General features: G+C 65.9%; 39 protein-coding genes, 1 tRNA gene and 1 pseudogene. 33 read left to right on the top strand and 8 right to left on the bottom strand.

The features are described from left to right. Positions 1-126: 126 nt before the first annotated feature. Positions 127-762, bottom strand: a complete 636-nt coding sequence (locus tag OXU42_18140; protein MDE0031307.1) for a HEAT repeat domain-containing protein — start codon at positions 760-762, stop codon at positions 127-129. A 51-nt stretch (positions 763-813) separates the two neighbouring features. Next, complete coding sequence (locus tag OXU42_18145) at positions 814-1,641, bottom strand: glycerophosphodiester phosphodiesterase (protein MDE0031308.1); 828 nt, start codon at positions 1,639-1,641, stop codon at positions 814-816. Between the two features lie 229 nt (positions 1,642-1,870). Between OXU42_18145 and OXU42_18150 the strand changes: the two genes are divergently transcribed. From OXU42_18150 to OXU42_18160, 3 genes are read left to right on the top strand one after another with little or no spacing between them, the layout of a single operon-like run. Continuing rightward, a complete protein-coding gene (locus OXU42_18150; GenBank protein ID MDE0031309.1) occupies positions 1,871-3,421 on the top strand; it encodes an acyl-CoA carboxylase subunit beta in 1,551 nt (516 codons plus the stop codon). A gap of 23 nt (positions 3,422-3,444) precedes the next feature. Beyond that, entirely contained in the window at positions 3,445-4,983 is a 1,539-nt protein-coding gene (gene accC / locus OXU42_18155) for an acetyl-CoA carboxylase biotin carboxylase subunit (protein MDE0031310.1), read from the top strand. A 4-nt stretch (positions 4,984-4,987) separates the two neighbouring features. Continuing rightward, entirely contained in the window at positions 4,988-5,497 is a 510-nt protein-coding gene (locus OXU42_18160; GenBank protein MDE0031311.1) for a biotin/lipoyl-binding protein, read from the top strand. Between the two features lie 81 nt (positions 5,498-5,578). On the opposite strand, the gene tatC is transcribed toward OXU42_18160, so the two are convergent. Both tatC and tatB read right to left on the bottom strand, forming a co-directional pair. Beyond that, on the bottom strand, positions 5,579-6,400 hold the full coding sequence (tatC, locus tag OXU42_18165) for a twin-arginine translocase subunit TatC (GenBank protein ID MDE0031312.1): 822 nt from the start codon (positions 6,398-6,400) through the stop codon (positions 5,579-5,581). Further along, entirely contained in the window at positions 6,397-6,669 is a 273-nt protein-coding gene (gene tatB, locus OXU42_18170) for a Sec-independent protein translocase protein TatB (GenBank protein MDE0031313.1), read from the bottom strand. The genes tatC and tatB overlap by 4 nt, the downstream gene beginning before the upstream one ends. 108 nt (positions 6,670-6,777) lie before the next feature. On the opposite strand from tatB, the gene OXU42_18175 reads away from it, so the two are divergent. The 5 genes from OXU42_18175 (at position 6,778) to OXU42_18195 (ending at position 11,691) form a co-directional block, all read left to right on the top strand. Beyond that, entirely contained in the window at positions 6,778-7,818 is a 1,041-nt protein-coding gene (locus OXU42_18175) for a histone deacetylase (GenBank protein ID MDE0031314.1), read from the top strand. Between the two features lie 23 nt (positions 7,819-7,841). Continuing rightward, positions 7,842-9,095 (top strand): beta-ketoacyl-ACP synthase II, encoded by a 1,254-nt coding sequence (fabF, locus tag OXU42_18180; GenBank protein ID MDE0031315.1) that lies wholly within the window; start codon positions 7,842-7,844, stop codon positions 9,093-9,095. Then, the gene (locus tag OXU42_18185; protein MDE0031316.1) at positions 9,092-10,087 is read left to right on the top strand and encodes a ketoacyl-ACP synthase III; all 996 of its coding nucleotides are present in this window, start codon (positions 9,092-9,094) and stop codon (positions 10,085-10,087) included. Before fabF ends, OXU42_18185 begins: the two co-directional genes overlap by 4 nt. 37 nt (positions 10,088-10,124) lie before the next feature. Further along, on the top strand, positions 10,125-10,991 hold the full coding sequence (locus tag OXU42_18190) for a DMT family transporter (protein ID MDE0031317.1): 867 nt from the start codon (positions 10,125-10,127) through the stop codon (positions 10,989-10,991). Between the two features lie 67 nt (positions 10,992-11,058). Then, positions 11,059-11,691: an urea carboxylase-associated family protein gene (locus OXU42_18195; GenBank protein ID MDE0031318.1), complete on the top strand. Its 633-nt coding sequence runs from the start codon at positions 11,059-11,061 to the stop codon at positions 11,689-11,691. A gap of 65 nt (positions 11,692-11,756) precedes the next feature. Here the strand turns inward: OXU42_18195 and OXU42_18200 are convergent, their stop codons facing one another. Continuing rightward, positions 11,757-12,425, bottom strand: coding sequence for an orotate phosphoribosyltransferase (locus tag OXU42_18200; GenBank protein ID MDE0031319.1), 669 nt, complete (start codon positions 12,423-12,425; stop codon positions 11,757-11,759). A gap of 150 nt (positions 12,426-12,575) precedes the next feature. Here OXU42_18200 and OXU42_18205 point away from each other — a divergent pair, with 150 nt between their 5' ends. The 9 genes from OXU42_18205 (at position 12,576) to OXU42_18245 (ending at position 21,277) form a co-directional block, all read left to right on the top strand. Continuing rightward, positions 12,576-13,835 carry a M20 family metallo-hydrolase gene (locus OXU42_18205; protein MDE0031320.1) on the top strand — a complete coding sequence of 420 codons (1,260 nt, stop codon included), beginning with the start codon at positions 12,576-12,578 and terminating at the stop codon, positions 13,833-13,835. Continuing rightward, positions 13,822-14,367 carry a bifunctional pyr operon transcriptional regulator/uracil phosphoribosyltransferase PyrR gene (pyrR, locus tag OXU42_18210; GenBank protein ID MDE0031321.1) on the top strand — a complete coding sequence of 182 codons (546 nt, stop codon included), beginning with the start codon at positions 13,822-13,824 and terminating at the stop codon, positions 14,365-14,367. The genes OXU42_18205 and pyrR overlap by 14 nt, the downstream gene beginning before the upstream one ends. A gap of 128 nt (positions 14,368-14,495) precedes the next feature. Further along, entirely contained in the window at positions 14,496-15,323 is an 828-nt protein-coding gene (locus OXU42_18215; protein ID MDE0031322.1) for an ABC transporter permease, read from the top strand. Between the two features lie 24 nt (positions 15,324-15,347). Continuing rightward, a complete protein-coding gene (locus OXU42_18220) occupies positions 15,348-16,133 on the top strand; it encodes an ABC transporter permease (protein ID MDE0031323.1) in 786 nt (261 codons plus the stop codon). 45 nt (positions 16,134-16,178) lie between these two features. Next, positions 16,179-16,928, top strand: a complete 750-nt coding sequence (locus OXU42_18225) for an ABC transporter ATP-binding protein (protein ID MDE0031324.1) — start codon at positions 16,179-16,181, stop codon at positions 16,926-16,928. Positions 16,929-17,031: 103 nt separating this feature from the next. Further along, entirely contained in the window at positions 17,032-18,054 is a 1,023-nt protein-coding gene (locus OXU42_18230) for an ABC transporter substrate-binding protein (protein ID MDE0031325.1), read from the top strand. Between the two features lie 15 nt (positions 18,055-18,069). Next, complete coding sequence (locus OXU42_18235) at positions 18,070-19,092, top strand: ABC transporter substrate-binding protein (GenBank protein ID MDE0031326.1); 1,023 nt, start codon at positions 18,070-18,072, stop codon at positions 19,090-19,092. A gap of 16 nt (positions 19,093-19,108) precedes the next feature. Continuing rightward, the gene (locus OXU42_18240) at positions 19,109-20,128 is read left to right on the top strand and encodes an ABC transporter substrate-binding protein (protein ID MDE0031327.1); all 1,020 of its coding nucleotides are present in this window, start codon (positions 19,109-19,111) and stop codon (positions 20,126-20,128) included. 126 nt (positions 20,129-20,254) lie between these two features. Continuing rightward, positions 20,255-21,277 carry an ABC transporter substrate-binding protein gene (locus tag OXU42_18245; GenBank protein ID MDE0031328.1) on the top strand — a complete coding sequence of 341 codons (1,023 nt, stop codon included), beginning with the start codon at positions 20,255-20,257 and terminating at the stop codon, positions 21,275-21,277. A gap of 119 nt (positions 21,278-21,396) precedes the next feature. Here OXU42_18245 and OXU42_18250 read toward each other — a convergent pair whose 3' ends face one another. Both OXU42_18250 and OXU42_18255 read right to left on the bottom strand, forming a co-directional pair. Beyond that, the gene (locus OXU42_18250) at positions 21,397-22,593 is read right to left on the bottom strand and encodes a M20/M25/M40 family metallo-hydrolase (GenBank protein MDE0031329.1); all 1,197 of its coding nucleotides are present in this window, start codon (positions 22,591-22,593) and stop codon (positions 21,397-21,399) included. Positions 22,594-22,618: 25 nt separating this feature from the next. After that, positions 22,619-23,272 (bottom strand): urea carboxylase-associated family protein, encoded by a 654-nt coding sequence (locus tag OXU42_18255; protein ID MDE0031330.1) that lies wholly within the window; start codon positions 23,270-23,272, stop codon positions 22,619-22,621. 116 nt (positions 23,273-23,388) lie between these two features. Between OXU42_18255 and OXU42_18260 the strand changes: the two genes are divergently transcribed. The 6 genes from OXU42_18260 to OXU42_18285 all read left to right on the top strand — a co-directional run bounded on the left by OXU42_18260 (position 23,389) and on the right by OXU42_18285 (position 27,872). Continuing rightward, positions 23,389-24,105 (top strand): phenylacetate-CoA oxygenase subunit PaaI, encoded by a 717-nt coding sequence (locus OXU42_18260; GenBank protein ID MDE0031331.1) that lies wholly within the window; start codon positions 23,389-23,391, stop codon positions 24,103-24,105. Positions 24,106-24,119: 14 nt separating this feature from the next. Further along, positions 24,120-24,308 carry a hypothetical protein gene (locus OXU42_18265; GenBank protein MDE0031332.1) on the top strand — a complete coding sequence of 63 codons (189 nt, stop codon included), beginning with the start codon at positions 24,120-24,122 and terminating at the stop codon, positions 24,306-24,308. A 22-nt stretch (positions 24,309-24,330) separates the two neighbouring features. Next, a complete protein-coding gene (locus OXU42_18270) occupies positions 24,331-25,101 on the top strand; it encodes an electron transfer flavoprotein subunit beta/FixA family protein (protein MDE0031333.1) in 771 nt (256 codons plus the stop codon). Positions 25,102-25,114: 13 nt separating this feature from the next. Continuing rightward, the gene (locus OXU42_18275; protein ID MDE0031334.1) at positions 25,115-26,077 is read left to right on the top strand and encodes an electron transfer flavoprotein subunit alpha/FixB family protein; all 963 of its coding nucleotides are present in this window, start codon (positions 25,115-25,117) and stop codon (positions 26,075-26,077) included. Positions 26,078-26,413: 336 nt separating this feature from the next. Continuing rightward, positions 26,414-26,638 (top strand): hypothetical protein, encoded by a 225-nt coding sequence (locus OXU42_18280; GenBank protein MDE0031335.1) that lies wholly within the window; start codon positions 26,414-26,416, stop codon positions 26,636-26,638. A 145-nt stretch (positions 26,639-26,783) separates the two neighbouring features. Then, entirely contained in the window at positions 26,784-27,872 is a 1,089-nt protein-coding gene (locus OXU42_18285) for a quinone-dependent dihydroorotate dehydrogenase (protein MDE0031336.1), read from the top strand. A gap of 73 nt (positions 27,873-27,945) precedes the next feature. Here the strand turns inward: OXU42_18285 and OXU42_18290 are convergent, their stop codons facing one another. Continuing rightward, positions 27,946-29,472, bottom strand: coding sequence for a YifB family Mg chelatase-like AAA ATPase (locus OXU42_18290; GenBank protein MDE0031337.1), 1,527 nt, complete (start codon positions 29,470-29,472; stop codon positions 27,946-27,948). A gap of 276 nt (positions 29,473-29,748) precedes the next feature. Between OXU42_18290 and guaB the strand changes: the two genes are divergently transcribed. The 10 genes and pseudogenes from guaB (at position 29,749) to pheS (ending at position 42,151) form a co-directional block, all read left to right on the top strand. Beyond that, positions 29,749-31,215, top strand: coding sequence for an IMP dehydrogenase (gene guaB, locus OXU42_18295; GenBank protein MDE0031338.1), 1,467 nt, complete (start codon positions 29,749-29,751; stop codon positions 31,213-31,215). Beyond that, on the top strand, positions 31,212-32,744 hold the full coding sequence (gene guaA / locus OXU42_18300) for a glutamine-hydrolyzing GMP synthase (GenBank protein ID MDE0031339.1): 1,533 nt from the start codon (positions 31,212-31,214) through the stop codon (positions 32,742-32,744). The genes guaB and guaA overlap by 4 nt, the downstream gene beginning before the upstream one ends. Further along, positions 32,741-36,205 carry a DNA polymerase III subunit alpha gene (dnaE, locus tag OXU42_18305; GenBank protein MDE0031340.1) on the top strand — a complete coding sequence of 1,155 codons (3,465 nt, stop codon included), beginning with the start codon at positions 32,741-32,743 and terminating at the stop codon, positions 36,203-36,205. The genes guaA and dnaE overlap by 4 nt, the downstream gene beginning before the upstream one ends. Before the next feature lie 92 nt (positions 36,206-36,297). Continuing rightward, positions 36,298-37,593: a GTPase HflX gene (hflX, locus tag OXU42_18310; protein MDE0031341.1), complete on the top strand. Its 1,296-nt coding sequence runs from the start codon at positions 36,298-36,300 to the stop codon at positions 37,591-37,593. 52 nt (positions 37,594-37,645) lie between these two features. Further along, positions 37,646-37,720, top strand: a tRNA-Val gene (locus tag OXU42_18315). A gap of 97 nt (positions 37,721-37,817) precedes the next feature. Continuing rightward, a complete protein-coding gene (gene thrS / locus OXU42_18320) occupies positions 37,818-39,731 on the top strand; it encodes a threonine--tRNA ligase (protein ID MDE0031342.1) in 1,914 nt (637 codons plus the stop codon). A 34-nt stretch (positions 39,732-39,765) separates the two neighbouring features. Then, positions 39,766-40,281 carry a translation initiation factor IF-3 gene (infC, locus tag OXU42_18325; GenBank protein ID MDE0031343.1) on the top strand — a complete coding sequence of 172 codons (516 nt, stop codon included), beginning with the start codon at positions 39,766-39,768 and terminating at the stop codon, positions 40,279-40,281. A 37-nt stretch (positions 40,282-40,318) separates the two neighbouring features. Beyond that, positions 40,319-40,516 (top strand): 50S ribosomal protein L35, encoded by a 198-nt coding sequence (gene rpmI, locus OXU42_18330; protein ID MDE0031344.1) that lies wholly within the window; start codon positions 40,319-40,321, stop codon positions 40,514-40,516. 129 nt (positions 40,517-40,645) lie between these two features. After that, positions 40,646-40,996: pseudogene (rplT, locus tag OXU42_18335) on the top strand (50S ribosomal protein L20). A gap of 123 nt (positions 40,997-41,119) precedes the next feature. Further along, the gene (gene pheS / locus OXU42_18340) at positions 41,120-42,151 is read left to right on the top strand and encodes a phenylalanine--tRNA ligase subunit alpha (protein ID MDE0031345.1); all 1,032 of its coding nucleotides are present in this window, start codon (positions 41,120-41,122) and stop codon (positions 42,149-42,151) included. Positions 42,152-42,216: the final 65 nt, after the last annotated feature.

Consider the following 42,216-nt stretch of genomic DNA (forward strand, 5'->3'; position numbering starts at 1 on the left):
AAAGGGGACATCTCTGCTTTGTCAAAAGGGGACATTTTGGCTTTGGTTTGACAACATTTTCCGCCACATAGGCGAAACCGGCTCCACCCCGCCCCTGGATTCCTCCGGCGGAGACGTTATGAATCGTCATTTCGTGGTCGGGGGGCTCGCGAACTTTTTCACGGCGAAGGTGGCGGCGTTGCGCACCCGCGCGTCGGCATCGTCGGTGGCGGCGCGGGTGAGGGCGTCCAGGGCTTCGGCGCTCACCTCCGTCGCCTTGGCGAGGCTGGTCACCACCGCCACGCGTACCAGCGGCTCGGGGTCGCGCATGGCTTCCAGGAAGGCGGGTGCGCGACCGATGCCCGGCACGCCGGTGTCCGGCCCCTCGTGGATGTCCCGCAGGCAGTACACGGACATGCGCCGCTGGGTGGCCGAGCCGTCGCGTAGAAGCGCTTCAAGGCGCCCTTCCACCTCCGGGTAGCGTTTGCCGAGGTCGGTGAGCAGGAGTTGCGTGGCCCAGCGCAGGTCCTGGTCGCGGTTTCCCAGGCCGTGGGCGAGCACATCAAGGCAGAGGGCGTTCGGACGCGCCACTTGCCCGAGGGCGTAGGCGACGGGCCAACGCGGCGCGGTTCGCAAGCGCCGGTCGAGAGCGTCGGCGACCCGGGGCTCCTCGGCCGCCAGGGCCACCAGTTCCTCGACGGCGCGGCGTACCACTCCCTTGTCGGTTTGCTCCAGCGCTTCGAGCAGCGGCCCCATGCGCTGGTCCAGTGTCGTATCCCCCATACAGCGGTACTATTGCAGTGTCTGGCTAGTGTGCGGGATGGACGCGGCGTCTTAACGCGCTTCGGATTGACCGATCACGTCGCGCAGGCGGCCCGGGAAGTCCGTGATGATGCCGTCGACCCCCAGGGCCAGGAGCTCGCTCATCTCATCGGCGTCGTTGACGGTCCAGACGTGCACCTCGACGCCCAGGGCATGGGCGGCGGCCAGGGACGCGGACGTGACGAGATCGATGCCCTGGTGGCGGCGCGGTATCTGGAGCGCCCGGCCGGGAACTTCGGACGGCGGCGCCTGCCCCGACCACAGCGCGGTCATGAGGGAGCGGATCTCGCCGGTGGAGAAGCCCGTGGCGACGGGCAGGCCGCGCGCCCGGATCACCGCGCGGGCGGAGCGCATGGTGGCGTCATCCTCCGCCGCCACCAGCACCTGGGGCGCCCTGCCGAACTCCTCGACGAGATCGAACAGCGTCTCCATGGCCGGCCCCGGCAATTCCTTGATCTCCACCGTGGCCCTGACGAGAGGGAACTCCGCGAAGAACTCCCGCAGGGTGGGGATGCGAATGCCCTGCCCGCGGAAGGGATGCGTCGAGCCGCCGTCGGCCGTGAAGCGGTAGCCGGCGTCGAGCCGCTTGATCTCCTCCAGGTTCATCTCCCGCACCGCGCCGCTGCCGTCGGTGGTGCGCTCGACGGTCGCGTCGTGGATGATCACGACCTCGCCGTCGCGGGTCGCGTGGACGTCCATCTCGAGAAAGGTGGCCGCCTCCTCCAGGGCCCGGCGAAAAGACACCAAGGTGTTTTCCGGCTGGGTGCCGGCGGCGCCGCGATGGCCGGCGATGCGCGGCGGGGAACCGGAGAAGAATGCGTGCGGCGAGGGATCGGTCATGGTTCGGGCGTCTTGTGGAACGGATGGACCGTGGACCGTTCCTTGAATTTTCGCCTTGTGGAATCTATGATTCCTGGATTCGTTGTCGTCGCGGCCGCGGGCCGCCGGAACCATCGACATTGATAACCGCGGCGACCCTTCCGGGTCAAACAAGCAACCCGCGGGGGACTGGTGATCCGCCGGACGGGGAACGCCGCAAACCACGGAACCTACCACGCAAAGGACCTAGATGGCTGTAGAGGACAGGCTTCTCCGACTGAAGGAACTGGACCGCCGGGCGGAGCTCGGCGGCGGCGAGGTGCGCATTCGCCGGCAACACAATGAAGGCAAGCTGCTGGCGCGGGAACGCATCGAGATCCTGCTGGACCAGGGCAGCTTCGTGGAGCTGGACCGGCTGCGCACCCACGACTGCACCGACTTCGACATGCAGGACCAGAAGATCCCGGGTGACGCCGTGGTCACCGGATCGGGCGCCATCGACGGCCGCAACGTCTTCGTCTACGCCCAGGACTTCACCGTGTTCGGCGGCAGCCTGAGCGGGGTGGTGGCGGACAAGATCTGCAAGGTCCAGGAAATGGCCATGAAGAACGGCGCGCCGATCGTGGGCATCAACGACTCCGGCGGCGCGCGCATCCAGGAAGGGGTCGTCAGCCTCGACGGCTATGCGAGGATCTTCGCCAACAACGTCACGGCCTCGGGCGTGGTGCCGCAGATCTCAGCCATCATGGGGCCGTGCGCCGGCGGCGCGGTCTACTCGCCGGCCATCACCGACTTCATCTTCATGACCAAGGACACGGGCTACATGTTCATCACCGGCCCGGACGTCATCAAGACCGTGACCCACGAGGAGATCACCAAGGAAGAACTGGGCGGCGCCGAGACCCACACGCGCAAGAGCGGCGTGGCGCACTTCTCGGCGGACAACGACAAGGACTGCCTGCTCATGATGCGCGAGCTCATGAGCTTCCTGCCCAGCAACAACCTGGAGGAGCCGCCGTTCCGCCCCACCGAGGACGATCCCTACCGGCGCGACCAGCGCCTGCAGCACGTGGTCCCGGAGAACCCCAACCTGCCCTACGACATGAAGGACCTCATCGGCGCGGTGGTGGACGAGGGTTACTTCTACGAGGTGCACAAGGAGTTCGCTCCCAACATCGTGGTGGCGTTCGCGCGTCTGGGCGGACGGACGGTGGGCATCGTCGGCAACCAGCCGGCCCACCTGGCGGGCTGCCTGGACATCAACGCGTCGGTGAAGGCGGCCCGCTTCGTGCGCTTCTGCGACTGCTTCAACATCCCGGTGATCACCTTCGTGGACGTGCCCGGGTTCCTGCCCGGCACCGGCCAGGAATACGACGGCATCATCCGCCACGGCGCCAAGCTGCTGTTCGCCTACGCCGAGGCCACCGTGCCCAAGATCACCATCATCACCCGCAAGGCCTACGGCGGCGGCTACATCGTCATGGCCAGCAAGTTCCTGCGCGGCGACATCAACCTGGCCTACCCGGCCTCGGAGATTGCGGTGATGGGCCCCGAGGGCGCCATCAACATCGTCTTCCGCGACCAGCTCAAGGACGCGAAGGACGAGAAGAAGACCCGGCAGAAGCTGGTCGACGACTACCGGCGGCTCTTCGCCAACCCGTTCCGCTCCGCCGAGCTGGGCAACCTCGACGCCATCATCCTGCCCGAGGACACCCGCCCCACGCTGATCCGCACGCTGGAGATGCTCAAGAACAAGCGCGAGACCAATCTCCCCCGGAAACACGGCAACGTGCCGCTCTAGGGGCCCGGCGGAAGCGTCCGAACATGTTCAAACGAATCCTGGTGGCCAACCGCGGCGAGATCGCCGTCCGCATCATCCGGGCGTGCCGCGAGCTGGATATCGAGAGCGTGGCGGTCTACTCCGAGGCGGACCGCGACGCGCTCCACGTCAAGTACGCCGACTTCTCCTATCCGGTGGGTCCGGCGCCGTCGGCCGAGAGCTACCTGCGCATCGACCGCATCATCGACGCGGCCAGGAAGAGCCGCGCCGAAGCGATCCACCCGGGCTACGGCTTTCTCGCGGAAAACCCCGCGTTCTCGCGCGCCTGCGACGAAGCCGGCATCGTCTTCCTGGGGCCGGCCCCGGACGTCATCAAGCAGATGGGCGACAAGGTCCACGCCCGCGCCCTCATGAAGAAGGCCGGCCTGCCGGTGATCCCGGGCTCGGACGACATCCTCAGCTCCGAGGAGGAGGTGCTGGAGACCGCCGAGGCCATCGGCTACCCGTGCGTGCTCAAGGCCGTGGCCGGGGGCGGCGGCAAGGGGTTGCGGCTGGTGGAATCGAGCGACGAAGTGCGCTCGGCCTTCCGGGCGGTGCGCTCCGAGGCCGCGTCTTCCTTCGGCGACTCCCGGCTCTACGTGGAGAAGTACCTGGAACGCTGCCGCCACATCGAGGTGCAGCTCCTGGCCGACATCTACGGCAAGGTGCTGCACCTGTTCACCCGCGAATGCTCCATCCAGCGGCGCCACCAGAAGATCATCGAGGAGTGTCCCGCTCCAAGCATCGACGTGCGCATGCAGAAGGCCATGGGCAAGACCGCGGCCCAGGGCGCCAAGGCGCTCAAGTACACCGGGGCCGGCACCATGGAGTTCCTGGTGGACCGCCAGAAGAACTTCTACTTCCTGGAGATGAACACCCGCCTGCAGGTGGAGCACGCCATCACCGAGCGGGTCATGGGCATCGACCTGGTGAAGGCGCAGATCAACGTGGCCGCGGGCATGCCGCTGCCCTGGTCCCAGCGCCAGATCCAGGGCGCGGGCCACGCCATCGAGTGCCGCATCTACGCCGAGGACCCCGAGACCGACTTCATGCCCTGCCCGGGCAAGATCGAGGGGCTGCGCCTGCCCGAGGGCTTCGGCATCCGCAACGACTGCGGCGTGTACGAGGGCGCCGAGATCCCCATCTACTACGACCCCATGATCGCCAAGCTCATCGTCTGGGGCGAGGACCGCGCCGAGGCCATCCGGCGCCTCAAGCGCGCCTTGCGCGAGTACCAGGTCCGGGGCGTCAAGACCAACATCCCGTTCCATCAATGGATGCTGCGCCATCCGCAGTTCATCGAAGGCGACTTCCATACCGGGTTCGTGGACGAGCAGCGCGGATTCATGCCGCGGGAGGAAGTCTACCCGGACCGCCACGTGGCGCTGGCATCCGCGGCCATCGTGGCGCTCCACCGGGAGCAGGAACGGGCGCTCCAGATGGTGGAGAAGGGTGCGTCCGAGCAGTCCGGGTGGCGCGACGTGGGGCGCCGGGAGGCGCTGCGGCTCAAGCCCGACGCGTCCGCCCCGGGACGCGGGTGGTAGGGCCATGGCGTTCATCGCAAAGCTCGGCGGCCAGACCTCGGTGGTGCGCATCACCGAGACCGAAAAGTCCATCTACAAGGTGGTGGTGGACGGAAACGAGTTCACGGTGGACGGGCGGCGCACCGGCCGCAACAACTACTCGCTGCTGATCGACAACCGCTCCTTCGAGGTGGACGTGGACGTGGACGCCATGGAGGACGAGTACCGCGTGCTCCTCGACGGCCGCACCTACCACATCAGCATGTCCGACGAACGCCAGGTGCGGGTCGGCGGGCGGCAGTCCGGCATCGAGGTGTCCGGCCGCCAGGAGGTCAAGATTCCCATGCCCGGCAAGGTCGTCACCGTGCTCGTGAACGAGGGCGACACCGTGGACAAGGGACAGGGCCTGGTGATCGTCGAAGCCATGAAGATGGAAAACGAGGTGCGCGCCCCCAGCCCGGGAAAGGTCACGGAGATCCGCGTCAAGACCGACGAGGCGGTGGAAGCCGGGCAGGTGCTGGTGATCGTGGAGTGAACGCCCCCGCCAAGAACTCCGCTCGCCCTGAGCCCTTCGACAAGCTCAGGACAGGCCTTGCGAAGCGAAGTCGAAGGGCGCCTATTCTTCGTCCCCGTCGTCCCCTTCCGACATCCCCTCCTCCTTCCGCCTCATGAAATAAACCAGCACGATGGTGAGCCCGTAGAGCGCGGTCAGCGGCAGCGCCAGCAGGATCTGCGAGACCACGTCGGGCGGCGTGAGCACGGCGCCCAGCACGACGATGCCGAGCAGGGCGTAGGGGAAATGCCGCATCATCATGCGGTGGTCGATGAGCCCCACCCGCGCCAGGAACACCCCCACCACCGGCAACTCGAACACGACCCCGAAGGCCAGCATGAGCTTGGCCGAGAATCCCAGGTACTCGCTCACGCGAATGGCCGGACGGATGTCCAGTTGCGCGTACTGTTCCAGGAAAAAGCGGTAGCCCACGTCGAAGATGACGATGTAGCAGAAGCCGGCCCCCAGCAGGAAAAACAGCGTGCCGTAGACCACGAAGGCCCTGGCGTAGCGTTTCTCCTTGCTGTAGAGGCCCGGCGCCACGAATTGCCAGGCGTGCCAAAGGAGCACCGGCAGGGCGACGAAGACCGCGGCCACGAAGGCCACCTTGAGCTTGGCGAAAAAGGCCTCGGCCACGCCCGTGCCGATGACGGTGAGGCCCGCGGCTTCGAGGCGCAGCAGGGGCGCGGTCATGAAGGCGATGAGCCAACCCGCCACCGCGTAACAGGCCAGGAAGGCCACGAACACGGCCACGGCGGACCTGATGAGCCGCGAGCGCAGTTCCTCCAGGTGCGCGGTCAGCGGCATGCTGGCGTCGTCCGACAGCCGCTCCTTCTCTTCCGCGCCGACGCTCTCCTCCGCGCCCGCTCCTTCGTCCGCGTTCACTCTTTCGTGGGGGGATCGCCCGCTGGAGAAATGGTATTGGCGGGGGCGCCTTCTCCGGACGGCTCGGGTTGCGTGCTCTCGCTCGAAGGGGGCGTCTCGATCTCGTCCGCCGCGGTTTGCAGCTCGCGCTTCATGTCGTCGGTGGTGCGGCGAAACTCGGCCAGCCCCCGGCCCAGGGCGCGCGCCATCTCGGGCAGCTTCTTGGGCCCCAGGACGATCAAGGCCACGGCCAGGATCAAGAGCAGCTCGGGCATTCCGATACCAAACATTCCGACTCCCAGAGGGTAGGCTAAGGCATTTGCGGGGGGGAGTCAAAGAGTGCTGCGGACGGCGCGGCGGCGCCGTCCGCGCTTTGACTCGGTCTGTTGCGTAGTGGTATGTTGCCCGTCAACATGCCCCGTTCCGCCATCGTCACCGACCCGGTGTTCCTCAAGCACGAACCGGGTCCGTACCACCCCGAGAACCCGCAACGGATCAAGACGCTTCTCGACCTCGCCGCCGAGGTCACGGGTGGCGGCGACCGCTTCGAGCTGCTGCCCTTGCGCGCGGCGGCGCAGGCGGAACTGGAGCTGTGTCACGGTTCGGACTACATCGACCTTGTCCGCTCCACTTCCGGGCACAACCGCTTCGCCCTCGACGGCGACACGATCACGTGCCGGGACTCGTTCGGCGTGGCGCTGATGGCGGTGGGCGGGTTCCTGCAACTGCTGGACGCGGTGGCGGCCTCCGACTACGGCAACGGCTTCACCATGGCGCGGCCGCCGGGGCATCACGCGCTGCGCAACCGCGGCATGGGCTTCTGCCTGTTCAACACGGTGGCCATCGGCGCCCGCTATCTCCAGGAGAAGCACGGCGCGCGGCGGGTCGCCATCATGGATTGGGACGTGCACCACGGCAACGGCTCGCAGGACGCGTTCTACGACGATCCCTCCGTGCTGTTCCTGTCGACGCACCAGTATCCGTACTATCCGGGGACGGGCGCCGCGGACGAGGTAGGGAGCGGCCGGGGAGAAGGCTACACGGTGAACGTGCCGCTGCCCGCGGGCTGCGGCGACGCGGAATACCTGGCGGTCTTCAGGGACATCATCGTCCCGGCCATCGAGCGCTACGAACCCGACTGGCTGCTCGTGTCGGCCGGGTTCGATTCGCACCGCGACGATCCCCTGGCCGCCATGGGCGTCACCGAGCAGGGCTTCGGGGTCATGGCCAACGCGCTGCTGGAGCTGGCGCGGAAACACACCGGCGGCAAGATCGCGTTTCTGTTGGAAGGGGGGTACGATCTCGCCGCGCTGCGCAACTCCGTGGCCACGGTGCTGGAGTGCATGCAGTCGGAGGAAGCCGCCTCCTTCGAGGCGAGCGGAGAGCGCATCGCGACCCGTATCCGCGAGGTGCTTCAAATACACGAGCGGTATCGGTAGAGCAACGCATCCTGAGAAACACCATGGGAAATCCCAACGGACGCAGAGTTGTCATCACCGGCATGGGCATGTTGACACCCCTGGGCATCGGCGTGGAGGCCAACTGGGAAGCGGTTCAGGCCGGGCGCTCGGGGATCGGCCCCATCACCCGCATCGAAGGTATCGAGTCCTTCGCGTGCCGCATCGGCGGCGAGGTCGACGACTTCAACCCCCTGGACTACATCGACGCCAGGGAGGTCAAGAAGATGGACCTGTTCATGCAGTACGCCATGGCCGCGGCGCAAATGGCGGTGGAGGACAGCGGGTTCTCCGTCAGCGGCGACGAGGCGTTCCGGGCCGGGTCCATCGTGGGCGTGGGCTTCTGCGGCATCGCCACCATCGAACACTACCATGAAGTGTACCTGAAGCAGGGGCCGCGCAAGATATCGCCCTTCTTCATCCCCAAGGTCATCTCCAACCTGGCGCCCGGACAGATCGCCATCCGCCACGGTCTCAAGGGGGTCAACTGGACTCCGACGTCGGCGTGCGCGTCCGGCAACAACGCCGTGGGCGAGGCCTTCCACCTGATTCGCGAAGGGCGGCAGGACGCGGTCATCGCCGGCGGCACGGAAGCGGCCACGACTCCCCTGGGGCTGGGCGGGTTCGCCGCCATGAAGGCGCTGTCCACGCGCAACGACGAACCGGAGAAGGCGAGCCGGCCGTTCGACAAGGACCGGGACGGTTTCGTCATGTCCGAGGGCGCGGGCATGCTGGTGCTGGAGGAGCGCGAACGCGCGCTGCGGCGCGGCGCGCGGATCTACGCCGAGATGATCGGCTACGGCACCAACGGCGACGCCTACCACATCACCTCCCCCTCTCCCGACGGCGAAGGCGCCGCTCGCTGCATGGCGCTGACCCTGGAGGACGCCGGCGTCGAAGCGACGGAAGTAGACTACATCAACGCCCACGGCACTTCGACACCGTACAACGACGCCAACGAAACCGCCGCCATCAAGACCGTGTTCGGTGAGCACGCCGGCGCGCTCGCCGTCAGCTCCACCAAGTCCATGACCGGCCACCTGCTCGGCGCCGCCGGCGCGGTGGAGGCCATCTACAGCGTGCTCGCGCTGCACCACGGCATGCTGCCCCCCACCATCAACTACGAGACGCCCGACCCCGACTGCGATCTCGATTACGTACCCAAACAGCCGCGGGAGGCGGACATTCGGGTCGCCCTTTCCAATTCCTTTGGATTCGGCGGCACCAACGCGTGCATCCTGCTCAGGAAGGCGACATGACACAAACAGCACCGCGCAGCGTCATACTGGGCACGGGCGCCGCCGTTCCCTCCAAGGTGGTCACCAACAACGACCTGGCCAAGATCGTCGACACCAGCGACGAGTGGATCACCACCCGCACGGGCATCAGGGAACGGCGGGTGCTGGAGGACAGCAAGGCCACCTCGGACCTGGCGCTGCTCGCCTCGGAGCGGGCGCTGGAGGACGCCGGCCTCGACGTCGGGGACCTGGACGCCATCATCGCGGGCACGTGCACGCCGGACTACCAGTTTCCCAGCCTGGGCTGCGTCCTCGAAGCCAAGCTCGGCGCCAAGGAGGTGTTCTCGTTCGACGTGAACGCGGCCTGCTCGGGCTTTCTCAACGCGCTCTCGGTGGCGGACCTGTTCATCCGCTCCGGGCGCATCGGCAACGCCCTGGTGGTGGGCAGCGACGTGCTCAGCCGCTACCTCGACTGGCAGGACCGCAGCACGTGCATCCTGTTCGGCGACGCCGCCGGCGCCGCTGTGCTGGGTCCCGGCGACAACGGCGACCGGGGCATCCTCAGCACCCGGCTCCAGACCGACGGTTCCTACGCCGAGACCCTCTACATCCGCGCCGGGGGCACCAAGAAGCCGGCCACGCGGGAGACCGTGGAGAACCGCGAGCACTCCATCTACATGAACGGCAAGGAAGTCTTCAAGGTGGCCGTCCGGTCCATGGAAGACATCAGCCGGCGAGTGCTGGAGGAGGCCGGCCTGGGCGTGGAGGACGTCTCCCTGGTGGTGCCGCATCAGGCCAACCGCCGGATCATCGCCGCCCTGGCCGCGCGCCTCGACATCCCCATGGACAGGGTCGTCGTCAACCTGGACAGGTACGGCAACACCTCCGCCGCCTCGGTCCCGGTGGCGCTGGACGAGGTCCGAAGGGCGGGACGCATCGCCGAAGGCGACATCGTGCTGCTGAACGCCTTCGGCGCCGGCTTCGCCTGGGGCGCCTCCGTGATCCGGTTCTGATGCCCGGGTCGCCGGCCCACCGACCGCCCTCCCTCACGTGATCCCGGCCGAAGCCTTCGCGCTCGCCTGCGGGTTCTTCACCGCCGTCAACCTGATCTTCCTCAAGAAGGGATTGGCCCACGGCAATCCCATCAGCGCCACCGTCCTGTCCCTCGCCATCAACGTGCTGAGCTTCTGGAGCTTCGTCCTGGCGGTGCTGCCGTGGGACGAGATCCTCCGGCCCGAGCTGCTGATCTTCGTGCTGGTGGGCCTGATCCAGCCCGGCGGCACGCGCTTCCTCGCCTATCTGAGCGTGGAGAAGGTGGGGGTGGCCGTCACCGCGCCGCTCCGCGCCACCACGCCGCTCTTCTCCTCGCTCCTGGCCATCGCCGTGCTGGGCGAGCAGCTCACCCCGTCCGTGGGCGCGGGCACCGCTCTGGTGGTCGGCGGCATCACTCTGCTGAGCCTGAGCGAGGAAAAGACGGGCGGGTGGATGAACGTGCTGGTGGCCCTGCCGCTCCTGAGCGCCTTCGTCGCCGGCTCCACCCAGGTCATCCGCAAGATCGGCCTGGCCGGCATCAGCCTCCCCATCCTCGGCGCCGCCACCACCACCGGCACCTCACTGGTCGCCATCGCGGTGTCGCTGACCGTCTCGCGCAACTGGTCCATGGTGCGCTTCCACCGCCGCGCCCTGGGCTACTTCATCCTGGCCGGCTGCTCCGTGACCCTGGGCGTCGCCAGCATCTTCATGTCCCTGCACCTCTCCGACGTCGTCATCGTCGCCCCGCTGGCAAGTCTGAGCCCGCTCTACAGCCTCGTGCTCTCGGCGGTGTTCCTGCGGGACGTGGAGGTGATCACGGCGCGCAAGGTGGTGGCCGCGGGGTTGATCGTGGTGGGGGTGGTGCTGATAACGGCCATCCGCTGAAACCACGGGTCACAGGGTGTTGAAAATCCCCGCGGACCGGGCCACAGTCGCCCCAAAGGAGGCCGACATGAGAAAGGTATTCAGCGAGCACGTCCCCGCCAACACCGGGTGGTCCGGGGACCTCAGGGAAGGGCAGATCATCCGCATCATCGCGATGTCGACGGTGGACTTCCTGGTGCTGGACCGGAACAACCTGCGGGAGCGGTTCGATCAGGCGCGAACGAAGGTCTACAACGGGAAGATCTTCCTCAGCACCGGCGACAAGCTCATGTCGCGGGACAACCAGCACTTCATGACCATCGTGGAGGACACGTTCGCGGAGGGGACGCACGACCTGCAGAAGGGGATGTGCAGCGGGCGCCGGTTCCAGTTGGCGAAGCAGGAGGGGCGGCTCAGGGAATACTACCACCGGGACTACCGGGACGACGAGATTCCCGACCACGGCTGCTGGGAGAACCTGTCCGGGGCGCTGGCGCCCTACGACATCGCGCCGGAGGACGTGCCGAGCCCGTTCAACCTGTTTCAGCACATGATCATCGACGGCAAGACCGGGCTCATGCAGCACACCACGATTCGGCCGGCGGCGCCCACCAATGTGGACATGCGCGCGGAGCGCGATCTGCTGGCGGCTTTCAGTGCGTGCCCGGACATGCCGGTGGGGGGGAAGCCGGTGGACGTGGAGATTTACGAGGAGGATTGAGGGGAGCCCCTCCTCACCCCTGGATTCCCGCTTCCGCGGGAATGACGTCATTCGGACGAAGGCGTCTACTCGAAGCCCATGCGGCGGCCCCAGTTGGACGGGTCCTTGAGGAAGTCGAGGATCTGGTTGCGGTTTTCCTCGGAGAAGAAGCCGGTGTCTTCGCCGGCGCTGAGGACGTCGTCCCAGTTGGAGAGGGTGTGGAGGCTGATGTCGTGGTCGGCGAGGTTCTTCTTGCCCTCGTGCAGGTCGAGGGCGTCGGAGCTGTACTCGAAGACGCAGAGGCAGTGGGTGATGCGGGCTTTCTGGGCGCGCACGCCGATGTTGAAGCGGAGCTTGCTGAAGCCGTCGGTGACGAGGTCCTCCACCAGGGTCACCCGCTGGCCTTCGTCCAGGACCCCTTCGATCTGGTTCGTGTGGCCATAGCCCTTGGGGTTCTTGCGGATGTAGATCATGGGCTTGCGCAGGTAGTGGGACATGAAGGCGGCGTAGGGAATGCCGGCGGTCTCTCCTCCGGCCACCACGTCCATGTTGGCGAGGCCGATGTCACGGCGCGCGATCTGCGCCAGGGCTTCGAGGATCTCGTCCCGCGCCTCCGGAAAGGACAGCAGCCGGCGGCAGTCGATGTAGACCGGCGAGACCCGGCCCGACACGAACACGAACGGCCGGTCGCTGTACACCTGGATCGACTGCGTGCTCAGCAGCAGCTCGGCGATTCTCTTTCCGGTCTCTGACATGGGTGCGGTTCCTCTGGGTGGAATGATTCGACGGCGTTTCTCAGGATGAACGGTTGCTGGCTTAACACGGCCCGTGAACCTTTGCCAGCCGTTGTTTCCGTTCGTCCTTTCCTGTTACGATTTCCCCTCTTCCGACCGTCGGGCAGGCACATGGAAGTTCCCCAAATCAACAAGGACAGGCTTTTGCGCGACCTGAACGCGGTGTCGCGCATCGGCCTGGGCGAGGGCGGTTCGGTCACGCGGCTGGTTTTCTCGGTGCACGAGCTCCGCTCGCGCCAGTTGCTGGTTCACCTGATGAACCAGGCGGGGCTCGACGTGCGCGTGGATGCGGCGGGGAACATCTTCGGACGGTTTGCGAGTACGCGGGAGGGACCGGCGGTGCTGGCCGGGTCGCATCTGGATTCCGTCGTGCAGGGCGGGAGGTACGACGGCCCGGTGGGCGTCATCGGCGCGCTCGAAGCGGTGCGCGCCATCAAGGAGAGCGGCGTGCCGGTGCCGGCGCCGCTGGAGAGCGTGTGCTTCGTGGGCGAGGAGTCCAGCCGTTTCGGGTTCTCGACCCTGGGGAGCAGCCTGGTGGCCGGAGACGTCACCATGGACGACTTCGCCAACGCGGTGGACGCGGGCGGCAACCGGCTGGAAGACGTGCTTTCGAGCCTGGGCATCTACCGCGAGAACCTCGACTCGCTGAAACGCGACCCCGAGACCGTCAAGGCGTACCTCGAGCTTCACATCGAGCAGGGTCCCGTCCTCGAATCGAAGAAGAAGAAGATCGGCGTGGTCACGGCCATCGCCGCGCCGAGCCGGTTCCGGGTGGTGTTCCGCGGCCAGGCGGACCACAGCGGCACCACCCCCATGGAGATGCGCAAGGACGCGCTGGTGGCGGCGGGGCACCTGATCACCTACATCGACGAGGTGTGCCGCGAGCACGCGGCGACGGAGAAGGGCCGGGTGGTTGGGACGGTGGGCGCCGTCAAGGTAGAGCCCGGCGTGATCAACGCCATCCCGGGGCGGGCCGAGATGCAGGTGGACGTGCGCAGCATCACCTCCGGCTCCAAGCGCAAGGTGGCCGGGCTGATCAAGAAGCGGGCGCGGCGGATCGCCCGGGAGCGCGGCGTGAAGGTGGACCTCGTGACCATCCGGGAGGAGGAGCCGGTGGCGATGCATCCGGGCGTGATCGCGCTCATCCACGCGCTGTGCGAGGAACGCGGCGTCCCCTTCGAGGTGATGCCGTCGGGCGCGGGCCACGACGCCATGCAGATGGCCAAGATCACCCCCACGGGCATGATCTTCATCCCCAGCGTGAACGGCGTGAGCCACAACCCCACGGAATGGACCGACCCCGAGGATATCTGTCTCGGGACACAGCTTCTGGTGGAGGCGCTGCTGCGGGCCGCCCATGCGGAAATCTAAGCCGAAGAAGACCCCGCGGGTGCTCAGCGCGGCGCAGATCGCGCGGATTCTCGGGGGTTTCGCCAAGCGCATCGCCGACGAATACGGCGCGGCCGCCTCTCTGGCGTTCATCGGCATCCGCACGCGCGGGCCGACGCTGGCGCGGCGGGTGGCGGACGTGCTGAAGCAGAAGCACGACCTGCCGGTGGCCGTGGGCGAGCTGGACATCACGCTCTACCGCGACGACCTGAACACGCTCTTGCCGGAAGGGCGCATCGACGCCACCCATATTCCCTTCGAGGTGAACGACAAAACGCTGATCCTGTTCGACGACGTGCTCCATACCGGGCGCACGGCGCGCGCCGCCGTGGACCACCTCATGGCCCTGGGGCGGCCCAAGGCCATCTTCCTGGCGGTGCTGGTAGATCGGGGCGGGCGCGAGCTACCCATCGAGGCCCGGCTCGTCGGCAAGCAGGTGGACCTGCGGAGGGGCGGAGACGTGCGCGTGCGGCTGGCGGAGGTGGACGAGGTGGACGAGGTGGTGGTGGCGTGAAGACAGGAAAAGATGGCGCCCTGGACGCGTCCGAAACCGCTTGACAAGCCGCGGCAATAGCCGTATGAGGCAGGGTTTGACCGGAGCAAGGCTTCTGTAGGTCCCGTTTCCGCACCCGTCTGAATTCCATGAGCAAGACACAAGAGATACCCCTCGAAGAAACCGACGATTCGTTCGCGGCGTCGGTGAAAGCCATCTACAACCGCCATCGCATCGGGATCAACTTCTGCCTGTCCGTGGTCCTGGCGCTGTTGACCTGGGAGTTCATCGACTTCATCTTCAACGACCCCGACTTCTTCACCGGCCCCGTCGCGGTGGCGGTCGAATTCACCGTGCTGATCTACGAGCCCCGCTTCTGGGAGCACGTGAGCTACAGCAGCACGGAACTGGTCTACGGCTTCGCCTTGGCCACGTTTCTCGGGGTGGTCATCGGCGCGGGCGTGGCCTTCAGCCGGACCCTGGACGAGATGTTCTCCCCCATCCTGGTGGGCCTCTACGCGACCCCGCGCTCGGTGGCAGCGCCGCTCTTCATCATCTGGCTGGGGTTGGGCATCGCCTCCAAGGTCGGGGTCATCACCCTGGCCTCGGTCTTTCCGGTGATCATCAACACCCAGGCCGGCATCAAGAACGTCCAGGGCGAGTTCCGCATGCTGGGCCGGGCCTTCAACATCTCGTTCTGGGCGATGCTGACCAAGATCATCGTGCCGGGATCGATGCCGTTCCTGATCGCGGGGCTGCGGCTGGGCTACTCCCGGTCGGTGGTGACCATCATGGTGGCCGAGCTGTTCGGCGCCGAAGCCGGCATCGGCTACATGATCGACCACGCGACGCAGACGTTCCACGTGGCGGAGATGATGGTGGGCATTTCGCTCCTGACCATCATGGGCATCGCCGGCAACGAAGCGCTGAAATTCGTCGAACGCTGGGCCACGCCCTACCGAAAGACCCTGGTGTAGGTCGAGAGCGCCGGAAGAAAAACCATGGAACTCTTGTCAAGTCTGTATCAGCAACAACGCAGGTGGCTGAACGCCGTCTTCGGCTTCGGCGTCGTTGCGGCGTTCTGGCAGTTCGCCGACTGGCAGGTCGGCAGCGAGCTGTTCTTCGTGGGTCCGTGGCGGGTCGTCACCTACACATACGGCCTGTTCGCCAGCGGCGAGATCCTCGATGACCTCCAGATCAGCGGCATCGAGTTCTTCTGGGGCTACGCCGTGGCAGCGGCCGCCGGCATCGGCTTCGGCATGGTGTTCGGCGTGAGTCGGGTGTTCCGGGAGTTCTTCGATCCCTGGCTGAGCGCCATCTACGCCACGCCGTCCGTGGCCCTGGCCCCGCTCATCATCATCTGGTTCGGCGTGGACCTCACGGCCAAGATCGTCATCGTCCTGATCACCGCGGTGGTCCCCATCGTCCTGAACACCTACACGGGGGTCCTGAGCGTCGGCAAGGAGTTCCAGACCCTGGCCAACTCGTTCTGCGTTCCCCAACGTCAGATCCTCTACAAGATCCTCATTCCGGGCTCGCTTCCCTACATCGTTACAGGATTACGCCTCGGCATATCTCGCGGGATCGTGGGCGTCGTCGTCGGGGAATATTTCGGCGCCTACGCTGGGCTCGGCTATCAGTTGTTCAAGGGACTCGATACCTTCAACATGCCGCTCATGATGTCGTGCGCGGCCATGCTTGCCGGCACCGGCGTGATCTTCAACCAGGTCATCCTCATTATCGAGCGCCGGATGGCGCCGTGGCGTGATACCCAACTACAGGAGTAGTCCGTGTCGTCATCCATTCAGGTAGAGCAAGTCCACAAGACTTTCATGAAACCCACCGGGGAGACCGTCCATGCCGTGGGCGGCATCGACATGGATCTCCGGCCGGGGACGTTCTATTCGTTCGTGGGGCCCAGCGGATGCGGCAAGACGACCATGCTGCACATGATCCACGGGCTGCTGCCGCCTACCAGGGGCCGCATACTGCTGGACGGCACGGAGGTCACGGGCCCCACGCCCAACAAGGCGGTGGTGTTTCAGCAGGCGCTCCTGCTGCCCTGGCGCAACGTCACCGACAACATCAAGTTCGGTCTCGAGAACGACAGCACCAAGAGCACCACGGAGAGGATGGAGATCTGTGACAAGTACACGCAGATCGTGGGGTTGCGGGGCTTCGAGAGCCACTATCCGCACGAGCTTTCCGGCGGCATGCAACAGCGGGTGAACCTCGCCCGGGCGCTGGCGGTGAACCCCGAAATTCTCCTGATGGATGAGCCCTTCGCATCGCTGGACGCACAGACCCGCCTGCTCATGCAGGAGGAGCTCCAGCGCATGGTGGATTGGAAGAACTCCGGGAAGATCGTGATTTTCGTCACCCACGATATCGAGGAAGCCGTCTTCCTTTCCGACATCGTATTCTGCTTCAGCTTCCGCCCCGGGACCATCATGAAGGAGATCAAGGTTCCCTTCCCGACCCCTCGCACGCTGCGCGTCAAGGAGGAGCCCGAGTTCCTGCAGATCAAGCACGACATCTGGGAGCTGCTTGCGGACGAGGCCCGCAAGGCCATGGAGGAATAGTCGGCCCTCCACCAGGCGACACCCCGCAGACACCGCACCATACCCTGCACACCGGCAACCAAGCGAAGTTCTGGGCTGAATCTCACATAACGGAGGGAAGCCGATGAAACAGAAACGCATCGCAAGAGGAATCGCCGCGGCCTTGCTGGGGGCAAGCCTGCTGTGCGCCGGCCACGCGCTGGCCCTGGAGAAGCTCCGCATCCCGGTGGCGCTTCCCAGCTCGACGACCGCGCTGGTGGAGCAGGTAGCCATCTACAAGGGCTGGTTCAAGGAGATCGGCTACGACGCCGTAGTCTACTCGGTATCGGGCGGCGAGAACGCCGCCGTGCTGGCCCTGGAACGGGGACAGCTCCCCTTCTTCGGCTCGGACGACGTCGTTCCCCTGGCCATTCGTCCCAACAGCAACATCCGCGTCGTCGGCACCCTGATGAACACGCTGCCCTACTGGCTCGTGGGGGGCCAGCACGTCAAGTCCTTCAAGGATCTGCCAAGGCCCGTGAAGGTGGGCATCAGCTCTCCCACCTCGGGCAACGTCTACGTGTCGCTCAAGCTGCTCGAGACCGCCGGCATCACGAGAAAGGACGTGCGCCTGGTGAAGGTCGGCGGCTCGTCGGCGCGCCTGGCGGGAGTCAAGGCCGGCAAGATCGACGTGGGCTCGCTGACCTTCGGCATGATGCTGCGGGCCAGGGAGGCGAACCTGACGATCCTCGGCGCCGCCAACCAGTTCGTCAAGGAATTTGCCTTCACGCAGCTCGGCATGAACAAGGATTACATCAAGAACAATCCGGACAAGGCCACGGCTATTTTCGGCACCCTGATACGCGGGTGCGCCTACGTGAACGACCCCGCGAACCGTGAAGAGGTGCTGCACGTCTACGAAAAGGTCATGCGCAACAAGGCGAACCTCGCCAAGCAGATGTACGATATCGAGATCGCTCAGAACAAGCACGTCCCGGACCGTTGCCAAGCCACTGAAGCAGGCATCCAGGCGTTCCTGGATTCGGCATTCTGGACCAAGTCCTTGCCGGCGGATACCAAGGTGCCGCCCATGAACGACATCCTGCTGCCCGAGTTCTACGAGAAGGCTCTGGCCTGGTACAACAACAAGGGCTGGATGAAGAATTAGCGAAGGAGGAAGGCCATGAGAATTCAACGTATCGCGACAACCCTCGTCGTCGCCGTGCTGGGCGCCGGCCTTCTTTTTTGCGGCCAGGTCCTGGCCCTGGAGAAGCTCCGCATCCCGGTGGCGTCCCCCAACTCGAGCACCGCGCTGGTGCAGCAGGTAGGCATCTACAAGGGGTGGTTCAAGGAGATCGGCTACGACGCCGCGGTCTACTCGGTGTCGGGTGGTGAGAACGCCGCCGTGCTGGCCCTGGAACGGGGTCAGCTCCCCTTCTTCAGCTCGGACGACGTCGTTCCCTTGGTCATTCGTCCCGGCAGCAACATCCGGGTCGTCGGCACCCTGATGAACACGCTGCCCTACTGGCTGGTGGGCGGCAAACACGTCAAAACCTACAAGGACCTGCCGCGGCCCGTGAAAGTGGGCATCAGCTCGCCCACCTCGGGCAACGTCTACGTGTCCCTCAAGCTGCTCGAGACCGCGGGCATCGACAGGAAGGACGTGCGCCTGGTGAAGGTGGGCGGGTCGTCGGCGCGTCTCGCGGGCGTCAAGGCGGGCAAGATCGACGTGGGCTCGCTGACCTTCGGCAACATGCTGCGCGCCAGGGAAGCGAACCTGACGATCCTTGGCGCCGCCAACCAGTTCGTGAAGGAATACGCCTTCACGCAACTGGGCATGAACAAGAACTACATCAAGGACAATCCGGAAAAGGCCACGGCCATGTTCGGCACCCTCGTCCGCGGGTGTGCGTACATCAACGACCCCGCGAACAGGGAAGAGGTGATGCACGTCCTCACGAAGGTCATGCGCAACAAGCCGAACCTGGCCAAGGAGATGTACGAGATCGAGGTGGTCCAGAGCAAGCACATCCCGGACCGCTGCCAGGCCACCGAAGCGGGCATCAAGGCATTCCTCGATTCGGCCTTCTGGACCAAGTCCATCGCGGCGGACACCAAGGTTCCGCCCATCGACCAGATCCTGTTCCCCGAGTTCTACGAGAAGGGGCTTGCCTGGTACAACGACAAGGGCTGGATGAAAAAGTAGCGAAGGAGGACTACTCATGAAATCCAAGCACATTGCAAAAGGAATCGCCGCGGTTTTTCTGGGAGCCAGCCTGTTGTGGGGTGGCCCGGTGCTCGCACAGGAGGATCTCCGCATCCCGGTTGCGATGACCAGCACCACCACCGCGCTGACGGAGCAGGTGGCGATTTACAAGGGTTTCTTCAAAGACATCGGCTACAACGCCAGGGTCTACTCGGTATCGGGTGGTGAGAACGCCGCCGTCCTCGCCCTGGAACGGGGCCAGCTCCCCTTCTTCGGCTCGGACGACAACATCCCCCTGGCTATTCGACCCGGCAGCAACATCCGCGTCATCGGCAGCGAGATGAACGTGTTGCCGTACTGGCTCGTGGCCGGGAAACACGTCAAGTCCTACAAGGACCTGAAGCGGCCGGTGAAGGTCGGCATCAGCTCTCCCACCTCGGGCAACGTCTACGTGTCCCTCAAGCTGCTCGAGGCGGCCGGCATCCCGCAAAAGGACACCCGGCTGGTCAAGGTCGGCGGATCGTCGGCGCGGCTGGCGGGCGTCAAGGGCGGCAAGATCGACGTGGGCTCGCTGACTTTCGGCATGATGCTGCGGGCCAAGAAGGCGGATCTGTCGATCCTTGGCGCGGCGAACCAGTTCGTCAAGGAATACGCGTTCCTTCAGGTTGCCATGAACAAGAACTACATCAAGGACCAACCGGACAAGGCCGAGGCCATGTTCGGAACCCTCATCCGTGGGTGTGCGTTCGTCAACGACCCCGCGAACAAGGAAGAGGTGATGCACGTCCTCACGAAGGTCATGCGCAACCCCCCGGACATCGCCAAGGAGATGTACGAGATCGAGGTGGCCGGTGGGTCCATCCCCGACCGATGCCAGGCTACCGAGGCGGGCATCAAGGCCTTCATCGAATCGGCCGTCTGGAGCAAGTCCATCCCGGCGGACACCAAGATTCCGCCGTCCAGGGACATCATGTTCCCCGAGTTCTATGACCGGGCTCTGGCTTGGTACAACAACAAGGGCTGGATGAAGAAGTAGGATAAAAGGTCAGAGAATAGCTGTTGCAAAGAGGGGGATCCCTCTGATGCGTCCCACGACATCGGAAGGTCCCCCTTTTTGCCTTCATAGGTATGAGAACGGCCGTTAGCAAAAAGGAGAAAACACATGAGGGCCAAGAGCATTGCAAAGGGAATCACCGCAGCCTTGCTGGGAGCAAGCCTGCTCTGGAGCGGGCAGACGCTCGCGATGGAGAAGCTCCTGATCCCGGTCGCCCAGACCACCGCCACCACGTCGCTGGTGGAGCAGGTGGCCATCCACAAGGGTTTCTTCAAGGACATCGGCTACGACGCGAGGGTTTACTCGGTGTCGGGCGGTGAGAATGCCGCGGTCCTCGCGCTGGAGCGGGGTCAACTCCCCTTCTTCGGGTCGGACGACAACATCGCGCTGGCCATCCGGCCGGGCAGCAACATCCGCATCGTCGGCACCGAGTTGAACACCCTGCCCTACTGGCTGGTGGGCGGCAAGAACGTCAAGTCCTACAAGGATCTGCCGCGGCCGGTGAAAGTGGGCATCAGCTCGCCGACGTCCGGCAACGTCTACGTCTCCCTTAAGCTGCTGGAGAACGCGGGCATCCCGGCAAAGGACGTGCGTCTGGTCAAGGTCGGTGGATCGACCGCGCGTCTGGCGGGGGTCAAGGCCGGCAAGATCGACGTAGGCTCGCTCACCTTCGGGAAGATGCTGGCTGCTCGGGACGCGGGATTGACCGTTCTCGGCGCCGCGGAACAGTTCGTCAAGGAATACGCGTTCCTGCAGCTCGCCATGAACAAGAACTTCATCAAGGACAACCCCAAGAAGGCCACCGCGCTGTTCGGTACGCTCATTCGTGGATGCGCCTTCGTCAACGACCCGGCGAACGCCGAAGAGGTGCTGCATGTCTACGAGAAGGTGATGCGCAACAAGCCGCACATCGCCAAGAAGATGTACGAGATCGAGATCATGGAAGCCAAGTCCGTCCCCGATCGCTGCCAGGCAACCCCGGGCGGCATCGAAGCGTACATCGAGTCCGCGTTCTGGACCAAGTCCATCGCCAAGGACACCAAAGTCCCGCCGGTCGACCAGATCATGTTCCAGGAGTTCTACGACAAGGCCCTGGCTTGGTATAACAACAAGGGCTGGATGAAGAACTAGAACCGGCGGCTCACGCCGTCACCAAACACGAGGAAGGGACCCTTTCGATGTCGCCGGACATCGGGAGGGTCCCTTCTTCGTTCGTACGATGACGTCATTCCCGGGAGGGGAGCCCCGAGTCAGGCGACCAGTTGTAGCGCAGCCGCCGCATAGATCCGCGCCGCCCGGCGCACTTGTTCCAGCGGCACCACCTCGGCGTCGGTGTGGGCGAAGGCCAGGTCGCCCGGACCGAACATGACCGTCTCGATACCTTTCTCGTTCAAGTAGCCCGCGTCGAGGGCAGCCGGGAAGTAAAGGGGCGGTCCGGCCTCACCTGCCTGCCCGCGCGCCGCCTCCAGTCCCACCGCCACCTCGCTGCTGGCCGGCACATCCGTGGGATACATGAAGTTTCCCTGGGTCACCTCCACATGCCAAGGCTCCATGTCCACCAGCGCTCGCGAGATGGCGGCCAACGCCTCCCCGGGCTCCTCGCCCGGCATGAGCCGCCGGTCCAGCGTCAGCCGGCAATGGTCCTGGATGGTGTGGAGGATGTCGGGACCGCTCTCGATGTGAGTGGCCACCAGGCTCGCCGGACCCAACTCCGGATGGGCGATGCCGTCCACCAGCCCGTCCAGCCGCTCCAGCACGGCGCGCGCGCCGTCCACCGCGTTGACACCCGCCCACGGCGTGCTGCTGTGGCAGGACTTGCCGCGCACCACCACGTCCACGTCGATGCGGCCCTTGTTGCCCAGACAGACCCGGTTGGTGGTGCCCAGCCCGACGATGCCGTAACGAGCCGCGAGCCCATCCTCCTCCAGCATGTACCGGGCCGCGTCGTGCCGCCCGGTCTCCCCGGCGAGGCTCACGGCCAGCGCCAGCGGCCGCGCCAGCTCCAGTCCCGACCGGCACACCGCGGCGGCACCCGCCATCATGGCGGCCAGGGCGGCCTTTTGCTCACACCCGCCGCGGCCCCAGAGGCACGGCCCTTCCAGTCCGTAGTCCTCGCCCGGAACGATCTTCGCCGAGAACGGCTCGGGCATCGACCCCGCCGGGAAGGTCATGGCGTAGCCCATGAAGAGCAGCCCTTCCGCCGCATCGGAACCCGCGCCGCCATACCGCCACAGCAGATTGCCCATGCCGTCGGTCCGTGGCGCCACGCCGGTGAGCCCTTCGAGCCTGGGCGCCACCACCTCGGCGGCAAACGCCTTCACCGCAGGGTCCGCCTCCATGAGATCGGTGTGCACCGACGGCACACGGAGCAAATCGCCGAACAGCGCGTCCAACTCCGAATCGTCGACGTGCGCGCCGGCAATACGAAAGGCCTCCCGTGGTTCCATGTTCTGTGGTCTCCCGGCCCGGTCCCTACTCGTTCCTCGCCTCGAATACCTCCACCCGGATCGCCTGCCCCCGGCCCGATTCCGGACAGGCGCTGACCGCCACCAGGCAGTCCATCTCCGCGCGGAAGTCCACGTGCGCCTCGTCCTTGGGGCGCACGAAGGTATCGAAGATGGCCCCCGTGTCCGGGTCGAAGCGCATGGTCTGGAAGATGTTGAACGGGCTCGGGATATCCACCGGGGCAATGTCCCACGGACGCACCGCCTCGGACAGGTTCTCGTAACACCCGTGGGTGGGGATGTCCTCGGGGCGCTTGGGATTGGGGTCCACCCCCTCGATGAAGTTCCGCTGAGCCAGTCCCGCCGCCACCAGCTCGAAACGCTTGCGGCTGCACATGCCCTTCTGCAGGTCGTGCCGCCCTTCCTCGAACGTGTCCGCCACGATGGTCAGCAGCGGGTTGTTGAGCTTGGACAAGAGCTGGTCGCCCGTACTGATAAAGAGCTTGGCCTGATTGGTCTTGGTGCGGGCCTGGTCGAAACGTTCCGTCAGGTCATGCAGGTTGAAGGCCACGAAATCCACCACCGACCGCCCCGCCACCCGCAAACACTGCCCCTTCTTCACCGTAAAGGCGCACCCCGAGTTCTTCGGTACGGTCACGCTGCTGAGCAGTTTGTTCGACATGGTTCAAGCCTTGTCGCGAGGTTGAAAAGCGCCTTGCGTCCCCGGCGTCGCGCTTGCGTTGAACGGAGGCTTCTGCTAACCCGAATTCAGTTGCAAAGTCAAAAGGGAGAGACCCCATGTTCACCGATAAGGTCGAGTTCAAGGACTTCGAGAAGATGGATCCGGAGTACCAGGATCTGCTCAAACGAGTGCTCGCGATCCAGTGCGACTGCGAGATCGGCGGGCCGCACCTCTATCTCGAGGACATGCTGCCCAAGGCGCCGACCAAGCTCTACCAGCTCGTTGTGGCGCGCACCGCGGCCGAGGAGGTGGACCACTACCGCAAGATGGCCCGTCTGGCCGGCGACATCGGTGAGGACGTGTCGTACGTCCTGAGCTGGCCGAACCAGAAGCGCTACGTGGAAGCTTTCCGCGGCAAGATCACCACCTGGGAGGACTTCGCCGTCTTCGGCTTCCTGATCGACCGGGTGGGCCGCTTCCAGCTCGAAGAGTTCGAGGACTGCAGCTACACGCCTCTTGCCGAGATCCTTCCCACCATGGAGTTGGAAGAGTCGGCTCACATCTCGTTCGGCACGAACCTGACGCGGGAGATGGCCGAGAAGGGCGACGAGTCCAAAGAGCGCGTCCAGAAGGCGATCAACTACTGGTACGTCAAGGGACTGGACATGTTCGGCAAGTCGGATTCCCGGCGCTCGGAGCGGTACCGTCATTGGGGCCTCAAGCGCCGCACCAACCGCCAGCAGCGCGCGGAGTACACGGCCGAGATCAACGCGCTCATCGAAGACATGGGCCTCGAGATCCCCGACCCCAACGAAGGCCGGCTCTACACCTGAGGCAAGTTAGAGAAATGGTACAAGCACCCAATACCGTCGAGTTGGACGAACACCTGAAGGCATGCATCACCGCGGTCCACGGGGCCGTCAACCGGGCAATACCCAACGTGAAGGACGACAAGATCGTGGATCAGGCCCTCCAGGACTGCCAGGAGGTCCTGGACATGGTGATGGAGGGCAAGGTGTCCGAGTGGCTGGAGTAGGAGGTTCGTACCCTTGGACATCGTGGTCTGCGGCAAGATCATCCCCGCCAGCACCGTCACCATCGAGATCGATCCGGCCACGAAGCGGATGATCCGCAAGGGTGTGGCCCACGAACTGGACCCGGCCGCGGCCAGCGCCGTGGAGGAAGCCCTGCGGCTGATGGAGAAGGTGGGCGGCACGGTCACTCTGGTGACCATGGGATTCAACGAGATCACCATCGGCGTCCGCACCGCGCTGGCCATGGGCGCCACCTCGGCGGTGCACATCTTCGACGACGCGATGGCGGGGTCGGACACCCTGGCGACGGCCAAGGCCCTGGCTGCCGCCATCCGCAAGAATCCCTTCGACCTCATCATCTGCGGCACCGAGAGCAGCGACAGCTATTCCGGCATCGTGCCCGGCCAGATCGCGTGGCTGCTGGGAGTCCCGCCGGTGACCTTCGCCAACGAGATGAGCGTGGAGGGGAACACCCTTACGGTGAAGCGCCAGAGCGAGGCCGGTTACGACGTGGTGGAGGCCGACCTGCCAGCGCTGGTGACGGTCACCAGCGGCATCAACGAGCCCCGCTATCCGCAGCTCAGGGGCATCATGGCGGCCAAGCGGAAAGAGATCGTGCAGTACTCCGCGGCGGACCTGGGGCTTGCGGCCGACGACGTGGGCGAGGCGGGTGCGCGGGAGAGGGTGCTGGAGGTGGGCAGGCCGGCGCAGCGCGAGGCGGGCGAGGTGGTGGAGGACGAGGGCGAAGGGGGCAAGCGCATCGCCGATTTCCTGGCCGAGTCCAAGGTCATCTAGCAAGGTCTTCCGGATGTCCGACGTGATTTGGGTCTATGGCGAGGTGGTGGACGACGCCGTCACCTCGACGACGCTGGAGATGGTGACCAAGGCGGCCGCCGTGGGCACCGCCGAGGCGATCCTGCTGGGTCCGGCGCCGGACAACGCGGTGGAACTGCTGGGCGAGCACGGAGCGAGCAAGGTCTACCGCTCCCCCGACCCGGTGTTCCGCGACTACCTGACCCTGCCCGCCGCCACGGTGGTGGAGTCCTTGATCCGGCAGCACAAGCCCGCCATGGTCCTGTTCGCGTCGAGCTACGGCGGCCGCGACGTGGCCGCGGCCCTGAGCGCCAGCCTCGACTGCGGCGCCATTACCGACGTGGCGGACTTCACCCTCACCGACGGGACGGTGGAGGCCAAGATCCCCGCCCTGGGCGCGAGCTACTGGAACACCGCCACGCTGGTGCACGACGACGTGAAGCTCCTGCTGGTGCGGCCCAAGTCCTTCGAGCCCGCCCCGAACCCCAAGACCCCGGTAGTCGAAGAGGTGGCGGCCCCGGCCGATGCCGAACTGTGCAAGATCCGGCTCAAGGAAAAGGTCGTCGCCAAGGCCGAGGGGCCTCAACTCGACGGCGCCAGCGTCGTCGTCGCCGGCGGCCGCGGACTTGCCGGAGCCGAGAACTTCGACATGCTGCGGGAGCTGGCGGAACTGCTGGGCGGGGCCGTGGGCGCCACCCGCGCCGTGGTGGACTCGGGCTGGGTGCCCTACTCGCTCCAGATCGGCCAGACCGGCAAGACCGTCAAGCCCGATCTGTACATCGCCTGCGGCATCTCCGGCGCCGTGCAGCATCTCGCCGGCATGAAGGACTCCAAGCTCATCGTCGCGGTCAACAAGGATTCCGAAGCCCCCATCTTCCAGATGTGCGACCTGGGCATCGTGGGCGACGTCTTCAAGGTGGTGCCGCAGTTGATCGAGGAGATCAAGGCGCGCAAATAGGCGCGAGCGTCAACCTCTTGACACGACAACCCATTTCGTAGTACATACCGGTCGTTCTGCTGACGCACCAGCCAGTCCCCTCGGGATTGAGCCGCTACCGGCCCCCGAGGGTTTTTTGCATCCGCGTTCTTCCCTCTCGACGTTGCCCGCTGGTCGCCTCATCAGGTGGCACGAAACCGTCGACGAGAACGTTGACCCTCGACGATTCCGTCGACCGGGAACGTCCACGGCATTCGGGAAACGGCCGAATTTCAAGGCCTTATCGAGGCGTGGCCCAGTGGCACGAGGTTTGCGTCCACAGAACGACAGAATCATCCTTCGAATGAGGAACCCACGATGCAATCACTCACGCTCCTGGATGTCATCAACGCGGTCGGCGAGCACGCCAAGACCCCCGACGAACTGAAGGCCGTCGTCACCCACCTCGTCAACAGCGGCAAGGTCAAGCTGCGCGGCGAATTCGCCGGCTGCAAGATCGAGTTCGGCCCGGTTCCCATGCTCGGAACCGCCGTCGCCTCCCAGACCACGCTGCCCCAGCAGGCGCTGGACCAGGCGGGCTGAGAAAACGGCTGTCATCATTCGGCACGTCCTGTATTCCCAGCAGTTCGACCGCTCGATCCTTGGTGGGCTGTTCCGCCGGGCGGACGGGTTCCGCCGGCGTATGGCGGTTTCATCCGAAAAGCTCGCTCTGACCCAGATCCCGTAGATGCTCTACGAGACGCTGCTTGCGCCCCTGCTGTTCCGGATCGATGCCGAGACCGCGCACAATGGGGCGTTGAGCCTCCTGCGTCAAGCGAACACGCGGCCATGGATACAGGCCGTGCTGGCCGGCCGCGACCACCCGCCGGACCCCCGACTCGACCAGACCCTGTGCGGCATGCATTTCCGCAACCCCATCGGCCTGGCCGCGGGGTTCGACAAGAACGGCATCGCCGCGCCCGCGCTCGCGGCCCTGGGCTTCGGCTTCATTACGGTCGGGTCGGTGACCCCCGGCCGCGGTCAACCCGGCAACCCGCGGCCGCGCCTGTTCCGCGACGTTCCCAACCGGGCGCTGTGGAACCGTCTCGGATTCAACAATCGCGGCGCGGACACCCTGGCCGAGGTGTTGGAAGCCCAGCCACGCCCGTCCGTACCCCTGGGCATCAGCCTCGGCAAGGCTCGGGAAACGCCCATCGACGACGCCTTCAAGGACTATGCCTATTCGATGGAGAAGCTGTATCCGTACGCGGACTTCTTCGAACTCTGCATCAGCTCGCCCAACACCCAGCACCTGCGGGAACTTCAAGAAGGCAGCCGGTTGGAGAACCTGCTTGGCAGCTTGGTGAAAAAAGCCGGCGATCTCGCACGGTCCGCCGGAATGGCGCGGCGCAAGCCGCTCTGGCCCAAGTTCGCGCCGGACATGCCGCCCATCCTTCGGGACATCGCGCTGGCCAAGTGCCGGGAGTTGCTGGATCCCGAAATCGATGCCGTCATCATCGGCAACACCACCATAGACCCCGACTTCAACCCGGACCCGTCCAAGGGCGGCTACAGCGGCCCACCGCTCTTCCCCAAGGCGCTGGACCAAGTCCGCGGCGCGGCCGCCGCCCTCGCCGGCCGCCTCACCCTCGTGGGCAACGGCGGCATCTTCAACGGCGGCGACGCCTACACCATGATGAAGACGAGCGGCTGCGCCCTCGTCCAGGTACACAGCGCCTTCCCGTACCGCGGCCCGCGGGTCGCCCGCAGGCTGGTGGAAGAACTCCTGAGCGCCATGGACCAGCATGGGGTAGGGCGCATCTCGCAGATTGCGTGATCCGCTCGCCGGGTCTCAGTCATGCGGGTTCCGTCGTGCCAAGCGAGACCGTTCGGACGGTCAAAAATGCCACTTACACCAGCGGCCGGTCCAGGCTGCGGTATTGGATGGCCTCGGCGATGTGCGCGGATTGGATGGCTTCGGCGCCGGCGAGGTCGGCGATGGTGCGGCCGACCTTGAGGATGCGCACGTAGGCGCGGGCGCTCAGGCCGAGGCGGTTGATGGCGTTCTCCAGGAGTTGCTCGCCCGACGGGTCCACGCGGCAATATTGCCGGACGTCGCGCGCGCTCATGCGCGCGTTGGCGTGGATCCCGCTCTCTCCGAAGCGCTCCACCTGGACTCTCCGGGCCTGGTTGACGCGCTCGCGCACCGCCTCGGAGGGCTCGCCCGGCGCTTTCGAGGCTAGTGCCTCGTAGGCCACGGCCGGCACCTCCACCTGGATGTCGATTCGGTCGAGCAATGGCCCTGAAACCCGCGAGCGGTACCGGGCGATCTGCATGGGCGTGCAACGGCACTCCTTCTGGGGGTCGGCGAAGAAGCCGCAGGGACACGGGTTCATGGCGGCCACGAGCATGAAGCTCGCCGGGTAGTCGACGGAGCCGGCGGCACGCGCCACGGTGATGCGGCCGTCCTCCAGGGGCTGGCGCAGGACCTCCAGGACGTGGCGGCGGAACTCCGGGGCCTCGTCGAGGAAGAGCACGCCGTTGTGCGCCAGCGAGGCCTCGCCGGGCTTGGGCACGGAGCCGCCGCCCACGAGCCCCGCGTCGGAGATGGTGTGGTGCGGCGCGCGGAACGGGCGCACGGCCACGAGCGCGCGCCCGTCGAGGACGCCGGCCACGCTGTGGATCTTGGTGGTCTCCAGGGCCTCCGGCAGAGTCAGGTCCGGCAGGATGGTGGCGAGCCGCTTGGCGAGCATGGTCTTGCCGGACCCCGGAGGACCCATCAGCAGGACGTTGTGGCTCCCCGCGGCCGCCACCTCCAGCGCGCGCTTGACGTGGGGCTGGCCGCGCACGTCGCTCAGGTCGGCGTCGTGCACCGCGTGGCTGTGGAACAGCCGCGCCAAGTCCACGCGCGTGGGCTCGACCTCCCGCTCCCCGTTCAGGAAATCCACCACCTCGGCCAGACTCTCCACTCCGTAGACGTCGATGTCCTGCACGACCGCGGCCTCGGCGCTGTTGGCGCGGGGCAGGATCAGACCCGCGAGGCCCTCGCGCTTCACCGCGGCGGCGATGGGCAACGCGCCGCGCACCGGCTTGACGGCGCCGTCCAGCGACAGTTCGCCCACCATCAGGCACTCGCCGAGGCGGGAGGAAACCACGACGCCTTGGGCAGCGGCGACACCCACGGCCATGGGAAGGTCGTAGCCCGATCCTTCCTTGCGGACATCCGCCGGCGCCAGGTTCACGGTGATGCGCTGGTACGGGTACGGGTAGCCGCAGTTCCGCAACGCAGCGCGGACGCGCACCTTGCTCTCGCGCACGGCGCCCTCCGGCCGGCCCACCGTGGCCAGTTCGGGCAGCCCTGAAGCGATGTCCACCTCCACCGCCACTCTGATGGCGTCGATCCCGAGGAGCGCCGCGCCGTAAATCCTTGAAAACATCGTCTATGAACATGTTCGGTACGTCTCGCGGGAACTTAAGGAGATGTCCTTCGACTTCGCTTCGCTACGCTCAGGACGAACGGTTGCAGGGGCCATTACCCGTTCGTCCTGAGCGTAGCGAAGCGAAGTCGAAGGACGCGAATCAAAACTTGCCAGGAAAGGCGAATCTTGCTAGGAGAAAACATGGAGATGAGCCAAGCGAAATCCACGGGAAGCCCAGGCGGAAGTCTGGGCTTTTTTTGTACCGTTTTCGTACCGTCCGGACCGAGGTGAAGGATGCTCGACCAGGAGATCTTGCCCGTAGGACTCACGTTCGACGACGTGCTGCTGGTGCCCGCGGAATCGTCGATCCTGCCGCGGGACGCGGACGTTTCGACACGCTTGACCGAACGGATCCGGCTCAACATCCCGCTCCTGAGCGCCGCCATGGACACGGTGACCGAGGCGCGCACGGCCATCGCCATGGCCCAGGAGGGCGGCATGGGCTTCATCCACCGCAACATGCCGCCCGCGGACCAAGCCAGGGAGGTGGAGAAGGTCAAGAAGTTCGAGAGCGGCATGATCCTGGACCCGGTGACCGTGAACCCGCACCAGAAGATCGCCGAGGCGCGCGAGCTGATGGACCGGCACGGCATCTCGGGCCTGCCGGTGACGCTGGGCGGGCGGCTGGTGGGCATCCTGACCAACCGTGACCTGCGCTTCGAGAAGAACCTGGAGCGCTGCGTCGACGAGCTGATGACCAAGGAGAACCTGGTCACCGTGCAGGACGGCGTCGACCTCGACGAGGCCCAGGAGCTGTTGCACCAGCACCGCATCGAGAAGCTCCTGGTGGTGGACGATCACTTTCGCCTGAAGGGGCTGATCACGGTCAAGGACATCGAGAAGAAGACCCGCCATCCCATGGCCTGCAAGGACGACCGCGGGCAACTGCGGGTGGGCGCCGCCGTGGGCGTGGGCCCGGACCGGGAGGAGCGGGTGGAGGCGCTGGTGCGGTCGGGCGTCGACGTGATCGCGGTGGACACGGCCCACGGCCACTCCAGCAAGGTGCTGGACGCGGTGGCGCAAATCCGCCGCGACTATCCCGAGCTGGAGCTCATCGCCGGAAACGTGGCTACGGCCCATGGGACCCAGGCGCTCATCGACGCCGGGGCCAACGGCGTCAAGGTAGGCGTCGGCCCGGGCTCCATCTGCACAACCCGGGTGGTATCCGGGGTCGGGGTCCCGCAGCTTAGCGCCATCGCCGACTGCGCCCGGGTGGGCGCCCGAACCGGCGTTCCACTGGTTTCGGACGGCGGCATCAAGTACTCCGGCGACATCACCAAGGCGCTGGCGGCGGGCGCCGGCTCGGTGATGATCGGCACGCTGTTCGGAGGTTGCGAGGAAAGTCCGGGCGAAACCGTGCTCTACCAGGGCCGCACCTACAAGGTCTACCGCGGCATGGGTTCCATCGGCGCCATGCGGGAAGGCAGCAGGGACCGCTACGCCCAGGACGACATCGAAGACGAAGTGAAGCTCGTGCCCGAGGGGGTCGAGGGCCAGGTGCCCTACCGCGGCACTCTGGCGGCCAACGTCTACCAGCTCATCGGCGGCGTCCGCGCCGGCATGGGCTACGTCGGCTGCACCAGCATCGACGAGTTGCAAACCAAGGCCCGCTTCATGCAGGTCACCGCCGCCGGGCTTACCGAAGGCCACGTCCACGACGTCTTCATCACCAACGAAGCGCCCAACTACCGCAGAGAATGATCGTCATTCTGGATTTCGGGTCGCAGTACACCCAACTGATCGCGCGCCGCGTGCGTGAAGCCCGCGTCTACTGCGAGATCCACCCTTTTAATGCTCCGGTGGAACGGCTGGCGCGCCTTGAGCCCGCCGGCGTCATCCTGTCCGGCGGACCCGCCAGCGTCTACAGCCGTGGCGCCCCCACGGTCGGACCGGAGCTGTTCCGGCTGCCCGTGCCCTTCCTCGGCATCTGCTACGGCATGGGCATCATCAACCAGGCCATGGGGGGCGGCGTGGCGGAAGCCACGGAACGCGAGTACGGACTCGCCGACCTCCAGGTCGACGACCGCGCCGACCTGTTCGCCGGGATCGAGCCCGGCGACGGCCACAGCGTGTGGATGAGCCACGGCGACCGGATGACCTCCCTGCCCGACGGCTGGTCGGTCATCGCCCACACCGCCAATTCCCCCATTGCCGCCTTCGCTGACGGCCGGCGGCGTTTCTACGGCCTCCAGTTTCATCCCGAGGTGGCGCACACCCAAAACGGCCGGACCATCCTGGAGAACTTCCTGTTCCGCGTCTGCCGCTGCGCCGCCGACTGGGACATGGAGCACTTCGCCACGGCCGCGGTCGAGAAGATCCGCCAGCAGGTGGGCGACGGCCGCGTGCTGTGCGGGCTGAGCGGCGGGGTCGACTCGTCGGTGGCCGCCACCCTGGTGCACCGCGCCGTCGGCGACCGGCTGGTGTGCGTCTTCGTCAACAACGGGCTCCTGCGCCAGGGCGAGGCGGAAGCCGTGTCCGGAGTCATGGGCGAGCGGTTCGGCGCGGGTTTCCGCTACGTGGATGCGTCCCGGCGCTTCCTCGATGTGCTGGAAGGAGTGGAGGACCCGGAGGAGAAGCGCAAGCGCATCGGCAACCTCTTCATCCGCGTGTTCGAGGACGAGACCCGCAAGCTCGGCGACTTTCCCTTCCTGTGCCAGGGGACCCTCTATCCCGACGTCATCGAGTCCGTGCCCAACGCCGGCCCGTCCGCCCTCATCAAGAGCCATCACAACGTCGGCGGACTTCCGAAGAGCATGAACTTCGAGCTGGTGGAGCCCCTGCGGGAGCTCTTCAAGGACGAAGTCCGCGAGCTGGGGCGCGAACTGGGCCTGCCGGACAAGTGGATTCACCGGCAGCCGTTCCCCGGGCCGGGTCTGGCCATCCGCATCCTCGGCGACGTCAACGAAGAGCGGCTCAGCCTCCTGCGCGCCGCCGACGCCATCGTGGTGGAGGAAGTCCGCAACGCCGGCCTGTACGAACGCATCTGGCAGTCCTTCGCCGTCCTCCTGCCCATCCGCACCGTGGGCGTCATGGGCGACGAGCGCACCTACGAGAACGTGGCAGCGGTAAGGGCCGTGGAAAGCCAGGACGGCATGACCGCGGACTGGGTCACGCTCCCTCCGGAGCTCCTGGGCCGCATTTCCAACCGCATCATCAACGAGGTGCGCGGCATCAACCGGGTGGTCTACGACGTCTCGTCCAAGCCCCCCGCCACCATCGAATGGGAATGAGCAACTTCGTACACCTTCACTGCCACACCCAGTACAGCCTGCTGGACGGCGCCAACAAGATCGCCCCGCTGATCGAGCGGGCCAAGAGCCTGGGGCAGCCGGCCATCGCCATGACCGACCACGGCAACATGTTCGGCGCGGTGGAGTTCTACCGGGAGGCGGTGGCGGCCGGCATCAAGCCGATCCTCGGCTGCGAGGTCTACGTGGCTCCGGGCAGCCGCTACGAGCGCCAGGGGGTCGACCGCGGCAACAGGGAACACAACCACCACCTGATCCTGCTGGCCATGAACGAAGAGGGCTACCGCAACCTCTGCCGGCTGGTCACCCGTGGTTTCACAGAGGGATTCTACTACAAGCCGCGGGTCGACAAGGAGCTCCTCCGCGAGTTCAACGCCGGGATCATCGCCCTGAGCGGATGCCTGAGCGGCGAGATGGCCAAGGCCCTTACCCTGGGGTCCATGGACCAGGCCAGAAAGGTGGCGGAGGACTACCGGGCCATCTTCGACGACCGCTACTACCTCGAGGCACAGGACAACAAGCTGCCGCTGCAGGAGAAGGTCAACGCCGGCATCATCGAGCTGGGAAAAGAACTGTCGCTGCCCATCGTCGCCACCAACGACTGCCACTACCTCGATCCCGAGGACGCCCACGCCCACGACATCCTTCTGTGCATCCAGACCGGCAAGGGGCACAACGACCCCAACCGGATGAAGATGGACACCGAGGAGCTGTTCCTCAAGTCCACCGACCAGATGCTGGACGGGTTCGCGCACCTGCCGGAGGCGGTGGACCAGAGCGTGGCCATCGCCGAACGCTGCGACGTGGAGCTCGAGTTCGGCAAGTACCACTTCCCGAACTACGAGGCGCCCAACGCCGAGAGTCTCGACGACTACCTGGACCTGCGCGCCCGGCAGGGGCTCGACGAACGGCTCCGGGACGCCGGGGACGTGGACCGCGACGCCTACCGGGAACGGCTCGAATACGAACTGGGCGTCATCAAGAGCATGCAGTTCCCGGGCTACTTCCTGATCGTGGCGGACTTCATCAACTACGCCAAGGACGAGGGCATTCCGGTGGGGCCGGGACGCGGCTCGGCGGCGGGAAGCCTGGTGGCCTACGCGCTGCGCATCACCGACCTGGACCCGATCCTCCACAACCTGCTGTTCGAGCGCTTCCTCAACCCGGAGCGGCGCTCCATGCCGGACATCGACGTGGACTTCTGCATCCGCGGCCGGGACCGGGTCATCCAGTACGTCAAGGACAAGTACGGCGCCGACAAGGTGGCGCAGATCACCACCTTCGGGACCCTCAAGGCCAAGGCCGCCATCCGCGACGTGGGACGGGCCGTCGGACTGTCGTTCGCCGAGACCGACGCCATCGCCAAGCTCGTGCCCGCTTCCCGGCAGGGATTCGACTGCTCGCTCACCGACGCCCTCAAGCAGGAACCGCGCCTGAACCAGCTCGCGGACGAAGACCCGCGCGTGGCCAGCCTCCTCAACCACGCCCTGCGCCTGGAGGGCCTCACCCGGCACTCTTCCACCCACGCCGCCGGCGTCGTCATCTCCAACCGCCCGCTGGTGGACTACCTGCCCCTCTACATGGACCGGGACGGCGGCATCGTCACCCAGTACGACATGTCGAGCGTGGAGAAGATCGGCCTGGTCAAGTTCGACTTCCTGGGGCTCAAGACCCTGACCCTCATCCACGACTGCCTGGAGCTGGTGCGGGAGAGCCGCGGGAGCGCGCCCGACATCAACGCCGTGTCCCTGGACGACCCGGAGACCTATCGCCTGCTGGGCAGCGGCAACACCACCGGCATCTTCCAGTTGGAAAGCACGGGCATCCGCGAGATGACCGTGCGCATCAAGCCCAACTGCTTCGAGGACCTCGTGGCCATCCTTGCTCTCTACCGGCCGGGGCCCCTCGACAGCGGCATGGCCGAGGAATTCATCAAGCGCAAGAGCGGCAAGGAGAAGGTTTCCTATCTGCACCCGGAACTGACGTCCATCCTGAAGGACACGTACGGAGTGATCGTGTACCAGGAGCAGGTCATGCAGATCGCCCAGACCATGGCCCGCTACAGCCTGGGAGAAGCCGATATCCTGCGCCGCGCCATGGGCAAGAAGGACCCCGTGGAGATGGCCAGCCAGCGGCAGCGGTTCATCGAAGGGGCGCGCGAGAACGGCATCCGCGAGGATCACGCCACCGCCATCTTCGACCAGATGGAGACCTTCGCCCGCTACGGCTTCAACCGGTCCCACTCCGCCGCGTATGCGCTGGTCTCCTACCAGACGGCCTGGCTCAAGACCCACTACCCGGTGGAGTTCATGGCGGCGTTGATGAGCTCGGAAATGGGCGACACCGACAAGGTGATCAAGAACCTGGCCGAGTGCCGCGAGCAAGGCGTCGAGGTGCTGCCGCCGGACGTGAACGAGGGTGGCGCGCGCTTCACCGTGGTGGGCGAGCGCATCCGCTTCGGCCTCTCCGCGGTCAAGAACGTCGGCGAAAGGGCCGTGGAAGGCATCCGGGAGACCCGCGAACGTACCGGACCGTTCAAGTCGCTGTTCGACTTCTGCCGGCGCGTGGACCTTAAGGTAGTCAACCGCCGCGTGGTGGAGAGCCTCGTCAAGTGCGGCGCCTTCGATTCCACCGGCGTCTACCGCGCGCGCCTCATGGCCGCGCTGGACGATGCCCTTAAGACCGGCCAGTCGTCCCAGCGGGACCGGGACAGCTCGCAGTTCGGCATGTTCGACCTGCTGGAGGCCCCGGCCGCGGACTCGATGGACGCCTACGAATCGGTGGAGGAATGGACCGGCGGACAGCTCCTGGCCTTCGAGAAGGAGACCTTGGGATTCTACATCACCGGGCATCCGCTGGACCGCTTCGAGGAGTCCCTGAAACGGCTCCAGGTGCTGCCCGCCAACCAGGTGCGCGGCCACGCCAACGGCGAGGTCGCCATGGTGGGAGTGGTGACCGCCCTCAAGCTCAAGAACACCAAGAAGGGCGAGCGCTACGCCAACTTCAACCTGGAGGACAAGACCGGGTTCGTGGACACCATCGCGTGGCCGGACACGTACCGGCAGGCGTCGGAAACCATCGGCCGCGACGATCCGGTGCGCATCAACGGCCGGCTCGACGTCGGCGAGGAGCGCGTCACCCTCATCGCCAACGACATCCTCTCGCTGGAGGATGCGTGCGCCCAGGCCATCCCGGCGCCGTCGCGGACGATGCCGCGCGAGGTGCACTTCTTCCTGGAGGAGGTAAGCCGCCAGGAACTGCACGCGTTCCGCGACCTCATCGTCCAGGAGCAGGGACCCGCCTCGGTCTATCTCCACATGACCAACGCGGCCCGGGAGACCAAGGTGGTCGGCCCCGCCGACTTCCGCATCAATCCGTCGCGAACGCTGCTGGATAACGTATACCGGAGATTCGGCGCCCGCATCCGGGCGAGGACCGGGTGACCCATGTCGAGCGGGTCTCTCGGCACGTCATTCCCGCGGAAGCGGGAATCCAGGGGTGGGGAGTTGGCGGGAATGACGGAGGGAGCACGGGGATGATCGACGGAGTCAACGGCCAATGGCACCCTTCGGACGCTGAGACCGAGCGCGCGGTGCTGGTGGGGGTGGAGACGCCGCTTTCCACCACGGACGTGGCGCTGGAAGACAGCCTCGAAGAGCTGCGCAGCCTGGCCGGCAGCGCGGGCGCCCGGGTCATCGAGGTGTTCAGCCAGCATTCGGGGAGAGTGCGCAGCGCCACCTTGCTGGGGGCGGGCAAGGTGGAAGAGGTCCGCGCATTCGTGGACGAGCACCATCCCGACCTCGTCATCGTCGACAACGACCTCACCCCGGCGCAGCAACGGAACCTGGAAACCGCCCTGAACCTCCGGGTCGTGGACCGCACCCAGCTCATCCTGGACATCTTCGCCCAGCGCGCCCAGAGCCGCGAGGGCAAGCTGCAGGTGGAGCTGGCGCAGCTCGAGTACCTGCTGCCCCGGCTCACCCGCCTGTGGTCGCACCTGTCCCGGCTCGGGGGCGGCATCGGCACGCGCGGACCGGGCGAGACGCAGCTCGAGGTGGACCGCCGGCGCATCCGCGAGCGCATCCGCCGGCTCAAGCGGCGGCTCGAGGGCGTCGCCAACACCCGCGCGCTGCAGCGCAAGGAGCGCGAATCCATCCCCTACCCCACGGTGGCGCTGGTGGGCTACACCAACTCCGGCAAGTCCACGCTGATGAACCACCTGACCCAGGCGGGGGTGCTCGCCGAGGACAAGCTCTTCGCCACCCTCGACCCGCGCACGCGCGCGCTGCGCCTGCCCAACGGCGAACGGGTCATGCTGGTGGACACCGTAGGCTTCATCAACAAGATTCCCCACGCGCTGGTGGACGCGTTCAAGGCGACGCTGGAAGAGGTGCACCAAGCGGACCTGCTGCTGTGCGTGATGGACCCCACGAGCCCCCTCGCCGACCAGCAGCTCGCCATCGTCGACTCGGTGCTCGAGGACATCGGCGCGGCCGAGATCCCCCGGCTCATCGTGCCCAACAAGATCGACGTCGCCGAACGCGTACCCGTCTACCCCGCCGGCGGCCACGAGGGCGTGTGTCCGATCTCGGCCCGGACCGGTGCCGGCGTCGAGCGCCTGTTGGAGGCCATCGGCCGGGTGCTGGACCGAGGCAAGCAGCAAATCCGGCTCACCCTGCCCCAGTCCGAGAGCGCCATCATCCCCTTTCTCAGGGCACGCGGGCGGATCCTCGCCGAGGAATACGGCGAGCGCGACGTGCGCATCACCGCGCTGGTGAGCGCCAAGGTCTCGGGACAGCTCAAGAAACTCGCCGCGGCTTGGCGGGATTGACAGAAACCCCATTACTTTGGTAATAAAATCAGACCTTTGCGGAGGTGCATCGAGGCACGTAGCTCAGTGGGAGAGCGCTTCCTTGACGCGGAAGAGGTCGGCGGTTCAATCCCGCCCGTGCCTACCATCCCATTCCTTGGCTGTCCACTCCCTGCACCGGCACTTACCAGCCGTTTTCCGCGAGCCAGACGACTTCGGTCCATACAGTTAAACAGGCCACCGGCATGGAGAAGATTCAGGTCAATGTACCGGGGGGTGAAACCCTCCAGGTCAGCGCGGGCACGCACGCCGGCAAAGTCGGCGACATGCCCTCGGGCAGGCGCATCGTCGCGGCAAGCGTCGACGGCAGGGCCGTGGACCTTGCCCGGCCCCTGGCGCAAAGCTGCGACGTCCAATGGATCGCTCTGGACAGTCCCGAGGGCACCGACATCCTGCGCCACTCCACGGCGCATCTCATGGCCCAAGCGGTCCAGAGCCTGTTTCCCGGCACCCAGGTGACCATCGGCCCCACCACCCGGGACGGTTTCTACTACGACTTCAAGCGCGACAAGCCGTTCACGCCCGAAGAGCTGGAGAAGATCGAGGAACGGATGCGCGAACTGGCCGGGCAGGACCTGTCCATCGCGCGCGAGGAGGTGCCACGGGACGAGGCCATCGAACTGTTCCGTCAAATGGGCGAGGACTACAAGGTGGAGATCATCTCGGACATCCCCGACGAGACCGTATCGCTCTACCGCCAAGGCGACTGGGTCGACCTGTGCCGCGGCCCCCACTTGCCCAGCACCGGCTTCATCCAGGCTTTCAAGCTCACCTCGGTGGCCGGCGCCTACTGGCGCGGCGACGAGCGGAACGAGATGCTCCAGCGCATCTACGGCACCTCGTTCCCCACCCGCAAGCAGTTGAAGGAGCATCTGGCGCTCCTGGAGGAGGCGCGCAAGCGCGACCACCGCAAGCTCGGCAAGGAGCTGGACCTGTTCAGCTTCCACCCTGCGGCACCGGCGAGCCCGTTCTTCCATCCCAAGGGCGCCTTCGTCTACAACGCCCTGGTGGAGTACATGCGCAGCCTCTACCAGCGTTACGGCTACCAGGAGGTGATCACGCCGCAGATCTTCGACGCGGGCCTGTGGCACCGCTCCGGCCACTACGAGCACTACAAGGACAACATGTACTTCACCCACATCGACGAGCGCGAGTTCGGGGTGAAGCCCATGAACTGTCCGAGCCACACGTTCATCTACGCGTCGAAGAAGCGCTCGTACCGCGACCTGCCCATCCGGCTGGCCGACTTCGGACGTCTGCACCGCTACGAGAAATCCGGCGTCACCGCCGGACTGACGCGGGTGCGCAGCTTCTCGCAGGACGACGCCCACATCTTCTGTACCCCGGGACAGATCGAGGGCGAGATCGCCGCGCTGCTTGACATGCTCCGCGAGGTATATCATAGGTTCAACTTCCAGGATCTGGAGGTCTACCTCTCCACCAGGCCCGACCAGTATCTGGGCGCCCTGGAGACCTGGGAGCGTGCCGAGGCGGCATTGGCCGCATCGCTGGAGACGCGGAACCTAGCCTATGAGATCAGCAAGGGCGATGGCGCCTTCTATGGCCCGAAGATCGACTTCGTCGTCAAGGACGCGATGAAGCGCGGCTGGCAGCTCGGCACGGTCCAGCTCGACTTCTCCATGCCGGAACGGTTCGACCTCGGCTTCGTCTCGGCCTCCGGGACGGACGAACGGCCCGTGATGATCCACCGGGCCATTCTCGGCTCCATCGAACGCTTCATGGCCGTGTTGATCGAGCACACCGGCGGCGCGTTCCCGCTGTGGCTGGCGCCGGAGCAGGCGCGCATCGTCACGGTGACGGATCAGCAGCAGCCGTACGCCGCCGACGTGTGCGGCCGTCTACGGGACAAGGGCTGGCGCGTGGAGCTGGATGAGCGCAACGAGAAGCTGGGGTTCAAGATTCGCGAGGCCCAGGTGGCCAAGATCCCCTACGCGCTCGTCATCGGCGACAAGGAAGTGCAGAACGGCACGCTGTCGGCGCGGAAACGGGGCGGCGAAAACCTTCCGGCGATGCCGGTGGAGGCCTTCGCCGAGCGGCTCCGGGAAGAGCTGCACCGGGAGACGGAGCCGGTCCAGTGAATGTGTGTGTGCATAGTCATTCAGGAGGTGCTTTATAGCGCGGCCTACGAGAATCAACCAGCAGATCCGGGCACGCGAGGTTCGCGTCATCGACGACGACAGCGCACAACTCGGGGTCATGCCGTTGCACGAAGCCTTGGGCATCGCGGAGCAACGGGAGCTGGACTTGGTGGAGGTGGCACCGGACGCACAGCCTCCGGTCTGCCGCCTGATGGACTACGGGAAGTTCCGCTACCTGCAGAAGAAGAAGACGCAGGAAGCGAAACGCAACGCCACCTTTGTCGCCGTCAAGGAAGTCAAGATGGGAGCCCGGACGAACTCGCACGACCTGGAGTTCAAGGTGCGCAACATACGGCGCTTCCTGGAACGGGGACAGCGGGTCAAGGTGTCGGTCTTCTTCCGTGGCCGCGAGATCACACACCCGGAGTTGGGCCGGGCGATGCTCAACGGGGTCTTCGACGAGGTTCAGGACATGGCCAAGCTCGACGTGTCGCCCAAGCTCGAGGGGCGCAGCATGGCCATGCTGTTGACGCCGAAGACGAGCGCATGACCCAACACGAAAATCGAACGGGACGGAGAAACCAGGGATGCCGAAGATAAAGACAAACAGGGGGGCCGCGAAGAGATTCAAGGTCAGCAAGAGCGGCAAGATCATGCGACGGCGTGGCTTCAAGAGCCATATCCTGTCCACCAAGAGCCGCAAGCGGAAACGCCGCCTGAGACAGGCCGCTTCGGTGTCGAGCTACGAAACCACGAGCATGCGGCGCCTCATTCCCTATCTGTAGTAGCGACTCGCTCTCGGGGTACGGCAAGGCACCGGAATCCACAGACAAACCATTCGTTGAGACGAGGCGCACGCGTGCGGCTGCTGCCCGCCGGCGCCTCCGTTGACGTTCGTTCAAGGAGCACACGCGATGCCCAGAGTCAAAGGCGGACCGGCCTCACGCCGTCGCCGCAAAAAGATCATGAAGCTGGCCAAGGGTTACGTCGGCGGCCGCCGGCGGCTCTACCGCGTCGCCAGGGAAACCGTCGAGCGCGGGCTGGCCTACGCCTACCGGGACCGCCGGGTGCGCAAACGCGTATTCCGCGGCCTGTGGAACATTCGCATCAGCGCCGGGGCGCGGGTCAACGGACTGTCCTACAGCCGGCTGATCCACGGCCTCAAGCTCGCCGGGGTGGCGCTGGACCGGAAGATCCTGGCGGACCTCGCGGCCACCGACGCGCACCTGTTCGACCAGCTTGCCCAGCGCGCGAAGCTTGCCCTCGACCCGAATCGGGAAGGTGCTCCCGACGTTCGGGAACCCGACCCTGAGCCGGAGTCCGCGGAGGAAGCGGCCGCCGACTCCGATACAGGGGAGGCTCCCGAAGCCTGACACCCTGACTCCGCGATGATCGAGATACTGGAAAAGCTCCACGAGGAAGTGACCGGGCGCCTTGGGCACTGCGCGTCGGAACAGGACGTGGAGCAGATTCGCGTCGACTACCTCGGCCGCAAGGGCGGCAAGCTGACCGCGCTGCTGCGCGGCCTGCGGGAGCTTCCGGCCGAGGAACGGCCGAGCGCCGGCGCCGAGTTGAACCGGCGCCGGGGGGAAGTCGAGACCCTGCTCGAAACGCGGCTCGCCGAGTTGCGCCGCCAGCGGGAGAGCACGCGCGAGGGTGGGCCCCGGCTCGACGTGACCTTGCCGGGCAACCGCCTGGAGCGTGGCCGGGTCCACCCCTTGACCCGGGTGACGGATGAGATCATCGACGTTTTCACCGGCATGGGGTTCGAGATCGCGCGGGGGCCGGACGTGGAGGACGACTACCACAACTTCGAAGCCCTCAACATTCCCAGAGACCACCCGGCGCGGGACATGCAGGACACCTTTTTCGTGTCGGAGAACCACGTGCTCCGCACCCACACCTCGCCGGTGCAGATCCGCGTCATGGAGACGCGCCGTCCGCCGCTCCAGATCATCGCGCCCGGAGCCGTCTACCGCCACGACGACGACGCCACCCATTCGCCCGTGTTCCACCAGGTGGAAGGCTTCATGGTGGACCGGCACATCACCTTCGGCGACCTCAAGGGCGTGCTCACCCACTTCCTGGAGGAGATCTTCGAAGGGGACGTGCGCGTACGCTTCCGTCCGAGCTTCTTCCCGTTCACCGAACCCAGCGCCGAAGTGGACATCGGCTGCATCCTGTGCCGCGGCGTCGAGGACTCCTGCCGCGTGTGCCGCGGCTCGGGCTGGCTGGAGATCCTGGGGTCGGGGATGATCGATCCCAACGTCTTCGACTTCGTCGGCTACGACACCGAAGCCTACTCGGGCTTTGCCTTCGGCATGGGAGTGGAGCGCATCGCCATGCTGAAGTACGGCATGGACGACATCCGCCTGTTCTTCCAGAACGACATCCGCTTTCTGAGACAGTTCCCGCTGTAGGAGCCCCCATTTAGTGTGGTGTCTGGTTAATTCGCAGCATAATCTGCGGGTCTTTTTCGCCGTCG

The sequence above is a fragment of the Deltaproteobacteria bacterium genome, from assembly GCA_028818775.1.
Lineage (GTDB): Bacteria > Desulfobacterota > Binatia > UBA9968 > JAJDTQ01 > JAJDTQ01.

Excerpts from the sequence above, each read along its gene's own strand:
- OXU42_18285 (MDE0031336.1), top strand. The coding sequence starts at position 26,784 with ATGCTCTACGAGACGCTGCTTGCGCCCCTGCTGTTCCGGATCGATGCC.
- pheS (MDE0031345.1), top strand. The coding sequence starts at position 41,120 with ATGATCGAGATACTGGAAAAGCTCCACGAGGAAGTGACCGGGCGCCTT.
- OXU42_18255 (MDE0031330.1), bottom strand. The coding sequence starts at position 23,272 with ATGTCGAACAAACTGCTCAGCAGCGTGACCGTACCGAAGAACTCGGGG.
- fabF (MDE0031315.1), top strand. The coding sequence starts at position 7,842 with ATGGGAAATCCCAACGGACGCAGAGTTGTCATCACCGGCATGGGCATG.
- thrS (MDE0031342.1), top strand. The coding sequence starts at position 37,818 with ATGGAGAAGATTCAGGTCAATGTACCGGGGGGTGAAACCCTCCAGGTC.
- OXU42_18200 (MDE0031319.1), bottom strand. The coding sequence starts at position 12,425 with ATGTCAGAGACCGGAAAGAGAATCGCCGAGCTGCTGCTGAGCACGCAG.
- OXU42_18225 (MDE0031324.1), top strand. The coding sequence starts at position 16,179 with ATGAAACCCACCGGGGAGACCGTCCATGCCGTGGGCGGCATCGACATG.
- OXU42_18275 (MDE0031334.1), top strand. The coding sequence starts at position 25,115 with ATGTCCGACGTGATTTGGGTCTATGGCGAGGTGGTGGACGACGCCGTC.
- OXU42_18185 (MDE0031316.1), top strand. The coding sequence starts at position 9,092 with ATGACACAAACAGCACCGCGCAGCGTCATACTGGGCACGGGCGCCGCC.
- rpmI (MDE0031344.1), top strand. The coding sequence starts at position 40,319 with ATGCCGAAGATAAAGACAAACAGGGGGGCCGCGAAGAGATTCAAGGTC.
- OXU42_18150 (MDE0031309.1), top strand. The coding sequence starts at position 1,871 with ATGGCTGTAGAGGACAGGCTTCTCCGACTGAAGGAACTGGACCGCCGG.
- OXU42_18290 (MDE0031337.1), bottom strand. The coding sequence starts at position 29,472 with ATGTTTTCAAGGATTTACGGCGCGGCGCTCCTCGGGATCGACGCCATC.
- dnaE (MDE0031340.1), top strand. The coding sequence starts at position 32,741 with ATGAGCAACTTCGTACACCTTCACTGCCACACCCAGTACAGCCTGCTG.
- tatB (MDE0031313.1), bottom strand. The coding sequence starts at position 6,669 with ATGTTTGGTATCGGAATGCCCGAGCTGCTCTTGATCCTGGCCGTGGCC.
- guaA (MDE0031339.1), top strand. The coding sequence starts at position 31,212 with ATGATCGTCATTCTGGATTTCGGGTCGCAGTACACCCAACTGATCGCG.
- OXU42_18250 (MDE0031329.1), bottom strand. The coding sequence starts at position 22,593 with ATGGAACCACGGGAGGCCTTTCGTATTGCCGGCGCGCACGTCGACGAT.
- OXU42_18145 (MDE0031308.1), bottom strand. The coding sequence starts at position 1,641 with ATGACCGATCCCTCGCCGCACGCATTCTTCTCCGGTTCCCCGCCGCGC.
- OXU42_18175 (MDE0031314.1), top strand. The coding sequence starts at position 6,778 with ATGTTGCCCGTCAACATGCCCCGTTCCGCCATCGTCACCGACCCGGTG.
- OXU42_18195 (MDE0031318.1), top strand. The coding sequence starts at position 11,059 with ATGAGAAAGGTATTCAGCGAGCACGTCCCCGCCAACACCGGGTGGTCC.
- accC (MDE0031310.1), top strand. The coding sequence starts at position 3,445 with ATGTTCAAACGAATCCTGGTGGCCAACCGCGGCGAGATCGCCGTCCGC.
- OXU42_18215 (MDE0031322.1), top strand. The coding sequence starts at position 14,496 with ATGAGCAAGACACAAGAGATACCCCTCGAAGAAACCGACGATTCGTTC.
- OXU42_18235 (MDE0031326.1), top strand. The coding sequence starts at position 18,070 with ATGAGAATTCAACGTATCGCGACAACCCTCGTCGTCGCCGTGCTGGGC.
- OXU42_18205 (MDE0031320.1), top strand. The coding sequence starts at position 12,576 with ATGGAAGTTCCCCAAATCAACAAGGACAGGCTTTTGCGCGACCTGAAC.
- OXU42_18160 (MDE0031311.1), top strand. The coding sequence starts at position 4,988 with ATGGCGTTCATCGCAAAGCTCGGCGGCCAGACCTCGGTGGTGCGCATC.
- OXU42_18240 (MDE0031327.1), top strand. The coding sequence starts at position 19,109 with ATGAAATCCAAGCACATTGCAAAAGGAATCGCCGCGGTTTTTCTGGGA.
- OXU42_18245 (MDE0031328.1), top strand. The coding sequence starts at position 20,255 with ATGAGGGCCAAGAGCATTGCAAAGGGAATCACCGCAGCCTTGCTGGGA.
- pyrR (MDE0031321.1), top strand. The coding sequence starts at position 13,822 with ATGCGGAAATCTAAGCCGAAGAAGACCCCGCGGGTGCTCAGCGCGGCG.
- hflX (MDE0031341.1), top strand. The coding sequence starts at position 36,298 with ATGATCGACGGAGTCAACGGCCAATGGCACCCTTCGGACGCTGAGACC.
- OXU42_18230 (MDE0031325.1), top strand. The coding sequence starts at position 17,032 with ATGAAACAGAAACGCATCGCAAGAGGAATCGCCGCGGCCTTGCTGGGG.
- OXU42_18280 (MDE0031335.1), top strand. The coding sequence starts at position 26,414 with ATGCAATCACTCACGCTCCTGGATGTCATCAACGCGGTCGGCGAGCAC.
- OXU42_18140 (MDE0031307.1), bottom strand. The coding sequence starts at position 762 with ATGGGGGATACGACACTGGACCAGCGCATGGGGCCGCTGCTCGAAGCG.
- guaB (MDE0031338.1), top strand. The coding sequence starts at position 29,749 with ATGCTCGACCAGGAGATCTTGCCCGTAGGACTCACGTTCGACGACGTG.
- OXU42_18265 (MDE0031332.1), top strand. The coding sequence starts at position 24,120 with ATGGTACAAGCACCCAATACCGTCGAGTTGGACGAACACCTGAAGGCA.
- OXU42_18220 (MDE0031323.1), top strand. The coding sequence starts at position 15,348 with ATGGAACTCTTGTCAAGTCTGTATCAGCAACAACGCAGGTGGCTGAAC.
- OXU42_18260 (MDE0031331.1), top strand. The coding sequence starts at position 23,389 with ATGTTCACCGATAAGGTCGAGTTCAAGGACTTCGAGAAGATGGATCCG.